The organism is Treponema sp. UBA3813 (genome assembly GCA_002368605.1).
Taxonomy (GTDB): Bacteria; Spirochaetota; Spirochaetia; order Treponematales; family Treponemataceae; genus Treponema_D.
The window spans coordinates 1-56,445 of record DFEB01000014.1; the positions used below are offsets into that span (position 1 = coordinate 1).

The following is a 56,445-nucleotide window of genomic DNA, read 5'->3' on the forward strand; positions in this document are numbered from 1 at the left end:
AGGGCAAAATCGTCCCAGTTTTCGATTCGGGAAAGCTCGTCCTGATCCATTACATCCATTAAAAGCTCCGGGTCAAGATTGAATTCAGATTGCAGTTCGGAAAGTTCCTGCTGGGAAACACGGCGGGCGTCAATCCAAACGCGGCGACCTGCTTCAAATTGAGAAAGTTCTTCTTTGCTGCTTTTGACAAACTGATTGTCTTCCTGAATCCAGTAGTTAATCATCGCCTTGCATTATATCACAAACTTAACTTTTGTGATATAATACCGATAATAAAAGCGAAGTTCTTTTTTCTGAGGGGATAAAAATGGCTCGTGGAAACGGTGGAATCGGTAAAACAATTTTTCTTCTTATCTTAATCATTATTCTTGTTTTGGGCGGACTTTTGTGGTTCGATTATTTGGGCGTAATTCATGCAAAGAAGATTTTTGCGCCTGCCTACAAACTCGTGGGACTTGCTCCGCAGACTTCTCTCACTTCAACAAATTCTAAGCCTCTGGACGCAGATTTAGACGAAGACCGCTTTGCAAAAAGAATTGAGGCTTTGGATATCCGCACTCAGGAGCTGGACAAGCGGGAAGGCGACATTAAAAAAGTCGAGGAACAGAACGAAGCAATCGCCAAGGAACTTGAAGACCGCAAAAAATCACAGGACGAGCGGGAAAAGACTTTCAATAATCAGGTCAAAAAATACGATGACAGAAACACTAATATAGAAACAATTGCGTCTTATTTGAACAGTATGCCTCCAAAAACGGCTGTTGAAGAGCTTCTTTCTCATGACGATCAGGATATTATCGATATTCTCCGCAAGGCTGACGAAATGGCTGCCGCAAATAAACAAACATCTTTGTCTTCGGTTTGGCTTATGAACATGCCTGCAGAAAGAGCCGCGACAATCCAGCGAAAAATGGCAAATAAACCAGAAAGTCTCGATTAAAAAAAACTTAACCTTCACTAAAAAAATCCGATGATAAAAGAGAAGTCATCTAAAATGTGGAGGTTTCCATGAACATCCTTTCAATTTCTCAAGTAAAGACTCAAACGGCACAAAGTGATTTATCTCAAATTGCTCCGGCTCAGACTCAGGAGAGAGAAAAATCGTCGTTTGTTGATTTTTTGCGCAGTGCACAGCTTGATTCTCGTGATGTGAAAAATACGGAAAATGAAAAATCTGCGGAGAAAATAAGCGAGCGCGATGCAGAAAAAGTCGCAAAAGATGAGAATGGTGAAAAAACTCAGCCAGAAGAAAAACTCGCAGACAAGAGAAATCCGGAAAAAGAAAAATCTGAAAAAATTGCAAAAAAATCTTCTTCAGAAAATGAGAAAGCCGAAGTTGCGGAAGAAGACTCAGCGGATAAGGGGTTTCCTGAAGAAAATTTTATTGTCGTTAGATTGAATCAGATTCAAAATGAAAAAAAACTCAGCGGAATTGATGAAAAATCAGAAAAAGTCGCTGGTTTAGACTCTGAAAATCTAAAAGATTCTAAAATCGATGATAAAACTCTTGCATGGCTTTTGTCTTCTTCAAAAATTGATGAAAGCGAGGAGATTTCCAACGAGGATTTTTCTGCTCTCATTGATGCGGCTGCGGAATTTATTCCGGGAAGCGAGTCTGAAGAAGAAAAGCTTGAGAGCGCGCAGAATCTTGCCGTTTCTGATCCACGGCTTTTCCTTGACGCACTTTCGGAGAATGCCGACCAAATCCAAAGGGGGGCGGTAAAAAGTGAGCTGGCTTTAGATTCTGACAAAAAAATTGCCTCAAATAAAGATTCAAACGAAAAGAAAAGCGGAGCCAAACTCTCTGTCCATGATTTAAGAACTCACCGTCTTTTTGAAGATAATTCTGCAAAGGTAGATTCATCAAAAATCGTCCAGAAAGCGGCAGAGAAGAAAGAAATCACTCTCTCAATGCAACAGCAGAACGAAAATAATGTTCAGATGACTATGGAACTTGCCGCAAAAGCCCAGGAGAATATCACTTCTTCTTCGTCACAGGCGGCTGGAGCGGCAGGCTCTGATTTCCAGGCCATGCTTTCAAATGCGGTTCAGGAAAATGCGCCTGATTTCGTAAAAGCCGGAAATATCGTTCTTAAAGACAATAATCAGGGAACAATCAACTTGATTTTGAGGCCGGAAGGCTTGGGAAATGTAAAAATTTCTCTTAACCTTGACGATAAAAATCTTTCAGCTCAGATTACGGTGCAGACAAAAGAAGCCATGGACGCTTTCCGGGAGAGCATTTCCTCGCTCAAACAGGCCTTCACCGAGAGCGGATTTGAGACTGGCAGCTTTGACCTGAATTTCTCAAACAATCAGAATCAGCAGGGCTTCGCCCAGTCTGGCGAGCAGGGGCAGAATCAGCAGAATCCTGGAATTCTTGCTCATAAGAGTTACGGCGAATTCGTCACGGCAGACGCTCTTGCCTCTGGCGAGATGACGGAATCTTCTTCAGAAGGAAGCTATGCCATAAATATCGTGGCATAATTGGCTAAAGTCAGTAAATCTGATGCCGATATTTGAAATGTAGCGACACCGCTACATGTGGGGTAAAAAAATGGAAATGACTGCAACGAACATCAATACAACGATGAGCGCACAGGAAAAGTTCAAGGTTGACAATGTAGTAAACGGCTACAACAAAAAACTTGACTTTGAACTCCGAGAAGGCAGAATCGCAAGCCGAGAATTGGGAAAAGACGACTTTTTGAAGCTCTTGATGGCTCAGATGACGAATCAGGATCCGACAAGTCCGATGGAAAACACTGAATTCATCGCCCAAATGGCGCAGTTCACATCTCTTGAGCAGATGACGAACATGAGCAACAACTTCGAGAAAATGGCCGCGATGATTAATTCCAGCGAGGCTCAGAGTATGCTTGGTCGCACTGTCCAGATTGACTTGGGCGCAGATCAGAGCACGACTGGTGTCGTTGAGGCTGCCACACGAGGTAACACCCCACAGGTACAAGTGAACGGTATGTTCTACGATATGAATAAAATCAAGGCTGTATACGGCTTCTAATAAAAAAAGAGGGTAGCGATATGATGAGATCACTTTATTCTGGCGTTTCTGGCTTGCAGAATCATCAGACACGAATGGATGTAATCGGCAACAACATTGCCAACGTAAACACAACAGGTTTCAAACGGGGCCGTGTTAATTTTCAGGACATGATCAGCCAGCAGCTTGCAGGCGCTTCAAAACCGACTGAGGAAAAAGGCGGCGTTAACCCGAAAGAAGTCGGCCTCGGCATGACAGTCGCCGCAATCGACACTGTTTTCACTCAGGGAAACTTGCAGTCAACAGGTATTTCAACTGATGTTGCGATTCAGGGTAACGGTTTCTTCATCGAGAAAAACGGCGAGAAATCATACTATACTCGTGCGGGTGCTTTCTCTCTTGACCAGAACGGAACTCTCGTAAATCCTGCAAACGGAATGCGGGTTCAGGGTTGGATGGCCCGCGAACTGAACGGAGAAATGGTCGTTCAGACTGCCGCTACCCCTACAGACTTGGTAATTCCTGTTGGTTCAAAAGACCCGGCAAAAGCAACACAGAACATCAACTTTGCATGTAACTTGAACAAAAATACACCGGAAATCCCTGAGAATCCAACAGAAGCAGATGTGGCAAAAGGAACTTGGAACACAGAATTCAAAATCTATGATTCATTCGGTAATGAGCACCTTTTGAACGTAAACTTCACTCGCGTTCGGGGAAACCCAAATCAGTGGACAGCTACAGTTCAGATTGACCCGGATAATGCTGACTTTACACAGACACGAGTCGGCTTGGGAACAACTGACGGAGTTGAGAACACCTTCACTGTCTCTTTCGACAACAACGGAACTCTTGCCGCAGTCACTGACTCAGCAGGAAATAACTCAAATCCTGACGGAGAAATCATCCTTCAGGCTTCATACACTGTCCCGGATTCAAACCCTGACGCTGACGGAAACCCATACCGACAGACAATGAACATCAACTTGGGTACAATCGGAAGCATGATTAACACCGTAACCCAGAGTGCTTCAGCAAGCTCAACAAAAGCCTTCTATCAGGACGGCTACACATTGGGCTATCTTGAGAACTTCAAGATTGACTCAACAGGTTCAATCACTGGCGTTTACTCAAACGGCACTAACCGCACAATCGGTCAGCTGGCAATGGCAACATTCGCTAACCAGAATGGTCTTGAAAAGGCCGGTGACAATACTTATGTAAAGAGTAACAACTCTGGCGAGGCAAAAATCAATGCGGCCGGAATCGCAGGTGGTGGTACCTTCCTCGCAGGTGCATTGGAAATGTCAAACGTTGACCTTACAGAGCAGTTTACTGACATGATTGTCACCCAGCGTGGTTTCCAGTCAAACGCAAAGACAATCCAGACAGCAGATACATTGCTTGAGACTGTTCTTTCGCTCAAACGATAGGCTAATTAGCAATTAGAAATGAGGAGTTAGGAATTGAATCTTCCTGACTCCTTTTTTTATTTTCTGCTATACTGTCTCCATGCTCGCTCTCTCGCAATTTTATGAATCTGTTTTCTCCTGTAAGACTTACAAACTTTCTTTGGATGCGGGTTGCACCTGCCCAAATCGTGATGGCACAAAGGGCTATGGCGGCTGCATTTTCTGCTCCGAGAGCGGGAGCGGAGATTTTGCGGCTGAAAGAAATCTTTCTGTAAAAGAGCAGGTGGAGCAGGCAAAGAAGCGGGTGGAAGCGAAAATGAAGGGACGGAGCGGAAATCGCAGGGGAAAATACATCGCCTATTTTCAGAATTTCACTTCCACTTACGGAGACGCAGAAATCTTTGCGAAAAAATACAAGGAGGCCCTTGAATGTGAGGATGTGGCAGGACTTGCAATCGCCACCCGGCCGGACTGTCTAAGCGAAGAAATCCTTTCTAAAATCTCGGAGATTTCAAAAAATCATTTCGTTCAGATTGAGCTTGGCTTACAGACTTCAAACGAAGCGACAGGAAGGCTGATTAACAGATGCTACAGCAATGAGGACTATTCAGACGCGGTAAGGAGAATCAGGGCGGCAAATCCCAATATCCACATAGTGACTCATTTGATTTTCGGCCTCCCCGGAGAAAGCGAGGCGGATATGCTTGAAAGCGTGAATTTTGTTGTAAATACTAATGATTACAAAATCTGTGAAAATCTGTGCGAATCTGTGGACAAAACTCTCTGTGGGCTCCAAAACTCCGTGAAGAATTTTGCTGATTTTTTCGGAATCAAAATCACTTCGCTTTATATTGTGAAAAATACCCGACTTGCCCAAATGTATGAGAATGGTGAATACACGCCGCTTAAAAAAGAAGAATATTTTTCGCTTCTTAAAAAAACGCTTCCCCTGCTGCCTGAAAATTGCGTGATTCACAGACTTACAGGTGACCCGCCTAAAAAGACGCTTATCGCGCCAGACTGGACGACCGATAAAAAGCGTGTTATGAACGAGATTACTTTCCTCGTATCTTCTTTATCAAAATAAGCGTGCCTAAAACCAACTCTGTAATAAGGGGAAGAGCGATGCAGAGAGAAGGCAGAAGGCCGAGTTTAACGGCATAAGGAATAATGTCTTCCTGAATCATGCCTTTTCCTGTTATTGCGCCGAAAATATGCACATGAGAGAAAATCTCGCCGAAATCCATCTGACCTGTAAGCACCATGATACAAAGCCATGCCACGGCCAGCATGAGGGCGGCCAAAGCTGTAATCAAAAGCCAGTGATGTTCCCGGAAGGCGGCAATAATCAGCGGAAGAAGAAGGCAGAGAGTAGCCGCTAGAATCCAAAATTCACCGAAGGGGCTTGAGAAAAGCGATATAAAAACAAGGGCAAGAGTCAGAAGCGTGTAGACCCAGTAATTTTCTGTTCCAAAAAGAATATAGAAAAGTGCAAGTGCAATAATTGACGCAAGGTTTACAAGCAGAATCGCATAAATGGGAAGGGCTGTGTAGAAAAAGTTTGCGCAGATGATTCCCACTGAAAGGGAGAGGGAGAGAATTTCAAGTCCAAGAGAAAAGAGAAAGAATTTATCTTTTTTGTATTTCTTCGTAAGAATGTCCGAAAAATATTCGTTCCAGGGAAGGGTAGCGATGATGACTGCCATACCAATCCAGAAATGCTCAAAGGGATTATACAAGAAGGGGGCAAACATAAAGAGAATTTCAAAGGCCGTGAAGTAGTGAATTCTCTCCTTGTCGTTGGCTATGTGCCAGATTACAAAAGAAGCCGCCTCAATCGCCGAAAGGACAATGGCCGAAATAAAGGTAATGGGCGCCCGCCTTTGATAGGCACAGGTGAGGAGGACGGCGAGTGCGAAAGAAAGCAAGATAATTCCGCCGTAGAGAGTCTTTGATTTTTTGATTTTTTTTGTATCGACCTGCTTTACGGTTTTATCCAGCTTTTTTGAAGAAGAGCGCAGGTTTGCAATCATGTAGAGAAGACAGTCAAGGGCACAGCCAGTCACCAAAAGAGAAGGGCTTTTTACGGCGAGAGGCATAAAGACGAGGGAAATGTACAAAACCACCTGCCAGTCTCTGGGGATGACATGTTTTTTGAGGAAATTATTATTGAAGAAAATAAGGACTGGAAGAATGATGCATGCTATGAGAATCGGCTCTTTTGCAGGCGGAAGAATCCTGTGCGCCCAGTAGACCGTAACAAAGCCGGTCAGGGCACAGGCAAAGAAAGACTTAACGACTTCTTTTTGCCGTTCCGAAAGAAGTTTCCGGTCAGTCCAGACAAACTCTGCGCAGAAAATTACCAGTGCTAAGAAAAGTAAAGCCCAGGGTAAAAGCGGAACTATATTGTCGTTGATAAAGTCTTTCAGAATCCACATAAATTGCTCCCAAAAATAAAACGCGGATGCAGGCAGACTTGAAAGATTTGTATCTGCGTGAATCCGCGTCTAAATTTTATCTACCATGCAAGGAAAATGCTCCCGTAGGTCGCATTAGATTTACGAAAACTGTCCCGGTCTAGCGTCCGTGACAGTTTTTATATTTTTTACCGCTTCCACATGGGCAGGGATCGTTGCGGCCGATTTTCGGACCGCTTCTCACTACGGTGACGCTCTGGCCTGTGCTGGCTCCTGCCATTGTGCGGCCTGCCGCAGCCTGAGCATTGCGTGCCATCTGAGCTCCCCGTGCCTGATCGCTCATGCTCTGGGCTTCTGAGTGCTGGGCTGTTCCCTGCATTGCCTGACGGGGGGCTTGAGGAGCCGGGTTAATCTGAATCCTGACTTTAAAGACTCTTCCTGCAATTTCGATGCGGATTTTTTCAATCATGGCGTCGAACTGGTTGAAACCGTCGATTTTGTATTCGGTGAGAGGATTGTGCTGGCCGTAGCCTCGCAGGTGGACTGCTTCCCGTAAGCCGTCCAGATATTCCAGCTGATCCAGCCATTTTCTGTCGATTGCCTGAATGTACTGGTAGCGGATGAACATATTGAACTGCTCGTGTCCGACAAGAGTTTCCTTTTCGGTGATGTCGTTCTGCAAAAGGGAAAGAACCTTTTGCTCTTCAAGCATTTCTGGTGGCAGCATTACGCCGAAGTTGTTCTTGATGTTTTCGGCAAGCTCTTTCTGAGCCTGTGCGCTCTTCTTTCCCTGTTTTTCGTATTCAAAGAACCATTCGTCAAGGTAATCCTTGGCTGTGGTCATGATTCGCTCGCTCAAATTCTCGTCTTCAAGGATTGAATCCCTCTGCTTGTAAATGAATTCACGCTGCTCGTTCAAGACATCGTCGTAGTCAATCAAATTCTTTCGGATTTCAAAGTTTCGCTCTTCGACCTTTTTCTGAGCCTTTTCGATTCCCTTCGTAAGCCAAGGGTGATAAATCGGCTCGCCAGGCTCCATTCCGATTCGGGTCATGATGTTCTTCATCCGCTCGCCGCCGAAAAGACGCATAAGGTCATCGTCCATTGAGATGAAGAATTTTGAGCGTCCGGGGTCACCCTGTCGTCCAGAACGACCGCGAAGCTGGTTGTCGATTCGTCGTGATTCGTGCCTCTCTGAACCGATAACATATAAGCCGCCCAAAGATTTTACTTCCTCGTAGTCTTTGAGCCATTTTTCCTTTTCGGCCTTGACCGCTTTCTGATATTCTTCAGGACTTGCATCTGTTCCCACCTTGCTCAATGCCCGCTGCTCATAGCTTCCGCCAAGCTTAATGTCTGTACCTCGGCCTGCCATGTTTGTTGCGACTGTGACAGCTCCTTTAGCTCCTGCCTCAGCGATAATCAGAGCCTCGCGGGCATGGTTCTTCGCGTTCAAGACCTCGTGCTTGATTCCGTTTCGGGTAAGGAGGGCTGAAAGATGCTCAGATTTTTCGACAGAAACAGTACCCACCAGAACAGGCTGTCCTTTAGTGTGAGCCTCGCGGATTTCCTTTACGATGGCGTTCCATTTGTCCTCTTCGTTGAGGTAAACTTCGTCCTGCTCGTCAACGCGGGCTACAGGAAGGTTTGTAGGAATCACCACAGTGTCAAGCTTATAGATTTTCTGGAACTCAACCGCCTCGGTTGCCGCCGTACCGGTCATGCCCGAAAGCTTTGTGTACATTCGGAAGAAATTCTGGAAAGTGACTGTCGCCATAGTGCGGTTTCTCTGGGCGATTTTTACATGCTCTTTTGCCTCGATTGCCTGGTGAAGACCGTCTGAATAGCGGCGGCCTTCAAGGATACGGCCTGTGAATTCATCGACGATTTCAACCTTTCCGTCACGCACCACATATTCGTCATCTTTATTGTAGAGCTTGTGGGCGCGGATTGCCTGAGTGAAGTAGTGGACATACTCAAAGTTTTCTTCGTCAAAAACCGTTGACTCAGGAGCAATCAGATTGTGCTGATGCAGGATTGAGTCGATTTTGTTCATGCCCTTGTCAGTGAAAGAAACCCGCTTTGATTTTTCATCGATTTTATAGTCGCCTTTGAGGGCAGCCCGCTCTTCGGGAGTCATATCAACTTCATCGTAGTAGTCGTCTGTTTTCGGGTCTTTTTCGGCTTCCTCAAACAAATCGACATATTTATCGACCTCGTAGAATTTGAAAGTATCGTCCTCGCCCGCTCCAGAAATAATGAGCGGAGTTCGGGCCTCATCAATCAAGATAGAGTCGATTTCGTCAACGATACAATAGTTGAAGCCACGCTGGACTTTTCGTGAAAGCTCAATCTGCATGTTGTCGCGCAGGTAGTCAAAGCCGAATTCGTTATTGGTTCCGTAAGTGATGTCGCAGTTGTAGTTTTCTTTTCGGACAGCATTGTCCATGTTAGACAGAATTGTTCCTACCGTAACGCCAAGATAAGAGAAAACAGGCCGCATGGTGGCAGCGTCGCGCTCGGCAAGGTAATCGTTTACGGTAACGACATGAACGCCAAGCCCGCTTAAGGAGTTGAGGTAGGCCGGGGCGACGGCAACCAGGGTTTTGCCTTCACCTGTCTTCATTTCGGTGATTTTTCCCTGATGCAAGTTGATTGAGCCCATGAGCTGGACGTCATAAGCCCGCTCGCCACGGACACGGAAAGCCGCCTCACGGCAGAGGGCGAATGCCTCCGGCAGAATATCGTCAAGAGTCTCGCCCTTTGAAAGACGCTCCTTAAAAATTTGCGTTTGTTTTGGAAAATCCTCTGGGGCAAGGGATTTTGCCCATTCTTCTTTGTCGTTTACAGCCTTTACGATTGGAATTAACTTTTTAACATCGCGCTCGTTCTGAGAGCCGAAAATTACGGATAAAACTTTGTCTAACATAGTTCTATAAATATAGCAAAAAAAAAAGCAGACTTCAATATGAAATCTGCTTTAAGTCGGGCTATCGGAATTCGAATCCGAGACCTCTTGCCCCCCAGACAAGCACGCTAACCAGCTGCGCTATAGCCCGATTTGTAGAAAAGACTATATCACAAATCGAAAGTTTGGGGAAGAGTTTTTTACGGCAATTCCACTGCCATCCAGTTCTTTCTGTCGGTCATGCTGGCCGGCATCATGCCCAGGGTGAGATCTTTTGCCGTGGTCTCGCCTACGAGATATTCCTTTCCTGCAAGACCGTCATCAACTTTGATAGTCTGTCCCTGCTTATCGGGAAAATAGACTCCCAGAAGGGCGTGGCTGTACTGGGCTGAGATGAACATGCAGCTGTCAATCGAACAGTTTTTCAGGATGCACATGAGCAGGAGGGAGCGGCCGTCACAGTCGCTGGAGCCGCCTTCGAGAATGGCGGGGATGCTTTCGATGTCCGCCTTGTCGTAGCTGGAAGATTTTCGCTCGTAATTGAAATCCTGCGCCCAGTTCAAGAGAAGCTGGGAAAGGACTGCGTCAGGATTTTGGGCGTCCTTTTTCTCACATTCGTCTTTTAAGACCGTGTAAATGTCGAAGGAGACTTTTTTGACTCTTTCCATTGAGTCACGGGCTAAAAGGCGGTAAAAGCGGATCCATGCGTCGAACATTTCGGGCAGATTATTTGAAGCGTAGAAAGAAAAGACAGCAAATTCCCGGTCGATAACGAATTGACTTGCCTCCGCGTCAACGGAGTCAATTTGAGTCGGGATTTTTTTGGAGTCAATCGTAAGGGAAATCTGTTTGGGGCTTTTTCGCGGATAAAATGCCGAAGTAATCAAGCCCGGCTCACGGAAAGAGCCTGCGTCAATCAAAACTGAGTCCAAAAGGGAAATCAAGACCTGAGCCAAATCATCGTAGACAGTTTTGGGCGCATAAGAAAGAATCGTAAGATAGCCTTTCTTTTGAGGAAGGGGAATGCAAGCCGCCCAGCCCTGAGCCGCTCCGTCCGGGAGCAAGAGGGGGCTTTCAAAAGAAGCGATAGTGCATTTCTGTCTGCGCCAAACACATTCAGAAAAGTCGGAAGATGCCTTTACGCGGGAAAGCGTGTCTTTGATTGCATCCATTGAGGAAGAAAATTTTGAATTTTCCCAGACCTTAATCAGTGCGTGGGCATCAAGATACTTGTTCTTAAAAATAACGGTTGTTTCGTCCTGCTCCATGTCTTCGATTTGATAGCCTTCAGGAAAATCGATGGAGTAATTAAACTTCTCAGAAGTGATGATTTCAGAAAAAGCCGAAAGTGAAAGAAAAAATCCACAGATTAAAAAGAAAATTTTTCGCATACAAGAATTATAAATTAGGAATGAGCAATTATCAATTTTAATTTCTCATTTTTCATTCCTCATTGCTCATTAAAACTCTTTCCGCTACTATTATCCTATGCGTGAGATTCCTGTTCTTTTTGAAGACGATGAGATTTTTGTGATAAACAAGCCGGCGGGAGTGGCCGTGCAGGGGGGCGAGGGGATCAGCCATCCGCTGGACGAAGAGTTTTCAAAGCAGGCAGGCTTTAAAGTTCATCTCGTTCACCGTCTGGACAAAGAAACTTGCGGACTTATGGTCATAGCGAAAAATCCCAAAGCCGCCTCAAAATGGATTGACCTTATCGCCTCAAAGCAAGTCCAGAAAGAATACACTGCAATCTGCTTCAACGAGCCCCTTATTAATGGAAAGAAAGTAAAATCCGGCACGATTTCAGGCTCCGTGGTCAGAAAAAACGGAAAAAATGAGCGGGAACAAAGCGCTGTCACTAATTTTACCGTTGAAGAAGTCTTTACGAGGGAAGTCCCGGTCTTTTCTGAAAATCCCGAAGAAATTGCCTCTAAGCTCATTCCCCTCACATTTTCAAAAATCCACCTCAAGCTGGGAACTGGCCGGATGCACCAAATCCGAATCCATCTGGCGAGCGTGGCTTCTCCCATCTGCGGCGACGACAAGCACGGAAAATTCAAGCTGAACAAAATCGCAAAAAAAACGCTGAAAATCAAAAATCTTCTATTATGTTCTTCAAAACTCACGATTCCATGCGGCGAAGGCAAAAAACGCACTTTTGAAATAGAACTTCCCGAATACTTTCAATTCTAAGATTTTCATTTCCCTAAACTTCTTTTCTCAGATTCCGATATTCATAAAGACAGAGAAAAAAATCTGTTGGGGTTTTATGAAAAGGTGGGTAAAAACATTTCTTTTGACTACATTCGCTTTTTTCTGCGCGTCAGGGGCTTTCGCAAAGTCTCTTTCGATTCAGATTATCCAGAATAATCCTGGGCAGGATAAAATTTGGGCGACTTCGTATCTTTTTGAGCAGAATATCACTGATTATTTCTTTGATGCCGGAGACATCGTTTCAAGCTCGCCAATATGGATTTCTGATACTGATGAAAAAAACCGTGGTGCGCTCAAAGCATCATTGAGAGAAAATCTTGAAGGCGGAATGGATGTCCTTGTGCGCGTCGAGCTTTTTTACAACACCAGCGATTCTTCAAATCCTGAGGCTTTCCTGCTTGATAATATTAAAAAAGTTCAGTGGAAGGCTTATGCCGTATCTACGGGAATCCAGCTTTTTGAGGGAAGCGCAAAGCCTGAAAAAGCTACTGAAAAAACAAATAATGAAATGGGACTGAGCCAGTTTGCGGGTTACATCGCATATCAAATCAACACTCAGATGCGAACAAGATAATTGGGAATGAGGGGAACTATGAAAAAAATTACTTTTTTTATTCTTACGATTTTTACTGTCGCTACGCTTTATGCCGCGGCGCGTCCTTCTCTTGATGGTCGTGCGGTAGTTGCTGATAGTGGAACTATGCCTCGTGGACTTTTTGCCCGAACGGTAGGCTATCTGCCTGGAGACAGCGTGACTGTGACGAACCCGGCCACAGGAAGCACTGTAGATGTTCTGATTCTCGGTGCTATTGATCCCAGTGAAGGGGTTGCAATTCTCCTTTCTCCTGAAGCGGCTGATGAACTGCGAATAAAAGCTAATTCAAATGTTCAGGTAAAACTCACAAAACGCTCTGGCAGCCTTGATGAAAATGCGAACGGTTCTGCTGTTTTAAGTGAAGGTTCAGTTGTTGAAGATATTTCCCTTGATGAGGAAAGAGAAGAAATTGAAGAAAAACCTGCCTCTTTTGTAGCAGAGACTGAAAAATCAGAGTCTGAAAAAACTGAAATTCCTTATGAGAAAAGTGTCCAGCCTGTAAGTCCGCAAGAGCCTGAGGCAGAAGAGGAACTTGAAGAAGCGGTTGTTCCAGCACCAGTATATACTGAATATCCTGCTGAAGAAGAAAAGCCTGTTGCCGAGACTGTTGAGCCTGTCTTGGAGGAAAGAGTTATTGCTGAAGAAAAACCTGCCGTAGAGGAGAAAACTTTTGTTGATGAAGAAACTCTTGTAGAGGAGAAAGCCCTTCCTGAAGAATTTGTAAAGGCTTATCCTGAGGAAGAATCTTATACAGAAGAGGAAGTTGAGCCTGAAACCGTTTATGAAATTCTTCCACCGCTTCCCAATGGAGAGAAGAAACAGAGAGTCGTCGTTATTCCTGGAGAAGAAGCAGATTACGAAGAAGTTGTTGAAGAAAAGGCTGAGCCTGTTGCTGAAGTACCAGAAGAAACCTCTGTCGTTGCTGAAGTACCAGAAGAAACCCCTGTCGTTGCTGAAGAAATTCCGCTTGAGGAAGAAGTTCTGCCTGATGGAATTGAAGCCGAGCCTGCCGTTGTGATGGTTGAGCCAGAAGCGGAAGCTGAGCCAGTTGAAGAAGCTGTTGATGAATATCAACCAATAATCCTTGTTCCTGCCGATCCAAACCCGCCACTTGCAGAAGAAGCGGAGGCAGTGGAGAGCGAAAATCTTGTGGCTGAAGAAACAAGCCCTGTCGAAGAGGAAATTATTCCTGTCGTCGCCGAGTCCAAGCCGGTGGTTTCAAATGACTGGACAAATTATGTGGTTCCTTCTGTCAATAACTTGCGAAGCGGAAGCTACTATGTGCAGGTCGCATCTTTAGGAAACAAAGACAATATCAAGAATTTCGTTGACAAATATTCGTCAAAGTATCCTGTTGTTCTTGTTCAGAATGCGGCAAAAACCAGCTATCAGATTATGGTTGGTCCTTTAAATATCGATGAATACGGTGCTATCAGTGAGAAATTCAAAGATTACGGATTCAAAGATTCTTTCGTTAGAAAAATCAAGTAAGTTGAAAACTGAAAGTTGAAAGCTGAAAATTGAAAGCTGAAAATTGAAAGCTGGAAATGGCGCGAGGGAGTAAAACGGCTTACGGGGACATTCGTTTTGTGCTGCCGCGTAAGCGGCAAATGTATATAATTACAAGCACAAAACGCATGTAGCAGGCGAGCCTGAGGTCCCGATAAGCCGTTTTTACGACCGGGAGTCATTTTTTTTGTAGTTTTATTTTTCTCTGCATTTTGATATAATCTTTTTTATGTTCAATTCACTTACCGGCACCATTACCGGCAAATTCCCTCAAAAGCTTTTTCTCGAAAACAACGGCATCGAGTGGGACATCATTGTTCCCGACACCACGCTGGATGATTTGCCAAAGCTGGGGGAAGAGGCCCGTGTTTTTACATGGCTGCAGCACACTGATTCTGCCATGAATCTTTTCGGCTTCGCATCTGTAAAAGACCGGGATTTGTTTTTTGATTTGAACAAGGTTGACGGAGTGGGGCCAAAATCCGCCATAAAAATCATGAGCTCAATCCAGCGGGACCAGCTGATTCAAAGCCTTGAAAGCGGAGACCTGGCCGCCCTTGAGAAAATTCCGGGGCTGGGCAAAAAAACGGCGCAAAAAATGCTTCTTGCCCTCAAAGGAAAACTCACTTTGGACGAGGATTTACCGGGTGTCAAAGTGGTGGTCAACCGTGGCGGAGAATACGCTGATGTGGTCTCTGCCCTGAGCAACATGGGCTACGACAAGCGGGATGTGGAAGAGTGCATCTCAAAGCTGGTTGATGAACTGAACAAGGAGAAGCCGCAAAACGGAGAAGTGGCCTTTAAGGACAAAACCCGCGACGCAAAGGAAGAAATTCTCTTCCGAAAGGCGATTGTGGCATTGGCACAGTAAAAATAAATTCCTCACAGAGCTAAGGAGTACACAGAGAGTGTTATGACTTAAGGAAAATAAACTTCTAAAAACACTCTGTGCCCTCTGTGCTCTCCGTGAGGAATTTAAAAAAAGATTTTTATGAAAAAAGATTTTGATTCTGACATAAACGAATTTTCTCAAATCGCGGAGCAGGCGGCGGGGAGCTTGAACATTGTCCGTGCGGATTCTTCAAATCTTAACATCGTCCGCGCTGAGCTTCCTTCTGACGACGACAGTGCCGACGGTTCCCTTCGTCCGAAAATGCTGGACGAGTTTTTGGGTCAAAAAGAAATAAAAGAAAATCTTTCGGTTTTCATTCAGGCCGCCAGGGAACGCCGGGAGCCGCTGGATCATCTCTTTTTAATCGGGCCTCCGGGCTTGGGAAAAACTACCCTGGCCGAAATCACCGCCCACGAGCTGGGAGCGGATTTTAAAGTTACTTCGGCTCCTGCCCTTGATAAGCCCAAGGATCTGGCGGGCATTCTCTCAACAATTTCTCCGGGAACGGTTTTCTTCATCGACGAGATTCACCGATTAAAGCCCGCCATCGAGGAAATGCTTTACATCGCCATGGAAGACTTTGAGCTTGACTGGGTTATCGGTCAGGGAGCGGCGGCCCGCACAGTGCGCATCCCGATTCCAAAATTCACTCTGGTTGGGGCAACGACAAAGGCCGGCATGGTCTCAAAGCCACTCCAGACCCGATTCGGTATTATCCAGCGATTTAATTTTTACACTCATGAAGAACTTGCTTCTATTATAAAGCGCAGCGCGGCTATCCTTAACACAAAAATCGATGACGATGCCGCCCTCTTGATGGCAAAAAGCAGCCGGGGAACTCCCCGCGTGGCGAACCGGGTTCTCCGCCGTATGAGGGATTTCGCCCAGTTCTACGGTGACGGCAGAATCACTCTTAAAATAACTCAGGACGGTCTTAAAAAACTCCAGATTGACTCCCTGGGCTTAGAGCATTATGACCGGGAAATTCTTCTTTCGATTATCAAGAATTTCGGCGGCGGGCCAGTGGGGGCGGAAACCCTGGCAATTTCCATCGGCGAAGCACAGGACACTTTAGAAGACTATTACGAGCCTTATTTGATTCAGTGCGGCCTTATTCAGCGCACACCCAGGGGCAGAATCGTCACGGCTAAGGCGTATGAGCATCTGGGGCTGGATTACAAGACAAAAGATAGCGGAAGTCAGCCTTCCTTGTTTGACTAGAAATCTCTAAAATCTCCAAAATCTCTGGTTGCTTTATTTGACTTCTAGGTCTAAAATAGAAAGTGGCTTTAATTTTTTCATCAGGAGTTTTTATGAAATTGAACAGTCTCAAGGCTAAACTCATGCTTTTGCTTATTTTAATCGTCTTTGCTTCAAACGGCATTCTTGGCTTTATGGCATATTCCATGTCAAAAGCAGGTCTTGAAGAATCTGTGGAAAAGACGGTCACTACCGTGGCCGAAAAGGTCGCAGCACAAATTGAGCAGACGAACGAGCGGGAATTCCACATGCTTGATGTCCTTGCCAACATGTCTGTCATTCAGGATCCGGGCATTTCCATCGAGGAAAAAACGGCTATCGTCTTCGGTGCCACAAAAACTGACGCCCACTACGAGAATATTGCCTTTTATGACGAGACAGGAACAGGCATCACTGGAGACGGCGTAAAAATCAACTTTTCTGACCGCGAGTATTTTAAAAAGGCTATGGCAGGAGAGCATTTTGTTTCTGACCCTACGATTAGCCCTGTGAACAACAAGCTCCTCATGTTCTATTCAGTTCCGGTTTACAATCCCAGCCGTTCAAAAGTCATCGGCGTTATCTGCGCTGTCTTCCACGGCGAGACACTTTCTGACCTTTGTAAAGAAATTTATGTGGGAAAAGACAGTCATCCTTTCGTAATCAACATGAAGACTGGAAAAACTGTTGCTGATTCCGATGTCCAGTATGTGGAGAAGGGGCAGGTTCTCAAAGATTCCACTTCTGGAGCAATGAAAGAGGCTATCCTTGATGCCATGTCCGGGAATGTCACCTACAAGTCTTTCTATGAGCCATGGCGCAAAAAAATCATGGTGGCTTCTTACAGACCTGTGGGCGAATCCTGTGACTGGGCTGTTTTCTGTATGGCTCCTCATTCTGAGTATTTCGGCGCAATTACCAAAATGTCGGTTTCAATGCTGGTCGTTCTCGGAATTGTCCTTGCTATTGCCACAATTTTGAGCGCGGTGATTATTTCAATCAGCCTCAAGCCTCTTAAATCCGTGGAAGTTTCCATCACCGATATTGCCAGCGGAAACGCCGACCTCACCAAGCGAATTACCGTCACTTCAAATGACGAAATCGGCAATGTGGTCAAAGGCTTCAATAAATTCACTGAAAAGCTTCAGAATATTATTTCCAGCGTCAAGAATTCCAACAGCACTTTGGGCAGCGTCGGCTCTGACATGAGCGCCAGCGTGGATGACACTGCCAGCTCCATCACAGAGATTATCGCCAATATAGACAGCATGAAGAGGCAGATTGACGGACAGAATCAGTCGGTCAGCCAGACGGCAGGAGCTGTCAACGAGATTGCCTCAAATATCGAAAGCCTTGAGCGCATGATTGAGAGCCAGTCAAACGGCGTCACCCAGGCAAGCGCGGCTGTCGAAGAGATGATTGGAAATATTTCTTCGGTAAACGGCTCAATGGAAAAAATGGCCCGTTCATTCAACGAATTGAGGGCTGATTCACAGTCTGGAATCACAAAACAGAAGGCCGTGAACGACCGGATTAACGAAATTGAAAGCCAGTCGAACATGCTGCAGGAGGCGAATGTTGCCATTGCCGCAATCGCTTCTCAAACAAATCTCCTTGCCATGAACGCGGCAATCGAGGCGGCTCATGCGGGCGAGGCAGGAAAGGGCTTTGCTGTCGTCGCAGATGAAATCCGTAAGCTTTCCGAGACATCAACGGCTCAGTCAAAGACAATCGGAGACCAGCTTTCCAGCATCAAGGAATCAATCAACGAAGTCGTTTCGGCTTCCGGCGAGTCAGCCCTTGCCTTTGAGAGTGTTTCCCGCAAACTTGAAGAAACCGATGCCCTTGTCATGCAGATTAAGGCCGCAATGGAAGAGCAGAACGAAGGAAGCCAGCAGATTACCGATGCCCTTCACAATATGAACGACAGCACGATTGAGGTTCGCAATGCCTCTGCCGAAATGGAAGAGGGCAACAAGATGATTCTCAAAGAAGTCCAGCTCTTGCAGAACGCATCGATGTCTATGGCTCAGAGCATGGAAGAAATGGCAATCGGTGCAAGAAAAATTAACGAGACTGGCTCTGCCCTGAGCGGAATCGCTGGCAAAATGAGCGATTCAATTTCCGACATCGGTGCGCAGATTGACCAGTTCAAGGTGTAAAAATTAAATGAAACTCTCTGACTTTTACTTTGACTTACCAGAAGAACTCATAGCGCAAAAGCCCAGCGGAATCCGCGGTCAGGACAGGCTCATGCTTTTAAATCGGGAATCTGGGGAAGTTCAGCATCTTTCCATGGATGATTTGCCTGATTTGATTTCGCCTGACACCCTTATGGTCTTCAATAACTCAAAAGTCCGCCGCAGCCGCTGTTACGGAATCAAAATTTCTGAAATTGAAGGACAGGGGGGGCGTGAGCGCGTCTCAGGAAGAGAACGCGAGTTCATGTTCCTCAATCAGATGACGCCTGAAGGAAATCTCTGGCACACCATGGTTAAAGGGGCAAAAAAAGTAAAAGCCGGGAACAAGTACCGGTTTACCGACGGCTCAATCGGAAGAATCATCGCCCATGAAAACGACGAGGGAAGCGAATTCCGCACCATTGAGTTTGATTCCCGCCTTGATGATGACTGGTTTGGCCGCAACGGTCACATTCCTCTTCCCCCTTACATCCGCCGTGAAGACGATGACACGGACTCAGAGCGCTACCAGACAGTCTACGCCAAGGAAACGGGAAGCTCTGCCTGCCCGACGGCGGGCCTTCACTTCACCGAAGAAATGTTCCGCCGCCTTGACGCAAAGGGCATTGAGCGGGTATTTGTGACCCTTCATGTGGGCTTGGGAACTTTTTTGCCTGTCCGCACTGAGAATATCGAAGAGCACAAAATGCACGAGGAAGTCTACACCATTCCCTTTGATGTGGCCGAAAAAATCAATGCGGCAAAAAAAGCAGGCCGCCCGATTCTTGCCGTGGGAACAACTTCCGTCCGCACCTTGGAATCTGCCAGCGATGAAAATGGTTTCGTAAAGGGTGGCTCAAGCGCGACCCATATCTTCATGTATCCGGGTTACAAATTCAAGTGCGTCAACCAGATGTTCACGAATTTCCACACGCCTGAAAGCACCCTGATTATGCTGGTCTCAGCATTTGCCGGCAGGGAACATATTCTTAATGCTTACCAGAAAGCCGTGGAGCAAAAATATCACTTTTTCTCTTATGGCGACTGTATGCTGATTAAGTAAGTTGCTCCAGGGAGTATTTTATCAGATTCCAGAATTGCCTCTTTAAAATGGGGGCAATTTTTTCGTCTTTTGTCGTGTTATTGAATGATTCTTCGGCTTCAAGCAAGAAATTTGAAATTGCTGTCTGTGAAAGCGGCAAATGGGCTCCAATCAGTTTGTTTTCAAGGTTCGTATCCCTAAATTTAAAGCTTCCTGCCATTGAAATCCGTAAGTCTGAAATCTGATTTTTTTGTGAATTCGCCAGAAATACAAAGCTCGCTGAAAGCTCATTCAAAGAATTTGAGGGGCCGAGCCGTCTGAAAAGCGCAACTTCCCATTCTTCAGTGGGAAGCCGAATTTTTGATAAAAGCATGCCCTCTGGAATCTTTTCAAAGCGGCTTATATTCTGAAAAATTGCTTCGTTTCCGTTTTGAAATTCAAGCCTGGCATCCAAAGCTAAAAGGGGGGCATAGAGTGTGTTGAAAAATTCTTTCCCGCAGATGTTGCCGCCCAATGTTGCAAGGGAGCGCACATTTGGATTAGCGACTGTCGTGATTGCCTTGTACAAACATGGAGGAAGATTTGCCTCACCCAATTCTTCAATTTCGGCCAAAGTAACGGCAGTGCCAAAGTCGATATATCGCTCATGTTTGTCGATAATTTTTAGTTCAGGAATATCCCTGACAGAAAGTGTTTTTTCGGGTAGAGATTTCCCCACAAAAGAGGTACAGCCGCCTGTAATCGTCAAATCTGAAATCGTTTTGAGTTGATAGAATACATCGGCGAGATTTTTCGCATAAAAAAAAGTCTTAGAGGTTGCCATTTCGCCTTCCTTCCCGCTCGTGCTTGTTTGCTGTTGCGTACACGATTCCGTTCATAAATGTCTTTTTGTCTGTGCAGTTGCATTCTATGCAGTCAGCTACATGTTCCAAATCTTCTTGTGTTGGTCTGTATACTTTTTTGAGAAGGGCATAAGTTGAAAAAATCCGTGCGCTGTTGCAGAAGCCGCACATGTTCATTCCTGCCTGCTTAAATCCTGCTACGATGTCATCAGCTTCTTTTGTAAGTATAAAAAATTCCAAAGTGTCGATTGAGGCATTCCTCACGATTCCTACGGGGATTATGCAACTGGGAACAGGTCTGTCATCTAAGAGAACGGTACAAGAGCCGCATTTTCCTTTGCCGCAGCCTTCCTTGATTGAGATATAGCCTTCCCGTCGGAGCACAACGCTCAGCATTTCATCTGGCTGTGCGTCGAGAATCTTTTTTTCACTGTTCAAAAGCACTGGAATTTTCATTGAGCGTCCCCTGTAACATGTCTTCGAGAGTTTTCGTATCTTTCCCTGATTTCATAAAGTGAATCAGTTTTTAGAGGCATTTCGTTTACGCTGATAGCAATTGCCTGTGAGAGCGCAGAAGCATAAGCGGCTGGAAGAATAGAGTAGATGAGTCCGCCGATTTGCTTTGGTTCTTCTTCTGATTGGGTGAATTGTACGCTGATTGAAGGGCAGCGAAGGGATTCGTCTTTTACAAGGGAAGAAAGACAGCGAGAAATTGCCCTGTGTACGATGTTTTCGGCAGCTTTCGGGTGTAGAATTTTTCCGCCGTCGATAATTACGCAGATTTTTCGGATTTTTTCACGGAAAGTGCAGGCGTCAAGTTCTACTTCAACCGTACAGGTTCCGAATGCTGTATTGTAAAAGGGAGTGCCTGAAAATTCTGCCTGATTCCATGCTTTTTTTCGAGAAAGGGGCAGGGATTTTTTTATAGAAAACGGCGTGCCGTCAATTTTTTTTCGTTTTAGGGAATCCACGCATTTTTGCAAGAGGATGCTTTTTATACTTACATCTCCAACAAGTGACTCTGGCAGTGAGCTTGTCGTAATTTTCTTTTTTGACAATTCTTCTGCCGCTTCTCCCGTAAAGAGAATGTTCCTTTTTTCAATTTCAATCGAGTCTTGAATGATTTTTGTCCAAATTTCCTTGATTGAAAGACTTGGCGGAAGGGCATGAACGAGAATTTTTTTGTCTTCTGTTACGGAAAGATGCATCGATATGTTTGATTTTTCAAACTCTGTGCCGAAATAGCCGCTTCCCTCAAAAGCGCAGGCAAGGGCAATTCCTCTGAAGGGCGGAGCGTAAGGCAAATTATCGCTGCCTTCATTACGGCCATATTCTGCAAGCCGTGAAACCGTGTATTTTCGTTTGAAATCACTTCTAATAACTACCGCATTTATTGCATCGCTGGAACGACCGAATGAGAATGTAAATGGCTCCGTGTGCTTTTGCATTCCTCCGGCTTTGTTCATCTGCCGTAAGTCCACTGGAGAAAATCCTGTAATCTCAGCGATTTTTTGAATTTGGTTTTCGACGGCAAAAAATGCCTGAGAGTCCAGCATGGAAATGATTTGCGACGAGGGCGGATTATGGCTCTTGTAGGCTTTTGCGCTGATTTTTACATTTTTACAGTTGTAAATTCCACAAGCGGCGAGTGAAAGTCTGTCGAGAATGTAGGATGCAAAGGGATTGTATGCGCCTGAGTCGTAGCAAATTGAAACTTCCATTGCCGTGAGTAAACCGTTTTTATCGAGAGCTGTTTTGTGGGAGATAGAAATGTCGCTTGCCCGTTCGATATTTTCTTCTTGTTCTGTTCGGGAAAGTGAAAGTCTGACGGCTTTTCCTGTTTTTACTGCGGCAAAGGCGGCCAATGAAGCGAGAATTCCGTTTTGATATAGACAAGCCGTTGTCTCTCCGAAACTTTTTGTTTTTGTAAGGAAAATCTTGTCTTTTGAAAAAGCCGTAACTTGTTCCACCGTGCTGACAGTCTGCTCAACCCACTGGCTTGGTGTTGAAATGTAAAGATTTCCTCCCTTTATTTGAGCGACGGCTCCTTCTGTCTCTTTATTGGCATAATAGGGAATCTGGCTCTTCCAAGTTCCCTCAACGATAAATGCAGCTTTTTCCTCGTCTGCGAAAATTTCTTCTGTATTTCCGATTGAGACCTTTCGTTTTGCGATTATTTCCTTTGGTTTCGAAAAATCTTCAAGGGATTTTTTGAGGGATGTTAGGCTTTCTTCAATGGGCGAGCCGTCTTTGAGTGAGACAGAAAGTGAATTATATGCATTGCTGAATTTAGATTCGTTTGCCTTGATTTCTGTTTTATCGAGCTGAACTTTAATAGAAGATTTTAATTCTTCGAGAACTTCCTTCTTCTCACCGACAAGAAGCGCAAGAGGTTCTCCTTTGTAGGCAATTGTCCCAGTGCAAAGAATAGGAATGTCCTTTCCAAGAATATTTACCTGAGTTTTTCCAGGAATGTCTTTGTAAGTGAAAAGTTCATAGCCTTCTGGAATTTTTGTTTTGGGCGCAAAATCGATTGAGGTGACCTTCCCGTAAGAAAAAGGACTCCTCACGATGACCGCATGAATCATATCGTTTGCAGGTAAATCCGAATAAAAATCATCAGAGAAGAGAAATTTTTTTTTGTCGGAAACTTTCCGCCTAGCGCACATGGTGTTTTTCTCCCGCCTCTTTCACAGCCTTGATGACGATTTGAGCCTGCTCCTCGCTCATGTCCGGGAAGAGGGGAAGGGTAATCGTGTTTTTTGAGTGCTCGTCCGCGTTGGGGAAATTTTCTGCCCTAAAGTCAGGGTATTTTTCCTGCCAGTAAGTGAAATTGAAAATGGCGATAAAGTGCATGGAAATTCCGATTCCCTGCTCCTGGAGTTCCTTGGCGAAGGCGTTGCGGTCGCAGTCCAGTTTTGATGAGTCTAAGTGGAGCAGGTAAAGATGCCATGCGTTTCCCTCACCGTCCGGCGGTAGAATCACGAAATCAAGGTCTTTGAAAGCCTGATTGTAAATTTTTACGATTTTTTTGCGTTTTTCGTCAAAAGAGACGGCTTTTTTAAGCTGAACCCTGCCAATGGCTGAAAGTATGTCAGGCAGATTTGACTTAAAGCCCGGCGCGATGATGTCATATTCCCAGCTGGCCTTGGGGTTCGTGTAGCGGTCCCATGCGTCCCTGTTCATTCCGTGGAGGCGCATCTGGCTCATTCTTTTTGCAAGGGCATCGTCATCGGTGGTAATCATGCCGCCTTCGCCCGTGGTCATGGTCTTCGTTGCGTAAAAACTGAATACACCTATGTCGCCCAAAGTTCCCGCATAGCCGCGGCTGGTCTTACTGGGGAAGGAATGAGCCGCATCCTCAATCACATAAATTTTGTTTTGGGGAGTAGAATATTTTTTTGCCAGGGCGCAGATTCTTTCCATGTCGCAGAGATTTCCAGCGATGTGAACCGGCACGATGGCGCAAATCTTATGCTCACTGTCTTTTTTTAGGATTTCTTCGATTTTAACAGGATCGATTGAGTAAGAATCCTTTTCGATGTCGGCAAAAAAAACATCTCCTCCAAGGTGAACTGCGCTTGTCGCCGTAGAGACGAAAGTGTAGGGCGTGGTGATTACGGCCTTTCCTGCCTTTACTCCGCAGGCTTCCATGGCGAGAATCATTCCGCTGGTGTTTGAATTTACCGCCAGCGCGTGCTTTGAGCCCACAAAAGAAGCGAACTCACATTCAAAATCATGGGTAACTTTGCCCGTCGTGAGCCAGCCTGAGTCTATCACATCGCAGACGGCCTTTTTTTCTTCATCATCAAAAGAGGGCTTAAAAAAAGGAACTTTAATCTCAGACATAAAATCTCCTACAAATTCATTGACTCGTCTTTTTTCGTTGTTCTGTAGAATTCATCGAGAGAGGGCACTGCTTTTCTCAAAATAGAAATAAGCTCTTCCTTGTTGCGGAATTTTTCTTGGTCGCCGGTAAAGCGACAGATTGGATCAAGTTTTGAAAGAAGGGCGTCCAGTTTTTCATCCCCGAATTCAATGTTTTTGAGGACGAGGAGTTTTTCGTACTCGGTTTTCTGGGGATTTTCTTCTTTGAGCCAGAGAGGCTCGTAGACCCGCTCGCCCTCCCGCGCGCCGATGATTTTAATTTCGATGTCTTTGCCCGGCTCAAGTCCGGAAAATTTTATAATCTGCTCTGCCAGATCTATGATTTTAAGAGGCTCTCCCATATCCAGGAGATAAGAGCGGCCGTTTTCGCCTACGCCACCGGTCTCCAAAACAAGGGAACAGGCTTCCGGAATCGTCATGAAGAATCGTTCCATGTTTTTGTCGGTGACGGTTACGGGCCCGCCGGTTTTAATCTGCTGCTGGAAGAGGGGAAGAATTGAGCCCCGCGAGCCAAGCACATTTCCGAAACGCACGAACATGAAATTCTGATTTTTTGCAGCCTTTTTCGCATACTGAAGCACCAGCTTTTCCGAAAGCATTTTGCTGGCTCCGTAGACGCTCACCGGGCTTACGGCCTTGTCTGTGGAAATGAGCACGAATCTCTGAACGCCAGACTCAATGGCCGCATCCAGGAGATTTTTTGTTCCGAAGACATTGTTTTCGATAACCGCCACGGGATTTTCTTCCATCATGGGAACATGCTTGTAGGCCGCGCAGTGGAAAATCACATCCGCCCGCGTTTTTTTGATGATATAGCGCACATATTCCCTGTCTTTCATGTCGCCGATAATGGGAACCACAGTCGCTTTTTCTCCCACGCCTTCCTGCTGCAAGACATGAAGTTCCCGGTAAATCTGCACGATGGAATTCTCGCCGTGACCGAAAAGATACAATCGCTCAGCCCCGCCGCTTAAAAGCTGCCTTGAAAGTTCCGAGCCGATTGAGCCGCCCGCTCCCGTAATCAAAACCCGCTTTCCCCTAAGGTAATTGAGGCTTTCATGAAGGGGGATAATTACCGGAGTTCGGCCAAGAATATCCAGAGGGTCGATTTCGCGGGTTTGAACCAAATGAGCCTTTCCGTCTACAATCTGGCTTACGCTGGGCAAAATGCGGATATGGGCAAAGCCGCCCTTTTTGAGAATTTCGTAAATTTCACGGATTTTTTCGGTGGGGGCAGAGGGAATTGCGATAATTGCTTCGTCCAGCGGTCCGCAGCGAAGGATTTTCGCCACATCTTGAATGGGCCCCAGGACAGGAATCCCTTCGATTTGCTTTCCGATGATTTCTTTGTCGTCGTCTAAAAAAGCCGCGACCGAACCGAAAATCTTTTTGCGGAGCAAGTCTTCTGCAATCATCTGACCTGCAAAGCCCGCTCCTATTATATAAATTTGTGAATCACTCTTCTGTAACATAATTGTCTTCGTAAACTTCGCAGCCTCGTTTGCCTTTTTCTTTTACGATGTAAAGAGCTTTGTCCGCTCGCTTGAACAAATCTTCGGTGAATCCATCGTCAGAAAAAGCGACTCCGACACTGACTGAAACAGGTTTGATATTGTCTTTTATATTTACAAGTTTTTCGTTTACGCTCAGAATCTTCTGTTTGATTATGCTTGTGGCAGATTTTGAGCATTGGGGGAGAATCGCCGCAAACTCATCGCCACCGATTCGAGCCACATAGTCATCGGTTCGGAAAGTTTCGGTGAGAATTCTGGCAAGTTCTTTAAGGGCCGTGTCTCCGCCTGCATGACCGTAATTGTCGTTTATGTACTTGAAGTTGTCCATATCAATGAGAAGAAGAGCTATAGCCTGTTTTTTTTCGGATGAATTTTTGCAAACTTGGTCGAAAGCCCGTCTGTTCAAAATACCTGTGAGAGCATCATACTCTGCTTTTTTGAGAAGAGAGCGTTCGTTTTGTGCTTTAAGCTCGTAGATTTCGTTGTAGCTTTCGGCAAGATGCTTGCATTCTAAGGAACCAATTACATTGAGCCGTTCGTCCTTCTCGATTGAAGTTTTGAATTTTTCCAGCGGAAGAATAATGAGATATGCGAATGCGATGAATAAAAGGATATTTACAATCAACAAAGCAAGGAAAAGCAGACGCAAGCGGTTGATGTTTGATCCAAGCTCATTAGAATTTACATTGAGTTCGTCTTTAATCTGTTGTTCAATAGCGGCGATGGTAAGACGGCAATTTTCATTGATGCGGGTTTTGTAAATGAGATAGCCTTCTCCAAAAAGATTGTTGACCGTTGATTCCTGCAATTTTTCTTTTGGAAGGTTTTCGTCAAGAGCCCGAATTGGAATAGCTCGAATTTGTTCTGGAATTTCGTCAGTTCCGATTACTTTGTAGGCAAGACGGATAGCATATAACTCCATTGTGATGAGGCTTTGTCCTTGCTCCATGGCGATTTTAAGGCGTTGTAAGGCTAAATCTTTTTCAGAACAGACTTTTTCGAGTTCTTCGAGAGCTTTTTGCTGTCTTTTTGTTATATTTATTTCTTCAAGATAGGCTTCGACATAGTCTGTTTTGTGCGTAACGACAAAAAGTCGAGCCTGATCTGTAAGATAATTCGCGCTTTCTTTTATGAGTTCAGAACTTTGTTCACAAGTAATGAATTTGTCAATTGCATTTTCAACAGCATGAAATCGATTGTTTACAGTGTTTGAAATAACAAGAATAAAACAAAAAACAATTGCCGTTATTACTATAAAGAAAATATTGAGGAACTGAATGTTTATGCCTGTGACCGAGCGTTTCGGTTCTTTTTCTTGGTTAGTCTGCAAGAGTGATGATTTCTCCATATAATCCCGCATCTGATGTGACTGATTGGTTTATGATGTCGGCACATGCTGTTTGCCATGCCGAAATGTCTTTTACTTCGATGAATTCGGTGCCCTCGGACTGAAGAATGAGCTTGTTTTGGCTTTCGATTTCCTGAAGCATTTTGAAACATTCACCCTGAGCGTATCGGCTTGCCTCAATAAATATTTGCTTTTGTTTTTCTGAAAGTGAATCCCATGCTTCCGCTGTTATAACGACTTCAGTTATTCCCAATTGATGACCGTCAAGAATCATGTAGGGCGCAATTTTATTGAAATGATTTGAGAGATAATTTGCAATTGGCTGCTCTGCGATTTCTACAGAACCTGTTTGCAGTGCAGTGTAGAGATTTGAAAAATTTACAGTAACGGAAATGCCTTTTAAGCCGTCGATTATCCCCTGCATTACGGAGTTGCCCGCAGTGCGCATTTTCTTGCCATTGAAATCAGCGACAGAGGTAAGTTTTTTTGTAGAGAAAAAGTGGCGGAAGCCTTCCTCAGCGAAAAAAAGTCCTTTTATACCGAGTTTGTTTTCGTATGGTTCATTTAATATTTTTTCGGCGAGAGGTGATTTTGCAAACTTCTGGAAATGCTCATGTCCTGAAAAGGTAAAAGGAACATCGAGAAGCATGTGCTTGTTACAGTTTTTTGTAGATAAGGTGGCTGGCGATATTCTTGCGATGTCGATTTTGCTACCAGCTTGAAGCATAACATTCGTTACTTCAGTATTGTCACCTAATACTCCGTCTGTGTAGAGCTGAATGGTAATGCTTCCTTCTGATAATTCTTGAACTTTTTGAACAAAAGCCTCATCCATACGCACTGAAAGAGAGCCTGCGGGATTTACCTCTGACATGACAAACGAAAAAGATTTTTCTTTTTGGCATGAGCCGAGCAAAACTCCCATAATAAGTGTGTAAGCAATGAGAAAAGTTCGTTTCATATTTTTCATTATATGATGAGTTTTTTTTACTGTCAAATAGGGGTTATTTCGCCATGTCGAGAATCTTCTGGTATAAATCAGAGTCTGCTTTCGATGATTCTGAGATGATTTTTTCGCATGCTTGCTTCCATGGTGTCAGGTCGTTGACTTCTGTAAAGACCGCGCCTTCAGCTATAAGCTGTGCCTTAGCCTTGTCCTCTGCTTCCTGAGAGAATTTGCGGCAGACTTCACCAGCATAACTTCCCGCCACCTGAAGGATATGCTGTTGAGAATTTGAAAGAGAATCCCATACATTTGAGTTGATTATGACTTCGGTTACTCCCAATGTATGTCCGTCAAGAATCATGTTTGGGGCTACTTCGTGGAAGTGATTTGCAAGAAGTGAGGTTTTTGTACAGCCACGAGCTGCAAGACTGAAAGCCGAAATCCTCATAAGGTGGATTGAACTGTTCTCGCCTCTGATAATCGGCATGATATTCTCTTCATCGCCCAATGCTCCGCCGAGATGAAGGTCGATTTTGATTTTGCCACTGGAAAGTTCCTCAACTTTCTGCTTGAAAGCCTTATCCATCTCCGCAACGATTGTACCGTCAGGATTGACTTCTGCCATTACAAGCGTGAGCTCTTTCTCATTGTTTTCAGTGCGCGTAACTAAGAATTTCTTTGTATAAGTCCATGTCGCCAGAGGAAGTTTCTTTTATGAAGTCAGACAGAGCCTCCTGCCATGGACCAATATCGTTTACTTTGACAACTGAGACTCCCGCGGCTTCAATTTGTTTGAGAATTTTATTTTCTTCTTCTTCTGAAATCTTCCTGCAGTATTCACTTGCATATCTTCCTGACTCAAGAAGAATATTCTGTTGTTTTTCTGAAAGGGAATCCCAAATTTCGGTTGTAATGAATGTTTCCATGATTCCCAGCTGGTGACCGTCAAGTATGATGTTTTTTGCGACTTCATCAAAATGGTTTGCAAGATAGTTTGAAAGAGGCTGGTCGGCAACATCTACCTGCCCTGTGGTAAGTGCGCCGTAAAGGTCTGCGAAGTTGATTTGAGTTTGATTCATCTTGAGATTTTTTGCGATTGCCTGTAAAGCGGCATCGTTTGTGACTCTCATCGTTAGCCCTTCCAAATCTTTGACACCGTTGATTTTTTTAGTTGAGAAGAGATGTCTGAATCCTTCTTCCCCGTAGAAGAGACCGATACAATTCAGGCCTCTTTCCCGTGGTTCCTGAAGAAGTTTTTTTGCGGTTTTCGATTGTGCGAATTTCCAAAAGTGCTCTCTGCTTGAGAATGTAAACGGGATGGAAAGAAGTGCATAACTTTTGCAGCCCAGTGCGACGAATCCTGCCGTAGACTGGCGGGCGATATGAATTGTACTGTTTGGCTGTGTGATTAATTTGCGGACTGTAGAGTTGTCTCCGAGAATTCCTGAGAATTGTAAATCGATTTTGATTTTTCCGCCAGAAAGCTCCTCGACTTTTTCTTTGAATGCTAAATCTGTTTTTCCAGCGAGTGTTTCTGGAGGATTGACTTCTGCCATTACGAGGGTGATTTCTTTTTCTTGTGTTGTCGCGGATTTTTTATTGCATGAAAAGAATGTAAAGAGAAGTGTGGTTGAGATAAGCAGTGAGATAGTTTTTTTTGCAGTCATAGAATCCCCTTGGCTTAAGAAATGTAATATTATTTTCTATCTAAAATGTGATTTTGTCAATTTTTATGTAAGACTATAAAAGAACTTGAAATTTGATTTTCATGTATTGATTCAACTTGTAAAAACTGATATTATATTTGTCTACTGATTAGCTTCCCTCTAGTCAGTGACTTTGAAAAATCAAGCACCTGATTCCTCGCGGCTTGTGGAATCTGCCTTGGTTACATTTTTAGGAGCATATAAATGGCTACACGACGCAATCCTCGTTTTAAGGAATGTAGACGACTTGGTGTCAATGTTTGTGGACACCCAAAGGCATTGGACAGAGCTGGCGCACCAGCTTTCAAAAAAACAAAGAAATCTTCTGATTATGCTTTGCACTTGGTAGAAAAACAGAAGGTTAAGGCTTACTACAACATCCTCGAAAAACAGCTTCGCCGATATTTCGAAAAAGCTGCTCGATCAAAGGAGATGACAGGTACGGCTCTCTTGGTCGCACTTGAGACACGCCTTGATAACCTTGTTTACCGCTTGGGCTTTGCTTCTTCAATCCGCATGGCTCGCCAGATGGTAAGCCACAAGCACATTGAAGTTGATGGAAATGTCGTAAATATTCCTTCATACGCTGTAAAAGTTGGCTCAACAATTTCTTTGGTTGAGAAAATGCGCAAAAGTGAGCAGTTCAAATCAACCTATCTTTCAAATAACAGGGCTAAGCTTGATTACCTTGAGCGTGATGATGACAACTTCACTGGTAAGCTCGCTCGTCTTCCACAGCGTTCAGAAATCCCAGTTCAGATCAACGACCAGATGGTAGTTGAGTTCTACTCTAAGTAGGATTTTCTGGCTTTTACGAAGCCGCTCCATTCGGAGCGGTTTTTTTTGTCCTGTCGCTTTTTTCTTGCCGAATTCGCAGGTTCTTTATTATCTTTCAAGTGAAATAAAAAAAGCAAACCTTTAGGAGAGTCTCGGAAAAATCTGTGATTTTTCCGTACTTTCGCAAGGAGAACACTATGAATTATGAGCAGTTTACATTAAAAACACAGGACATTTTGCAGGAGGCAAGCGCACTTGCCCAGCAAAATGACCACAGCGAAATCGGCTTACCCCATCTTTTGGTGGCAATGCTGGAGCAAAAAGACGGAATCACTTCTCCAATCGTGGAGCGAATCGGCCTTCAGAAGGAAGCCCTTCTTGAGGCGGCGAGAAATCTTTTAAATACTTACCCCAAAGTCACCGGCAACGTGCAGATGCAGCTTTCAGGCGAGGCTCAGAAAGTCCTTGCCAAGGCCGAAAAGGAAATGGCGGCTTTAAAAGACCAGTTTCTTTCGGTGGAGCATATCTTACTTGCGATGGCTCAGAGTGACGGCCGCACCGGCGAGCTTTTGAGACAGTACGGAATCACTAAAGAGACAATCCTTGAGGCCTTAAAAGCCGTTCGCGGAAACCAGAAAGTAGACACAAACGACCCTGAAAGCAAAATGCAGTCTCTTGAAAAATATTGCACTGATTTGACGGCCCGCGCCCGTCAGGACAAAATCGACCCTGTAATCGGCCGTGACGAAGAAATTCGCCGTGTAATGCAGGTTCTCGTCCGCCGCACAAAGAACAATCCTGTCTTAATTGGCGAGCCAGGCGTAGGAAAAACGGCGATTGTTGAGGGGCTTGCCCGCCGAATCGCTTCGGGAGATGTTCCTGAAAGCCTTAAAAACAAGCGGCTTCTTTCTCTTGATATGGGAAGCCTTGTGGCCGGGGCAAAATTCCGCGGCGAGTTTGAGGAGCGATTAAAGGCTGTAATCACCGAAGTCGCCAAAAGTGAGGGGCAGATTATCCTCTTTATCGATGAGCTTCACACGATTGTGGGTGCCGGGGCCAGTGAAGGCAGCATGGACGCAAGTAATTTGCTAAAGCCGGCCCTTTCCCGCGGTGAGCTTCATGTTATCGGAGCTACGACCCTTAACGAATACCGCAAATATATCGAAAAAGACGCGGCATTGGAGCGTCGTTTCCAGCAGGTTTACTGTGCCGAGCCGAATGTTGAGGACACAATCGCCATTCTGCGCGGATTGCGGGACAAATACGAGATTCATCACGGAGTTAAAATCAATGATGAGGCCCTTGTTGCCGCCGCCACTCTCTCAAACCGCTACATTACAAACCGTTTCTTGCCGGATAAGGCCATTGACCTTGTGGATGAGGCGGCCAGCCGCCTGAAAATGGAAATTGAAAGCGAGCCTACGGAGCTTGACCAGCTGGAGCGAAAAATTCTTCAGCTTCAGATTGAAAAACAGTCTCTTTCTAAGGAAGACGACGCCGCCTCAAAAGAGAGATTGCAGAAACTTGAAAAAGAACTTTCCGAAGTCACTTCAAGCCGGGACGCCATGAAGTTACAGTGGCAGAACGAAAAGGCTGAAATCGACAAAAGCCGGAAACTCAAGGAGGATCTGGAGCAGGCCCGCTTTGAGGAAGAAAAATACACCCGCGAGGGCGACTTCAACAAGGCGGCGGAATTGAAATACGGAAAAATCCCTTCCCTTGAAAAAGAACTGGCAGAGGCTCAGAAAGCCGATGAAGAGCGGCATAATAAAGAAGACAATGGCGTTTCTGATTCCCTTTTAAGGCAGGAAGTCACCGAAGAGGACATTGCCCGCGTGGTAAGTGCCTGGACTGGAATCCCTATTGCAAAAATGCTCACGAGCGAAAAGCAGAAGTATGTTCAGCTTGAAAGCGTCCTGCACAAGAGGGTAATCGGACAGGACGAGGCTGTTTCCGTGGTGAGCGACGCAATCCGCCGAAACAGGGCAGGTCTTAACGATCCCAACCGCCCGCTGGGAAGCTTTATGTTCATAGGCCCGACAGGAGTGGGAAAGACGGAGCTTGCAAAGACTCTGGCCGACTTCCTCTTCAATGACGAAAAGGCTCTGACCCGAATCGATATGTCGGAATACATGGAAAAATTCTCCGTGACCCGCCTTATCGGTGCTCCTCCGGGATATGTGGGCTACGATGAGGGAGGCCAGCTTACGGAGGCTGTCCGCCGCCGCCCCTACAGCGTCATTCTCTTCGATGAGGTTGAAAAGGCTCACCCCGATGTCTTCAATGTGCTTTTGCAGGTGCTTGATGACGGCCGCCTTACCGACGGTCAGGGCAGAGTAGTGGACTTTAAGAACACAATCATCATCATGACCAGCAATCTGGGAAGCGATTTGATTCTGGACGCTGACACTCAGGAAAAACTTGTGGCAGCCCGTCCTGCGGTGGATGTCCTTTTAAAGCAGACCTTCCGCCCGGAATTCCTCAACCGAATCGATGAAATCGTCATGTTCGGCCGACTTTCAAAAGACTGCATCGGCGGAATCGTGCGTAATCAGCTTGAGAGGGTGAAAGCCCGTCTTGCTGACCGAAGAATCACTTTGAAATTTGACCAGTCGGCCATCGACTTTTTGAGCGATGTGGGCTATGACCCGGCCTTTGGAGCGCGTCCTGTAAAGCGGGCCGTTCAGACCTATGTGGAAAATCCCCTGGCAAAGGAGATTTTGGGCGGAAAATTCGGCGAGGACTGTAAAATCAGCGTGAAAGCCGGTTCTGGAGGCCTTATCTTTTCTTAAAAGGGAGGCAGAACGGGAGCAAATGGGCTTGTTTTTGAATAAACAACTATACAATTGATATAAAGCCGAAAGGGTAAAATCCTGAGTAGGCTTTTTTTATTTCCTTTTTAATTTCCAAAATATTATAAGCAATTTAAATATGAAAAAAGTTTCTGTTTTTTTTCTTGTTTTATTTCTTTCTGTTCTAATTTTATCTTGTAATTCAAAGTCTCTTCCAAGTCTCATAGGAAAATGAGAGTCAACTGTTACTTTAAAATCTGATTTGGCAGCTGGTAATTCTGATGCGCCTGTACTTGCTTATTTGTACACAAAGCAAAAAACAACGCTTGCTTTTTCTGAAGGCGGAGTTTTCACAAAGTCCGTGGAGCAAGTCGTCGATCATGTGGATCTTACTGACTCTAAAGAAAACGCTGACGAGGCAAAACAATATTTTTCTCAGTATTTCAATAAAAATCTGGTTTTTGACGGCGAGTATTTTCAGAAAAATCAATTTATTAACTTTTTGACGCTCTATGTAGGAGAAAATGGTGGTGAGCAGATTCCTTATATCGATTTCTTTGCAAAAGATCCTTCAATTGGTTCCGATGAATATTCACTTTCCTATAAAGTAAAAAACGAAGAGCTTGTAATTGACGGGGTCACATACAAAAGAATTGATTGATTTTTGCTTTTACATACTTTCTTTTTTTTGTATAATAACGGAAGATGAAAACAAAAATATTTTTTTTCTTTCTTGTTTTTTCTTTTTCCGCAATGTTTTCTTTTGCCAGTTCCAAGTCTCATGCGGGAATAGGCTCTAGTCTTTCATATAGTCTTTCTACGACCCAGCATTCTTTTGTGTCTTTTACGGCTCGCAGCGACCTTTCTCCATGGGTCGTTTTTTTTAATGCGCATTTTAATCAATCTGTAATGACGGTTTTTGCAGATAATTGGTTCATAAATGAGTCTTTATCATCTCAACTTGACTATTTTGTTTTGTGGGGTATTAGCGGGGGAATTCGCTTTGAGGATGAGAAGCGGGAGCTTGCGACGGGCTGTCGTTTCGGGGCTGGAGTGGATTTTTTCTGCCTTAACCGACGGCTTGAATTTTTTGCTCAGACTGTATGGAATCCATATTTCGGAGTAAAAAAAATCGATAAAGATTGTTCATTGATTTTTCGTCCTGTGAACTTTCCTTGTTCTGCAGGAATTCGCATGTGGTTCTAATTGAAAAAAAATCATTTAGATAGTAGAGTATAGCAATATGTTCGATGCAAAAGATTCTGATTTTTTTGATCTTGAAGAAGAAGATTTCGATACCATTCTCGCACCTGATATTGCTTTCCGTGGAACGATTCGATTTGCTAAGCCTTTCATGATTCGCGGAATTGTCACTGGTGAAATTGACGCAACGAGTGATTTGGTTGTTGACACAAATGCTGTTGTTACGGCAGGAATCAACGCTCAGCGAGTTCTTGTCCGTGGAAAAGTTGACGGTAATATTATGGCAAAAGATGTGGTTTTTGTGACGGCATCCGGTTCGGTAAACGGCGACATCATTTCAAAAGAAGTTGTGCTTGAGCCGGGTGCGCATTTCTCCGGCAAATGTACAATGACAGGAAAATAGGTGATTATATGAAAAAGTTTGCTTTTGTTTTTGCTTTTTTATTTTTCTTAACAGGGATTTTTGCTCAGTCTAAACCAGATGCCCTTGTCCTTTACCGAAACGGTAATTATGCTGATGCTATCAAGATTTGTGAGCAGGAAATTGCGGCAAATCCCAAAAATATCGATTCTTACTGCGTTCTCTGCTGGTCGCTTGTGCGAAATCGCCAGTATGCTGAAGGCGAAGTGCGGGCGACAGAGGCTCGAAAAGTCGCTCCTGGAGATGTCCGCTTAATGGAAATCCTTGCCGAGGCAAAGTATTATCAGGGAAAGAACAACGAAGCCCTTGAAATGTTTAGAACTTACATTGCTAACGCTCCCTCAAATGCTGCCAGAATCGGAAATGCCTACTATTATATGGGTGAAATTTACATTCGTCAGGGAAAGTATCAGCATGCTGACATTTCTATGACTATGTCTGTTTACACGGAGCCGCTCGTTGATGTTTGGTGGACTCGCTGTGGCTATGCCAGAGAAATGGCTGGTAGCTATGCCTCTGCCCTTGACGCTTACAACAAAGCTTTGGAATTAAAAGCCTCAAATGCAGATGCTGCCCGCGGAAAGGAACGTGTTACTGCAAGATTGCGATAAATTTTATGAGTGAATTAAATAGAAGTATCCATTTTGAGACACTGGGCTGCCGCTTGAATCAAGTTGAGAGTGAAGGGGCAGCTCGTTTTTTTAGTGATGCGGGCTTTCCTGTCACCATGGAGCCTTTTACGGCAAAATCTTCCGACGAAAAGACTGTCCTCTGCGTGGTAAATACATGCACTGTTACGGCAAAGGCCGAGCAGAAAGCGCGCCGAATTATCCGTATGCTGCTTAAAACCTGCCCGAACTGCGCTGTTGCCGTCACCGGATGCTATGCCCAGCTTAATCAAAGCGACTTGCTTGCAATTGATAAGAGAATCTGCGTTCTGGGCGGACAGCACAAAGGTTCTCTTGCAGACCTTCCCGATCTCCTAAAAAATCTTCTGGAAGAAAATCCTTCGGCGGACGGAAATTTTATTTCCGCTGAAATCCAGAAATTCTTTGATAAAGAAAACGCCTCTTCAATTCAGAATGTGATTACTTCTCCCTTCCGCCTTTCCACGGACACTTTCATCAATCATTCCCGCTCTTCCCTCAAAATTCAGGACGGATGCAACTGCGTCTGCACTTATTGCCGCATTCGCCTTGCCAGGGGAAAGTCAGTTTCCCTTGCCGCGAGTGAAGTTCTGGAGCGGGTAAAGGCCCTTGAAAAAGCGGGGCAGAGTGAAGTCGTCATCACTACGGTGAACATCGGCCAGTATTTGAGTGAATACGAAGGAAAGCGGGTGCGATTCGCCGGGCTTCTTGAGCTGATTCTTGCCCAGACCGAAAAAATCAAAATCCGCATTTCAAGCCTTTATCCTGAAATCGTGGACGAAAACTTGAGCTCTCTTTTTGAGAACAATCGGGTTTGTCCTTATTTTCATATTTCTGTCCAGAGCGGAAGTGACTCTGTTCTATCTAAAATGAAGCGGCCCTACAAGATTGAGGCTGTTTACCGGGCAACGGAACTGCTCAAAAAAGCCAAGAAAAATCCCTTCCTCGCCTGTGACATTATCGCCGGCTTCCCCGGTGAGAGCGATGAAGATTTTAACCTTACGATGAAAATGCTTTCTGACTGCGGATTTACTTTTGTTCACGCCTTTCCCTTTAGTCCCCGGCCCGGAACTGAGGCCTTCAAAATGCGCCCCATGGTTCCGAATTATGTGACCGATACCAGGATTGCCCGCCTTGAGAAATTCAACAAGAAGTCAAAAACGGATTATATCAATTCCTTTGTGGGAAAAATCCTTCCTGCCGTCTGTGAGAGCGTACACCGAGCTAAAGTTTTCAAAGACCGCCTTGTAGTTCATGCCGTCACGGAGAATTTCTTGCACTGTCAGTTGAATTTTTCTACAAAAGACTCGAATCTTCCTGTGGCTGGAAGTGAAATCCGTGTGAAAATCCTGCGTCCCCTCAATGACGGTGAAAAGACCGGAGAGAGTGATACGCTGGCGGAAGTTGTATCCTAGTTTTCTTATAAAAACATTGACATATATATCCGCTGAATATATCATTTAATATATCGATATATATGTACGGAGGTTTTTATGGGATTGCCGAAATATGATTCAATGACAGCACGAAAAATGATTCACGCTTTCGTTCCAATCAGCCGTTTCAACAAGGGTGAGGCTGGAAAAATCATCGAAGAAGTCAAAAATGACGGGATCCGTGTCATCGTCAAGAATAATGAGCCGGAATGCGTAATTATTACGGTCGAAGAATACGACAAAATGATGGAGCTCTCCAACAGAGCAGTCTCTGTTTTCCAAAGCAAGGAAGAAGAAGAAAAACGCAAGGCTTTTATCCGAAAAATCCGTGAAAATGTGCCTGAACCTATACCACCGACAAGAAATCTTGCGGACACTATAAGGGAAGTTGGAACTATTGATATTGATGAGAATTCGGTCTGGGAACTTAGGAGGCTTGGTTGATATGCAAAAAACAATACTTTTTGATACTAATGTGCTTATTGACTTTTGGAAGAATTCCGCAAAACTAAAAGAACTTGAACTCTCAAAAGAAAAGTATGCTATTTGCGGAGTTGTTCGCTCTGAATTTCTTCATGGAGCAAAATCAAATTCTGAAATCGATGATATGTTAAAAATTTTCGCATCTTTTAGTAATCTCCCCAATGACGACTATGATTTTGACGGTGTGGGCTTTATGCTCCAGAATTTGCGAAAAAACGGCTACACGATTCCTTTTTCTGATGCGATGATTGCTTTTACCGCCATAAAATACGATGTTCCGCTTTGGACTCACGACAGGCATTTTGAGATTCTTCGGGCATTTTATCCAGAATTGATTCTTTATGAGGAAATATAGATTCTTACAGACAGACCTTGTTAAAATTTGCTTTAATCGGTGTGAATCTGTGCAATCTGTGGTTTATAAAAAAATTGAATTTTGCTATACTTACATTCTATGGAAACAAAAAACACTCCTCACGGAACGATTACCGATAACAATCATGCCGCTCTCTGGCACGGACGCTTTGCCGAAGGACCTGATGCGGCCGCCGTTGAATTTGAGACTTCGATTCATGTTGACGAGCGAATGGCTTTGGATGACATTCGCGGTTCAATGGCTCACGCATCTATGCTGGCAAAACAGGGAGTTATTTCGGCCGAGGAGAACAAGGCCATTCAGGAAGGGCTTTCTTCTATAGAAAAGGATTTGTCTTCTGGCGCTCTTTCAATCGACTATTCAGCCGAGGATATTCACTCTTTTATCGAAGCCACTTTGACTGACCGAATCGGAGACCCTGGCCGCAAACTTCACACGGGACGCAGCCGAAACGACCAGATTGCCCTTGACGAGCGGCTTTATCTCCGCCGGGTCATTCCTGATTTGCAGAAGGCGATTGTTTCCCTCATTAAAACCCTTACGGAAATTGCCTCAAAACACAAAAATTCCCTTTTGACGGGCTACACTCACATGCAGCACGCCCAGCCGGGAAGCCTTGCCCAGCATCTCTGTGCCTGGGCTTTTATGCTCATGCGTGATGTGGAGCGTCTTTCGGATTCATTGAAGCGGGTTTCCCTTTCTCCTTTGGGAAGCGGCGCCTTAATGGGAAGCACCTTGCCCCTTGACCGGGAAGCAGTGGCAAAGGAGCTGGGCTTTGAGGGAGCGACTTACAATTCCCTTGATTCTGTCTCTGACCGTGACTACTGCATCGAATTCACTTCTGACTTTGCGATTTTGCAGCAGCATTTGAGCCGCATGGCTGAGGAAGTGGTCTTGTGGTCTACCACCGAATTCGGCTTTATCAATCTGAGCGAAAAATGGTCTACCGGCTCTTCAATCATGCCGCAGAAAAAGAACCCGGACTTCGCCGAGCTGATTCGCGGCCGCACTGGAAAGGTTTACGGAGACTTAATCAATCTTTTGGTTATGATGAAGGGCTTGCCCTTGGCTTATGACCGGGACATGCAGGAAGACAAGGCACCTCTTTTTGAGGCTTTGGACACGGTTCAGGGCAATGTAATTGTCTTTGAGGCCATGATTGCAAGCGCGGAATGGAATCTTCCCAAAATGGAAGAAAGTTGCTTCGGCGGTTTTGCCAATGCTACCGATGTGGCAGATTATCTTGTGCGAAAGGGGCTTCCTTTCCGCTTGGCTCACGGCGTTTCGGCAAAATGCGTTCGCCTTGCCATTGATTCAGGACTTTCAGCCATCGAGGATTTGAAAATCGAGGACATGAAAAAGATTTCCCCGCTTTTTGAAGAAGACATATTCGACTGCATAAAGCCAAAAGCCTGCATGGAAGGCCGAAAAACTCTCGGCGGTCCCGGCGCAATCGACAAGCAGATTGAAACGCTTCGTGGGTTTTGCAAAGAGTTTTAAATAAATCCACAGATAGGCACAGATTTTCACAGATTCGGTATGTTTGTAATCGGTGCTAATCTGTGTGAATCTGTGGATAAAAATATAGGAGAAACTTATGAAATTAACAAAAGTTTTGATGGGAGCTTTTGCCTCTCTCTTGGTTATGGGCTTGGCTTCATGCTCGAAGGCTAACAATGAATTCGTGCTTGGTCTTGATGATTCTTTCCCGCCTATGGGCTTCCGTGATGACGCTAACGAAATCGTAGGTTATGACATTGATTTGGCAAAAGAAGTCGCAAATCGTTTGGGACTTAAATTCCGCGCCCAGCCAATTTCTTGGTCTGCAAAAGAGCAGGAACTTAATACGGGCAAAATTGACTGTATCTGGAACGGTCTTTCAATCACTCCTGAGCGTCTTGAGGTTCTTGCCTTTACAAAGCCTTATCTGAACAATGCTCAGGTTGTAATCGTTCGCGCGGACAGCGGAATTAAATCTTTGGCTGATATGACTGGTAAAATTCTCGGTGTTCAGGCTGGCTCTAGTGCTGCTGATGCAGTTGATTCTGTTCCGAGTTTTAAGCAGAGTCTTAAACAAATTGTTGATTTCTCTGACAATATTATGGCACTTAATGATTTGGAAATTGGCGGTCTTGACGGAGTTGCCATGGATAGTGTTGTGGCCGAGTACAGCCTTAAAGTGACTGGAAAACCTTTTGTAATTCTTTCTGATTCCCTTTCACCAGAGCAGTACGGAATCGCCTTCAAAAAGGACAATACCGAGCTCCGTGACAAAGTCCAGAAAGCCCTTGAAGAAATGGCAGCCGACGGCACAGTAGCAAAAATCAGCGAAAAGTGGTTCGGCTCAGATATTTCTATTATTGGAAAATAAATTTTGACGCAGATGAACGCGGATGTTTTTATTTATCTGCGTCTATCCGCGTGTATCTGCGTCTGAAAGTTTTTGTTATATGACTAAAATAATTCTTCCTATGCTTTCGGCTTCTGTGGTCTCTGTTGAAGTATTTTTTCTCACGCTTATTTTTTCTGTACCATTGGGCTTTCCTCTGGCGGCCGGAAGAATGGCTCGGTTCAAGCCGCTTTCCTATCTTTTTAATGCTTTTCTTCTTATAATTCGTGGGACGCCCCTTATTTTGCAGCTGATTGCGGTTTATTTTTTTCCAGCCTATCTTTTTAAATTTTCTTTCGATCGTTTTGTGGCGGCAATTATTGCTTTGTCGGTGAATTATGCCTGCTATTTTGCAGAAATTTACCGTGGCGGGATTCAGTCCATTCCGAAAGGTCAGTATGAGGCTGCGAAAGTCTTGGGCTACACGAAAATGCAGACTTTCTTTAGGATCCTGCTTCCTCAGGTTGTTAAGAGAATCATTCCTGCCATGGGAAATGAAATGATTACACTGGTAAAAGATACTGCTTTGGTTTCAGTTTTGGGTATTGCCGAACTTTTCCGCACTGCCCAGACAACTTCCAGCCGGCTTTTTTCAACTACGCCGATTCTGATTGCGGGGCTTTTTTATTTTGTCATGAACTGGGTGGTTTCCTCTGGTTTTATTCTGCTTGAGAAAAAGCTGGATTATTATAAATAGCAGAAATTGATTCTAGGGGCATTTTATGGCAATTATCAGCGTTCAGAATATAAAAAAAACTTTCTCAGACGGCGTTCAAGTCTTAAAAGACATTTCCTTTGATGTAGAAGAGGGGGAGATTCTGGGAATCATCGGCCCTAGCGGAAGCGGAAAATCCACCATGCTCCGCTGTATCGCCCAGCTTGAGACGATTGACGATGGTTCTATTTATGTTTGCGGAAGTCCGATTGTCACAAATGGCCTTTATGCTTCTCAAAAAGATCTTCGCAAAATCGGTCTGAATCTGGGCTTTGTCTTCCAGAATTTCAATCTTTTCCCACACATGAGCGTTCTTCAGAATATCATCGATGCGCAGATTCACGTGCTGAAAACTCCGAAGAAAGAAGCCCTTGAAATTGCCCGAAAATTACTGGCGGATGTGGGGCTTAGTGAAAAAGAAAATGCCTATCCTTGCGAACTTTCCGGCGGCCAGCAGCAGCGGGTCTCAATCGCCCGAAGCCTTGCCTTAAAGCCAAAAGTCCTTTTGTTTGACGAACCGACCAGTGCCCTTGACCCGGAATTGACAGGCGAAATCCTTGCGGTTATAAAAAAACTTGCCCTTGAAAAAATGACCATGATTGTCGTAACCCACGAAATGGCCTTTGCCCGCGACATTTCCGACAAAATCATCTTTATGGCAGACGGCCTAATCGTGGAGCAGGGTGAGCCAAAAGAACTGATTAACAATCCAAAGACAGAACGCCTGCAGGATTTTTTAAAGCGATTTAACAGGTAAAATCCGCGTGTATCTGCGCCTATCCGCGTCAAAAAACGCTTAATTTCTCATTTTCTTTTTCCTTAACTTCTCATTTCAAATTCCGATATTCATAGTATGAATACTTTTACACGGTCAGTTGATTTGTTATCTCGTGCGATGGATGTTAATTCACTTCGCTATCAGGTTTCCGCAAACAATATTGCAAATGCGGAAGTTCCGAATTACAAGCGTCAGGAAGTGAATTTTGAGAGCGAGCTTAAGCGTGCCTTTGATTCAGAGAAGGACGCTGATCATCGCTTCCAGCTTACCCGCACGGATGAGAGACATATCCAGCTTGATGAGCCTTATGATTGGCGTTCTGTCGAGCCACGCCGTGTAACTGACTGGACGACCACAGCCAATGCCAACGGAAACAATGTGGATCCTGAACTTGAGGCCATGAACATCATGAAAATTCAGCTCAACTACCGCCTCTTGGCTCAGCTGGAGAATTTCGAATTCAGCCAGGTCAAAACGGCAATGAAGAGATAATCCACGGATAGGAGATTGAATTATGGGAATGTTTACATCGATTAATATTGCTGCTACGGGAATGAGCGTTGAGCGTCTCCGCACTGATGTTATTTCTAACAACATCGCCAATGCCAGCACCACACGAACCCCGGAAGGCGGAGCCTTTAAAAAATCTTCTGTTATTATTGAGCCGATTGCTTCAAGTCATCCCACTTGGAGAAGCCCATTCGTTTCAGCGGATCAGGATAACGGACCGGGAAAGGGTGTTCGTGTTCGTGAAATCGTAAAAAGCACGGAGCAGGGACGCCTGGTTTATGATCCGACGAACCCTGACGCCATTCAGTCGGGACCGAACAAAGGCTATGTCGAGTATCCAAATGTAAACATCGTAAACGAAATGGTGGATTTGATTTCTGCAAGCCGGGCTTACGAGGCAAATTCAACGGTCATTCAGGGCGCAAAAGATATGTTCTCAAGCGCACTGGAAATCGGTCGCAGTTAATGATAATTCATTATGACATCTTGTCATAATGAATTTTTTGCTATAAAATTCTAATGGGTGGAAATTTATGAATGTTACAATGCCAAGCTTGTCTCAGATTCAGATGACACGCACGAATCCGGCTCATGTGGGAAGCGCAAAGCTTTCTATTCTCGGTCAGGAAAATTCAAATCAAATTCAGAATGAAAAGACTATGGGCTCTTTTGAGTCATATCTTGTTAACGCCGTTTCTTCAATGAACAGCCAGCAGCTTGATGTGTCTCGCGTTCAGGAGCAGCTTATCACTGACCCTGATTCTGTCGATATTCATGATGTGACCACTGCAATGGCAAAAGCCCAGATGTCATTGAGCCTTGCCCAGACTGTCATTGACCGTCTTGTCACTGGCTGGAATGAGCTTTCTACTAACAGGTAGTTTAAGTTCTGAAAGGACTTAGGCTTAGCATAGATTTATAATCTGCTTTCCAGAATTCGGAAAGTGTGATATTATAATATATTGTTGTTCGTTCACGGGAGGGGTAGATGAACGACTGGCTTAAAAATACGACTGCCAAGTTAAAATCTTCGTGGGCTTCATGGAAGCCCGTTCAAAAAGCAATCGCCGCGGGTATTGTAGTCGCGGTTATTGTCGTTTTAGTTCTTGTCTTCCGCGGATCATCAAAGCCGACTACCATTGCGCTTTTTAACACGCCGATTACGGATCAAGCCGCAAGAGATGATATTGCGTTCCGACTCGATCAAGAAAATATAAAATATACAATCAATTCTACGAATGGTATGATTTATGTTGATGACGAGGGAACGGCTCGCCGCGCAAAGGCCATTCTTATTGCGGAGGATTTGGTTCCAACGCGCGTTGATGTGTTTAGCCAGATGCTTGATGTCACGAATTGGTCTACAACGGACTTTGAGCGTCAGAAAAATGATTTGCGTCGTGTTACCAATCAGGTTAAACAGCATATTGAATCTCTTGATGATATAGCAAGTGCTGATGTCGTTATTACCCCTGGGCAAAATTCTCTTTTTGAAAGTCAGAGAGTTCCTGCGTCCGCTTCTGTCACTCTGCGTTTTAAAAATGGCTCGGTTATTGAAAATGACCGTAAGCGTATTCAAGGAATCCAGCGGCTCATACTTCGTTCTGTTTCTGGTCTTACCGAAGACAATATTGTAATTTTAAATACCGCAGGCGATACTCTTAATGATTTTGCTGGCATGGCAGAAATGGATCGTCTGAGTCTTATTGAACGAACTGAAAAATTCAAGCTTAAACTTGCCAGTGAAAAGCGAGCTAAAGTTATTGGTTCATTGCAAAGCATTTACGGTGAAGACAGAGTTCGTGATCTGGATGTCAATGTCGATATGGATACATCGAAGGTTTCAAGCGATAAGACAATCCATACTCCAATCATGATTACGGAGCAAGATCCGTCAAAACCTTACGATACAACTGAAAAGCGTGATTATCTTCCGATTTCAACTCAGACTGTTACTAAAGAATGGACTGGTACTGGCTACAATCCAGAGGGACCAGCCGGTGTTGAAGGTCAGAATCCGCCTGCTTATAGTGACATGTCAAATGTTATCGGAAAATCAACCGAAACCGGCGTTGTCCAGAACAATGTGGTGAATGTCGAGCATCGCACCGAAGAGCGTATGCCTGCCGTAGACCGAATCACGGTTTCTGTAAACATTGACGGCAACTGGGAAAAAATCACTGACGGTTCGGGAAATCCTGTTTTCGTCACCGAGAAAAATCTTGAGTCATTAAAAGAGCGATACCCTGATTGGGAAGATCAGATAAAATATCGTTTCGCCCTTGGTCATATTTTGCGAATTTACAGTCCGCTTTCTGCTGATGAACTGGAACAAACAGCTAATTACTTGCAGGGGGCAATTGGTTACGATGCCAGCCGCAATTACCGTGTCGTCGTAACGAATATTAAATTTAACCGTCAGAATGAGCAGGATTTGGAAGATTCTGCGATTATCCGTGCTCAGCAAACCCGAAAAACGATTATGCTTGTCTTAATCGGTGTGGTTATCATTCTTATCGCATTTATCGTATTCAGAATGATTAGCCGTGAGCTTGAGCGTCGCCGTCGTCTTCGTGAAGAAGAACTTCTCCGCCGTCAGCAGGCAGAGCGGGAGAAGGCTCTCTGGGACGCAAAACAGGAAGGCATGGAAGTTACTATGTCTGTCGAGGAACGCAAACGAGCCGAACTTCAAGAGAATGCAATCGCTATGGCAAAAGAGCATCCTGAGGATGTGGCAATGCTCATCAGAACTTGGATGATGGAGGAGTAGAAAATGGCTGACGCAAAACCAGCTGCCGCTCATGGTAAAAAGGGCGGGGCAAAAGATTATAAAAACCTCACTGGTCGTCAGAAGGCCGCAATCTTCCTTGTTTCCCTTGGTTCTGATGTTTCTTCAGAAATCATGAAACATCTTCGTGAGGATGAGGTTGAGACTTTAACATTTGAAATTGCGCGTTTGGAAACAGTCGATTCTGACTTTAAAGATCAGGTTCTTGAAGAATTCCAGGAACTTATGTCGGCACAGAACTTTATCACCACCGGTGGTATTGACTATGCCCGCGAATTGCTTGAAAAATCTTTGGGAAGCCAGAAGGCAATCGACATTATCAACCGGCTTACATCGAGCCTGCAGGTTCGTCCTTTCGATTTTATCCGCCGAACGGATCCTGCCCACTTGCTCAACTTTATCCAGCAGGAATATCCTCAGACAATCGCCTTGATTCTGGCTTATTTGGAACCTGGAAAAGCGGCTGTCATCTTGCAGAACTTGCCGCCGGAGATTCAGCCGGAAGTTTCAAAGCGACTTGCAACTATGGACCGAACTTCACCGGATGTTCTTCGTGAGGTCGAGCGAGTTCTTGAAAAGAAACTTTCTACACTTTCCAGCGAAGACTACACTGCCGCAGGTGGTGTCGAGTCTATCGTCGAAATTCTCAACCTTGTCGATCGTTCTTCTGAAAAGGCCATCATCGAATCTCTTGAAGAGGAAGATCCAGATTTGGCAGAGGAAATCAAAAAGCGAATGTTCGTCTTCGAAGATATCGTCATGCTGGACGACCGTGCTATTCAGAAGGTTCTCCGCGAAGTCGATACTCAGGAGCTTTCAAAGGCACTCAAATCTGTGGACACCGAAGTTCAGGACAAGATTTTCCGCAACATGTCAAAGCGTGCGGCAAGTATGTTGAAGGAAGATATGGAATTCATGGGACCGGTTCGTTTGAAGGATGTCGAAGAAGCACAGCAAAAAATCGTTTCGACAATCCGTCGTTTGGAAGATGCGGGCGAAATCGTTATCGCGCGCTCTGGCGAAGACGAGCTTGTCGTTTAATCATAAAACGGGGACATAATCATGGCAAGAAATTTATTTCAGCAGACATTATTTCAACCTGGTCAGTTAAAGCCGAAAGAGGGCGAATTCAAGCTCCAGCTTGTCCATGAATTTGCGCCTCCTGTAGAAGAAGTCGTTGAGGAGGAAGTTCCTGAATACACAGGACCGACCGCTGACGATTTGCGTCGTGAAGCCGAGGCTTTTAAGGCTCAGTGGGAGCAGGAAAAGCAGCAGATGCTTCAAGAAGCGCAGGCAAAGGCCGATGAAATTGTCAAAAAGGCTGAAGATGCCGCTTTCGCTGAAGTCAAACGGCAGACAAATCAGGCTCAAGTCGTAAAAAATGAAGCGGAACAGAACGCTGCCGAAATAATCAAAAATGCTCAGGAAGAAGCTTCTAGAATTATTGAAGAAGCAAAATCAGAGCAGGACAGTCTCAAAAAAAGTGGCTATTCAGAAGGTGTAAATCAGGGGCGGGAAGAAGGTTTTTCCGAGGGAAAGGCCGAGGTTGAGCGCTTGATTGAACGAACTCATAAAATTCTTGAGGGAGTTATGGCTCGCCGTGAGGAGATTTTGAGCGAGACTGAGCAGCAGATTGTTGAACTTGTCATTTTGATGACTCGGAAGGTTGTAAAGATTATCTCTGAGAATCAGAAATCAGTCGTCATGGCAAATATTTTGCAGGCTCTCAAAAAAGTCAAAGGTCGTGGAAATGTTACTGTCCGCGTGAATATGTCAGATGTTAAGCTTACCACGGAGCATATACAGGACTTCATAAAACAGGTTGAGAATGTGCAGGGAATTACGGTTCTTGAAGATTCTTCTGTTGATAAAGGCGGCTGTGTGGTTGAGACGGACTTTGGCGCAATCGATGCTAAGATTCAGAGTCAACTTTCTGAACTTGAAACGGCGATTCTCGAAATCTCGCCTGTCAAGACAATCCAGAAAAACGAACCGCTTGCAGTAAGTGAAGGTTAATAAAAAAGACGGGTGGGGAAATGGAGTCTTTTTTTAACAAATACTTAAATACAATCAAACAGACTGAAACGATTCTCTATACAGGACATGTCACCGCTGTAAAAGGGCTTGTTATTGAAAGTAACGGCCCCCGTTCTGTTATTGGTGAAATCTGTACGATAAAAATTGCCTCTACGGGTAAGGAAGTTCTTGCCGAGGTTACGAGTTTTGAGGGAAAGACCGTAAAACTCATGCCTTACGGAGATACAACGGGAATTGAAATCGGCTGTGAAGTTATTGCAAGCGGTCATATTCTTCAGGTTCCTGTGGGTAAAAAACTTTTGGGGCGTGTAATTGATGCGACTGGTACCCCTATTGACGGAAAAGGTCCCCTTGAGACGACGGAATTTTATCCTGTTATTGCTTCTCCTGCTGATCCTATGAAGCGGCGTCCTATTGACCGAAGAATTGTCACGGGTGTGCGCTGTATCGATTCTCTTTTGACTTGTGGAAAGGGGCAGCGTCTTGGAATCTTTGCAGGTTCAGGCGTGGGAAAATCAACTCTCCTTTCAATGATTGCCCGAAACACAAATGCGGATATCAATGTTATTGGTCTTATTGGTGAACGAAACCGAGAGGTAAATGATTTTATCGAGCGAGATTTGGGGGAAGAGGGCATGAAGCGCTCTGTAGTCGTCGTGGCTACCAGCGATACACCTTCAATCTGCCGTTTGCGTGCGGCTTATGTCACCACGGCAATGGCCGAGTATTTCCGTGACCAAGGCAAAGATGTCATGCTTATGATGGACAACATGACTCGATTTGCCCATGCCCAGCGAGAAATAGGTCTTTCTACTGGAGAGGCTCCGGCTCAGCGAGGTTATCCTCCAAGCGTATTTGACTTGATTCCGAAATTGCTAGAAAGGGCTGGAACCAGCGATAAAGGCTCAATCACGGCATTTTATAATGTTCTCGTTGATGGCGATGATATGGATGAGCCTATTACTGATAAAGTTCGAGGAACTCTCGACGGACATATTGTCTTGAGCCGTGCTCTCTCTCAGCAACGGCATTATCCGGCAATTGATGTATTGCAGTCTATTAGCCGTCTTGCCCGGCGTGTTTCTGGGCGTGAGACTTTAAAAGCTGCCACAAAAATCAGCCGGCTTATTGCTATCTATGAGGATAACCGTGATATGATTAGTGCGGGTGTCTATCAAAAAGGTGCGAATGCCGAAATAGACCTTGCAATCGATAAACACGAGGCAATCGAAGAATTCTTGTGTCAGGAAGAAGACGAGCCCTGCACAATTGATGACACTCTGCAAAAAATGTCTGCCCTTGCGGAAATCGAAATCCCAGATGAAGAATATGTGGAAAATCCTGCAAGTTATCGGAAAACTGTTGCCCAGCTTGTTCAAGAGCATAAAGAAGAGAATGTGGAGAATGCCAACGAGAGTGCAAGTTCTGCATTTGAATCAAATCTTGCCCCCCAGCTTTCGGCGATTGGCGATGTGGCGGACAAACTCTAGCCTATGAAGAAATTCAATTTTTCACTTCAGAAAGTGCTTGATTTTCGCGAATTTGAAAAAAAACAAGCTGAGGCAGAGCTTGGAAAAGCCGTTGCCGAAGAAACGAAAATTCAAAACACACTTGACATGATTGCTAAACAACATGCCTCTTCCGTAGTTGCCGCTGATTCAATGAAAGATATAAATGACATGCTTTATGTTCAGAATTATTTCCGGCTTTTGGATTATCAAAAGGAGCAGGCTCTTACCGCATTGGCACAGGCTCAAGTCATCACTGAAGAAAAGCGAGATGTAATGCGTAATGCGATGAAAAACTGCAAGGTTTTAGAAAATCTTCGTGATTCAAGAAAAGACGCATGGAAAAAAGAGAATATAAAGGCAGAAGAAAATACAATTGATGATATTGTGACTTCAAAATATTCGAAAAATCAGTAAAATAGAATTCAGGTATAAAGATGAAAGAGCGTTCAGAACGATTGAAAGCGATAAAGAAACTCATAAAAAATAACAGAATTGAAAGTCAAGATGAGCTTTTAAAGGAACTTACGAAAGAAGGATTTGATGTTACCCAGGCGACTCTTTCCCGTGATTTAAAGCTTTTGAAGGTGGGGAAGGTGAGTGACGGTCACGCTGGCTATGTATACACTCTCCAAAGTGACGAAGACCGCGGTGAGAGTGAGCAGATTTTTGTACAGGATTTTTTGCGTGGTTATGTGAGCATAGACTGGAATGCAACTACAGTCGTGATTAAAACATTTGGAGGCCATGCAGATGCAGTCGCAAATGCTCTCGATTGCCTGAATCTTGATGAAATTTTGGGTACGGTGGCAGGAGACTCTTGTGTTTTCGCAGCCTTGCGCGCTGGTGTGACTGGTGAGGATTTTATGAAGACACTTAAAAAACACATTCCTGATTTGGAAGAGGAGTAAAGCTCAGATATGATTCATTTAGAAGGCACCGTTTTAAGCGGAAGCAACAATGTTTTTGAAATCGAATGTGACGACACTGACGACGACGGCAATCACATAAGACGAGCCTGCTCTTTCAAAAGCAAAAGGCTCAAGGTCGAGACAAAATACTACAATCCCCTCGCTCCGGGCGACAGAGTCCAAATCGAAATCGAAGATTCAGAAGACGAAAAAGGTCAGATTCTTTCCCTCGTTCCCCGTAAAAACGCTTTTATCCGCTGGAACATCAAAGGCCGCGCCCCCCAGCTTTTGGCGGCAAACCTTGACTATATCATTTTGGTCACTACGCCAGGGGAGCCGGAATTCCGCCCCCGCTTTATTGACCGGGAACTTGTTCAGGCTGAATACCAGAACCTTACGCCCATTATTGTCGTAAACAAATACGATTTACCGGAAGCTCAGGATCCTGATTTTCAGAACCGTCTTTCAATCTGGGAAGAAATCGGCTACAAAGTCCTGCGCATTTCGGCAAAAACAGGAGAAGGCTTACCTGAGCTGGCGGAGCTTATTACGGGCAAACTCAGTGCCCTTGTGGGGCAATCGGGCATCGGAAAGTCGTCATTGGTCAATGTTCTTGACAATTCCTGCGTCCTTAAAACCGGCAGCCTCAGCAAAAAATACGGCAAAGGCTCCCACACCACCACAAAAGGCACTCTCATGCACATTCACCTGAACGAGTCAATCGTTGGCGGCGTGCAGAATGTCTACGCTTCAATCATCGACACGCCGGGAGTCCGCCGCTTTGTCCTCAACGACATAGCCGCAGATGACCTCGCCCTCTACTTCCCCGAAATGGAAAAACTGGTCGGCTCGTGCAAATTCGGCACAAACTGCAAGCACGAAAGCGAGCCGGGCTGCAAAATCCTCGAAGCCGTGGAGGCAGGCCTTATCAGCGAAGAGCGTTTTGAAAGCTGGCAGCGAATCCGCGAAGAAATCAAAACAGGAAGCTGGGAAGATTAAGCCCAAATGCACAGAAAAACACTTGAACAACTGGACTATTACCGAATCCGTGACGAAATCGCCGGATTTTGCGTGAGCGAGGAAGGAAAATCCTCTCTTTTACAACGCGAGCCTTTCACCAGAGAAAAAATCGACGAAATCAACTCGCTCAAAAGGCTTTCCTCTCAGTGGCAGCGGGCCATTCAATCTAAAAAACCGATTCGCTTGCAAGGCTGGGGCGAAATCACTTCATTCTTAAAACTCTTGCAGGCTGACGGAACGACTTTAGAGCAGAACCAGCTTTATTCCCTCATGCTTTTTTCAGATTCCGCGCTTTCTCTTTACGCCTCGGTTAAAAGCTTGGCGGCAGAACTTTCCCTTAAAAATCTCCTCGACATGGCGGAAACTCTCCCTTATTCCGCATTGGAGCAAACCGTCAGCACAATTTCCCGCATCATCGACAAAAACGGCGAGATTAAAGACCTGCCAATCCTAAGGGAAATCAGGGCAAGAATCGCTGAAATCAACGGCGAGATTAAAGCCGCCCTCAAAAAATACACCAGCGATACTTCACTTAACTCCGTCCTTGAAAGCAATGTTCCCGCCTTCCGCGCAGACAGGCAGGTTCTTGCCGTCAAAGCCAGCCAGCGGAACAGAATTTCCGGCATCGTTCATGAAGTTTCGGCTTCGGGGCAGACTCTTTTTATTGAGCCGGAAGAAGTGGTGCGCAAAAACAACGAGCTTTTACAGGAAGAAGCCCGCCTGGCCCAAGAAACCCGCAAGATTTTTAAAGAAACCACGGCTCTTCTCCATCCCCTTTATGATGATTTGAAGTCCGCCCTCAAAAGCATGACCCTTTTTGATGTGACTTACGCCGCCGCCCGCTGGGGGGCAGAACATCTCTGCAATTATGCCCTTCATTGCGAAAAACAGAGTTCTCTTGAGCAAATCGGTCAAACTGAACAAGATTCAGAAGGACTTCCACCCCTTTTATTGCAGGCAAGGCATCCTCTTTTGGGCGACAAGGCCGTTCCTATCGACATTAAGTGGCTTTCGGGAAAGAATGTTCTGATTATCACTGGTCCAAACACAGGCGGAAAAACCGTTACCTTAAAGACCTTTGCCCTTCTTTCCATGCTGAATCAGTCGGGCTTTCCGATTCCGGTGGCAGACGGAAGCAGGCTTCCTGTTTTCAACGCCATTTTCGCAGATATTGGTGATGACCAGTCCATCGACAATTCTCTTTCCACATTCTCCGCCCACATGAAAAACATTGCGGCGGCGGTAAAGCACGCGGACGAAAATTCCCTCGTTCTTCTGGATGAGTTTGGTGGCGGAACTGACCCGCAGGAAGGCGGCGCGATTGCCATGGCCTGCCTTGACTCCCTTATCGCAAAAAAAGCCTTTGTCCTCGTTACGACTCACCACGGAAGCCTGAAAAATTACGGATACACAACGCCATCCTGCATAAATGCCAGCGCGGAATTTGACGCTGATTCCTTAGCTCCTACTTACCACATTGTCATGGGCGTTCCCGGTGAGAGCCACGCCCTGGACATTGCAAAACGCTCAGGGCTCCCCACCTCAATCGTATCAAAGGCAAAATCTTACCTTACCAACCAGCAGGCCGATGTCTCTACTTTGATTCGGGGACTCACCCAAAAACACGCTGAGCTTGACCGCCGTGAAAAAGAATTCGCCAGCCTTGAAAAGCGTCAGAGCGAAAAAATCCTCAAACTGGAACAGAAAGACTTAAAACTCCGCCAAAAAGAAAATGAGCTCAAAGAGCGTGAAAGCCGGAATGAATCCCGCTTCTTGAGGGAGACTCGAAAAAACCTTGAAAATCTCGTGCGCGAACTCCGTGAAGGCGAAATTACAAGGGAAAAGACCCTTAAAATGCGGAAATTCATCAATGATTTGACCGAGGATGTGGAAGAGCAGGAACTTGAGCTGGAGCTGGAAAAAGAAAAGCTTGAGGAAGAAGAAAAAGCCCTTCAGAAAAGAATGGAAAGCGAGGAAATAATCCTTGAAAACGGCATGAAAATCTCAAAAGCCTCGGATTCCCGCTCTTCATCTTCAAAAAAGACAAAGAAAAAACTGAGCAATAAAGAAGCCCTCAAAAAGGCAAAGGCCACCTACACAGACGAGGAAGTCTTCAACCTCGCTCCCCGGTCAAAAAACGCACCGCCGCCAAAATTTGAATTTGCGGAAGACGCGGAAGTCCTTGTGGGAAAAAGCCGAAGCCGGGGAACTCTTCTTCACGAAGAGAAAAAAGGCTTGTGGACGGTTCAGCTGGGCTCAATCCGCATGAGCGTAAAGCAAAAGGATATGGAGCTTATCGCCCCGACTCGCAATGCAGTCGCCGATTATACGGTGGAACTTAATAAAGAAGAAGGAAACGGAAGCCCGGTCTTTGAGCTCCGCTTATTGGGAATGAGAGAAGAAGAAGCCCTTCACGCCCTGCAAAAGCAGCTTGACCTTTGCGCCATGACGAATTTTAAATCATTCAGCGTCATTCACGGCAAAGGAAACGGCATTTTGCAGCAGGCAGTCCAAGATTATCTCTCGAACTACCCCGGCGTAAAGTCTTTCTATTACGCCCGCCCAGAAGACGGTGGCTTTGGAAAGACCTATGTTGAGTTAAATTAGACGCGGATTCACACAGATGAACGCGGATATTTTTGTTTTTTATCTGCGTTTATCCGCGTCCATCTGCGTCTAGTATTTGAAACTACTTCCCCCAATGAATTCACGCACGATTGACTGGCTTGGAACATAGTCAGAAGAAATCGCATTGAAGTGAGAGAGGAAGTTCAAAAGGCGGCAAGCCTCTGTGTACTGAGGTTCGCTGGGCTTTACGGCGCGGAGTTTTGGCTCTGCGTAAATCTTCAGAACAGGAATCTCATAATCCAGGGCTGTGTTTAAAACCGCATCGGCTGAATTCTGATAAGGGAAGATGTGCAATCTCTCGCCACGCTGAACGCTGTCCCACATGCCGATTGTGCCTGCTGCGCTCTTTCCACGGAAATTTGCATCACGAACGATACGGCGGATAAGGCGGTTGTCGCTGGTCGGAACACGGTTATGATCATCGAAGTTGAGCTGGGTAAGAGCCGAAAGGTAAATCTTGAATTTATACTCCGGCTTGATTAGAGGCGTGAGCTTGTCGTTAAGGCCGTGAATTCCTTCGATGATGAGAATGTCGGTCTTTCCCAAAGTCATTTTGTTGTTGCCGGTGTAATATCTCTGCCCTAAATCAAAGTTGTAGCAAGGAATTTCGACTTCTTTTCCGTCAAACAAATCGATTAAATTCTGGTTCAAAAGCTCCACATCAAGGGCTTCAAGGCACTCGTAATCGTAGTTGCCGTTCTCATCCTTTGGATTTTTGTCCCGGCCTACATAGTAGGAGTCCAGACTGATTGTTTTTGGAGTGTAGCCGATTGCCCGGAGCTGGAGTGCCATCTTGAAGGCAGAAGTGGTTTTTCCCGAAGAAGAAGGGCCTGCAATCAAAACGACCTTTACATTTCCCCTGTCATGAATCTGCTTTGCCACCTCGGCGTAATTCTGCATCTGGTAAGTCTCGCAAATGTCGATGAAGTCGTTGATTTTTTTGCGGGAAACGATTTCGTTAAGGGAAGCGGCAGATGTGACATTAACCAGCTTGCCCCACTTTTTATAGCGCTTGAAAATATCGAAAATTTTAGGCAAATCCTCGAATGGGGCGACAACTTCCGGCTTTTCGGCCTCTGGGAAGCGGAGCAGGAAGCCTTCATCATATTTCTGCAAATCGAAGACTTTTAGCACGCCGGTTGAATCAACGAGGGAGCCGAAATAAATATCGCAGAAAGCGTTCGTATCATCATTGAAAGAGTTGACGAGGACATAATCCGAACAGCGGTACTGGAGCTGTTTAGCAGTCTCCGGCATGTTGAGTTTTTGGAAAAAATCCACAGCCTCTTCGTAAGAAATATGCTGAGTAGTGATTGGGATGTCCCGCTCAACGATCCTGAGCATTTCCGCCTTTAGCGAAGCAATCTCATCTTCTGTAATCGGCTTTTCGCGGTCAAGGGTGTAGTAATAGCTGTAGCCCAAGCTGTGCCCGATTAAAAGCCGGTCTTTTGGGAAGAGCTTATGAGCGGCGGCAGCCAGAATGAAGGAAAGTGAGCGGCGGTAGACATAGGCTCCGTCTTTTGAAGCCAGATACACGCCATCGATTCGGCTTGAGACGCGGATAGGCCGGCACAAAGAAACGACCTTGTTGTTCACTTTAAGGGCGATGAGCTGGCCTTCATGGGGAGGCAGGTGCTCCATAATATCTTTGCCACGAACTCTGGAAGAAACTTCGATTTTTTTTCCGTCTGTAAAAGTTAAAGTCATAGTACTCATAAAGAATATTATAACTCACTTTTTCAATAAAGCGAGATAAATTTATTTTTCTTTTCACTATTATGATTTAAAAATGCGTGAATTTATTGACACAATTTCTATCTTCTTATAAAATTATGAAATCACTTTTAGGGGATAGCATACTAATGATTTTTCCTTTGGAGAAAACGGTAAAATTTACTGGTAATATTTATGAGGCTACTGTTGCAGCGAGTCATCGTGCATATCAGTTGGCAATGATTAAAGATGAGCGAATTGAAGAAAATGACGGCAAGGTCGTTTCTCTCGCAGCTAAGGAGCTTTTCAATTCTGAAGTTCAGTACCGAAGAATCGAAGCTAAAGATTAATTATATTGGATATAAAAAGTCACTCTTGACGAAAGGGCGGCTTTTATTGATAATAAATACAACTTGTGACTAAGGAGTGCCATCGTGCCTTGTGGAAAAAAACGAAAGCGTCAGAAGATTGCGACACATAAGCGAAAGAAGATGCTTAGACGAAATCGACATAAGAGTAAGTAACAGTTTTTTGTCATGCTTAATCGCAGGCTTACGAACTGTTCATCTTTGTCAAAAGAGACCGCCAAAGTTCTAAACTTTTAGCGGTCTTTTTTTTATACTGTGAGATTCTGAAATGAATTCTGAATGACATGGAAATTTGAAATCATTTCAGATGACAGGAGATTTGATTACGATTCTTTCTAAGATTCATTCTCCGGCAGATGTAAAAAAAATCTCTGAAAAAGAGCTTGATGAGTTGTGCGACGAAATCAGGAAGCGCATAATCGAGACTGTGGCAAAAAACGGCGGTCATTTGGCGAGTAATCTCGGTGTGGTTGAGCTTACTGTCTCCCTTCACCGGGTTTTTGACAGTCCGGAAGATGCCATTATTTTTGATGTAAGCCATCAGTGCTACACCCATAAACTTCTGACCGGCAGATATTCAGATTTTTCTTCTCTCCGTAAACAGGGCGGTATCTCAGGCTTTACCCGCCGCCTTGAAAGTCCTCATGATTTTTTTGACAACGGCCATTCTTCCACTTCTATTTCTCAGGGCTTGGGACTTTTGACGGCATGGGATAAAATCGAAAAAGAACAGAGAGAATCTGGAAGAAATCCAAAAAATCGTAAGGTTGTTGCCGTAATCGGTGACGGAGCCCTCACGGGTGGCTTGGCTTATGAAGCTCTGGCTCATGCTGGTCAGCTTTCAAAGAATCTGATTGTAATCCTCAACGATAACCAGATGTCAATTTCTCCCAATAATGGGGCTATTTCCCGCTACCTGAGCACCCTTACCATGACGGGCTTTTATCAGCGATTCCGCTATTTCGTTGATAACCTTGTTGATAAAATCCCTAATTCAAAAAATCACATCGGCAAATTCATTTATAGAATCAAACGGGCAGTGAAGGGTATGTTCCTGAGCACGAATTTCTTCGCTGATTTGGGTTTTGAGTATGTTGGCCCCCTTGACGGTCACAACATTAAGGAACTTGAGGAAAATCTCCGTCGTGTCCGCAGACTGCCAAAGCCTGTAATCGTTCATGTTCTCACCAAAAAGGGCAAGGGGTATTCTCCAGCCGAAAATGATCCGGCAAGTTTCCACGGTGTTGGCCCCTTCCAGATTTCAGACGGAAAAATGGAAAAATTCGACA

The 56,445-nt window shown here is 44.9% G+C and carries 51 protein-coding genes, 1 tRNA gene and 1 pseudogene; 38 read left to right on the forward strand and 15 right to left on the reverse strand.

From position 1 onward, the window contains the following. Nucleotides 1-224, reverse strand: a pseudogene (locus B2089_RS01365) (magnesium transporter CorA family protein); the annotation flags it as partial. Nucleotides 225-307: 83 nt separating this feature from the next. On the opposite strand from B2089_RS01365, the gene B2089_RS01370 reads away from it, so the two are divergent. From B2089_RS01370 to B2089_RS01390, 5 genes are all read left to right on the forward strand, one after another. Then, complete coding sequence (locus B2089_RS01370; protein ID WP_296326508.1) at nt 308-940, forward strand: periplasmic-type flagellar collar protein FlbB; 633 nt, start codon at nt 308-310, stop codon at nt 938-940. Nucleotides 941-1,008: 68 nt separating this feature from the next. Then, nucleotides 1,009-2,487, forward strand: a complete 1,479-nt coding sequence (locus tag B2089_RS01375; protein WP_296326506.1) for a flagellar hook-length control protein FliK — start codon at nt 1,009-1,011, stop codon at nt 2,485-2,487. 70 nt (nt 2,488-2,557) lie between these two features. Next, nucleotides 2,558-3,025 (forward strand): flagellar hook assembly protein FlgD, encoded by a 468-nt coding sequence (gene flgD / locus B2089_RS01380; protein WP_296326503.1) that lies wholly within the window; start codon nt 2,558-2,560, stop codon nt 3,023-3,025. Nucleotides 3,026-3,045: 20 nt separating this feature from the next. Beyond that, nucleotides 3,046-4,437 (forward strand): flagellar hook protein FlgE, encoded by a 1,392-nt coding sequence (gene flgE / locus B2089_RS01385; RefSeq protein ID WP_296326499.1) that lies wholly within the window; start codon nt 3,046-3,048, stop codon nt 4,435-4,437. Between the two features lie 79 nt (nt 4,438-4,516). After that, nucleotides 4,517-5,503, forward strand: a complete 987-nt coding sequence (locus B2089_RS01390; protein WP_296326496.1) for a TIGR01212 family radical SAM protein — start codon at nt 4,517-4,519, stop codon at nt 5,501-5,503. Here B2089_RS01390 and B2089_RS01395 read toward each other — a convergent pair. The 4 genes from B2089_RS01395 to B2089_RS01410 all read right to left on the reverse strand — a co-directional run bounded on the left by B2089_RS01395 (nt 5,472) and on the right by B2089_RS01410 (nt 11,132). Continuing rightward, nucleotides 5,472-6,854 (reverse strand): hypothetical protein, encoded by a 1,383-nt coding sequence (locus B2089_RS01395; protein WP_296326492.1) that lies wholly within the window; start codon nt 6,852-6,854, stop codon nt 5,472-5,474. The two genes, B2089_RS01390 and B2089_RS01395, sit on opposite strands and share 32 nt — an antisense overlap. Nucleotides 6,855-6,993: 139 nt before the next feature. Beyond that, a complete protein-coding gene (secA, locus tag B2089_RS01400; RefSeq protein WP_296326489.1) occupies nt 6,994-9,762 on the reverse strand; it encodes a preprotein translocase subunit SecA in 2,769 nt (922 codons plus the stop codon). A gap of 56 nt (nt 9,763-9,818) precedes the next feature. Then, nucleotides 9,819-9,892, reverse strand: a tRNA-Pro gene (locus tag B2089_RS01405). A gap of 49 nt (nt 9,893-9,941) precedes the next feature. After that, nucleotides 9,942-11,132 carry a hypothetical protein gene (locus B2089_RS01410; protein WP_296326486.1) on the reverse strand — a complete coding sequence of 397 codons (1,191 nt, stop codon included), beginning with the start codon at nt 11,130-11,132 and terminating at the stop codon, nt 9,942-9,944. A 97-nt stretch (nt 11,133-11,229) separates the two neighbouring features. Between B2089_RS01410 and B2089_RS01415 the strand changes: the two genes are divergently transcribed. The 7 genes from B2089_RS01415 to queA all read left to right on the forward strand — a co-directional run bounded on the left by B2089_RS01415 (nt 11,230) and on the right by queA (nt 19,433). Next, nucleotides 11,230-11,934 (forward strand): RluA family pseudouridine synthase, encoded by a 705-nt coding sequence (locus B2089_RS01415; protein WP_296326484.1) that lies wholly within the window; start codon nt 11,230-11,232, stop codon nt 11,932-11,934. A gap of 76 nt (nt 11,935-12,010) precedes the next feature. Beyond that, nucleotides 12,011-12,529, forward strand: coding sequence for a hypothetical protein (locus tag B2089_RS01420; RefSeq protein WP_296326481.1), 519 nt, complete (start codon nt 12,011-12,013; stop codon nt 12,527-12,529). Between the two features lie 18 nt (nt 12,530-12,547). Further along, nucleotides 12,548-14,041 carry an SPOR domain-containing protein gene (locus B2089_RS01425; RefSeq protein WP_296326480.1) on the forward strand — a complete coding sequence of 498 codons (1,494 nt, stop codon included), beginning with the start codon at nt 12,548-12,550 and terminating at the stop codon, nt 14,039-14,041. Between the two features lie 247 nt (nt 14,042-14,288). Then, nucleotides 14,289-14,930: a Holliday junction branch migration protein RuvA gene (gene ruvA / locus B2089_RS01430; protein WP_296326478.1), complete on the forward strand. Its 642-nt coding sequence runs from the start codon at nt 14,289-14,291 to the stop codon at nt 14,928-14,930. A gap of 120 nt (nt 14,931-15,050) precedes the next feature. Next, nucleotides 15,051-16,172: a Holliday junction branch migration DNA helicase RuvB gene (ruvB, locus tag B2089_RS01435; RefSeq protein WP_296326476.1), complete on the forward strand. Its 1,122-nt coding sequence runs from the start codon at nt 15,051-15,053 to the stop codon at nt 16,170-16,172. A 92-nt stretch (nt 16,173-16,264) separates the two neighbouring features. After that, entirely contained in the window at nt 16,265-18,352 is a 2,088-nt protein-coding gene (locus B2089_RS01440; protein WP_296326465.1) for a methyl-accepting chemotaxis protein, read from the forward strand. A 7-nt stretch (nt 18,353-18,359) separates the two neighbouring features. Further along, nucleotides 18,360-19,433 (forward strand): tRNA preQ1(34) S-adenosylmethionine ribosyltransferase-isomerase QueA, encoded by a 1,074-nt coding sequence (gene queA / locus B2089_RS01445; protein ID WP_296326462.1) that lies wholly within the window; start codon nt 18,360-18,362, stop codon nt 19,431-19,433. Here the strand turns inward: queA and B2089_RS01450 are convergent. Genes B2089_RS01450 through B2089_RS01490 form a run of 9 tightly spaced genes read right to left on the reverse strand, consistent with a single transcriptional unit; the run spans nt 19,426 to nt 29,617 of the window. After that, nucleotides 19,426-20,235: an FAD binding domain-containing protein gene (locus tag B2089_RS01450; RefSeq protein WP_296326459.1), complete on the reverse strand. Its 810-nt coding sequence runs from the start codon at nt 20,233-20,235 to the stop codon at nt 19,426-19,428. The two genes, queA and B2089_RS01450, sit on opposite strands and share 8 nt — an antisense overlap. After that, nucleotides 20,222-20,710, reverse strand: coding sequence for a (2Fe-2S)-binding protein (locus B2089_RS01455; RefSeq protein ID WP_296326457.1), 489 nt, complete (start codon nt 20,708-20,710; stop codon nt 20,222-20,224). Before B2089_RS01455 ends, B2089_RS01450 begins: the two co-directional genes overlap by 14 nt. Next, nucleotides 20,707-22,923 carry a xanthine dehydrogenase family protein molybdopterin-binding subunit gene (locus B2089_RS01460; protein WP_296326454.1) on the reverse strand — a complete coding sequence of 739 codons (2,217 nt, stop codon included), beginning with the start codon at nt 22,921-22,923 and terminating at the stop codon, nt 20,707-20,709. The genes B2089_RS01455 and B2089_RS01460 overlap by 4 nt, the downstream gene beginning before the upstream one ends. Next, the gene (locus B2089_RS01465; RefSeq protein WP_296326451.1) at nt 22,913-24,103 is read right to left on the reverse strand and encodes a DegT/DnrJ/EryC1/StrS family aminotransferase; all 1,191 of its coding nucleotides are present in this window, start codon (nt 24,101-24,103) and stop codon (nt 22,913-22,915) included. Before B2089_RS01465 ends, B2089_RS01460 begins: the two co-directional genes overlap by 11 nt. An 8-nt stretch (nt 24,104-24,111) precedes the next feature. Next, entirely contained in the window at nt 24,112-25,614 is a 1,503-nt protein-coding gene (locus tag B2089_RS01470) for a polysaccharide biosynthesis protein (RefSeq protein WP_296326449.1), read from the reverse strand. Next, nucleotides 25,598-27,004, reverse strand: a complete 1,407-nt coding sequence (locus B2089_RS01475) for a GGDEF domain-containing protein (RefSeq protein ID WP_296326444.1) — start codon at nt 27,002-27,004, stop codon at nt 25,598-25,600. The genes B2089_RS01470 and B2089_RS01475 overlap by 17 nt, the downstream gene beginning before the upstream one ends. Further along, nucleotides 26,976-27,965: a TRAP transporter substrate-binding protein gene (locus tag B2089_RS01480; protein WP_296326442.1), complete on the reverse strand. Its 990-nt coding sequence runs from the start codon at nt 27,963-27,965 to the stop codon at nt 26,976-26,978. Before B2089_RS01480 ends, B2089_RS01475 begins: the two co-directional genes overlap by 29 nt. A gap of 43 nt (nt 27,966-28,008) precedes the next feature. Further along, nucleotides 28,009-28,575 (reverse strand): hypothetical protein, encoded by a 567-nt coding sequence (locus B2089_RS01485; RefSeq protein ID WP_296326439.1) that lies wholly within the window; start codon nt 28,573-28,575, stop codon nt 28,009-28,011. A gap of 28 nt (nt 28,576-28,603) precedes the next feature. Beyond that, on the reverse strand, nt 28,604-29,617 hold the full coding sequence (locus B2089_RS01490; protein WP_296326437.1) for a TRAP transporter substrate-binding protein: 1,014 nt from the start codon (nt 29,615-29,617) through the stop codon (nt 28,604-28,606). Between the two features lie 243 nt (nt 29,618-29,860). Here B2089_RS01490 and rpsD point away from each other — a divergent pair, with 243 nt between their 5' ends. The 24 genes from rpsD to B2089_RS01610 all read left to right on the forward strand — a co-directional run bounded on the left by rpsD (nt 29,861) and on the right by B2089_RS01610 (nt 53,054). After that, a complete protein-coding gene (rpsD, locus tag B2089_RS01495) occupies nt 29,861-30,454 on the forward strand; it encodes a 30S ribosomal protein S4 (RefSeq protein ID WP_296326436.1) in 594 nt (197 codons plus the stop codon). A gap of 176 nt (nt 30,455-30,630) precedes the next feature. Next, the gene (clpB, locus tag B2089_RS01500; protein WP_296685536.1) at nt 30,631-33,225 is read left to right on the forward strand and encodes an ATP-dependent chaperone ClpB; all 2,595 of its coding nucleotides are present in this window, start codon (nt 30,631-30,633) and stop codon (nt 33,223-33,225) included. Nucleotides 33,226-33,487: 262 nt separating this feature from the next. After that, nucleotides 33,488-33,886 (forward strand): hypothetical protein, encoded by a 399-nt coding sequence (locus B2089_RS01505; RefSeq protein WP_296320681.1) that lies wholly within the window; start codon nt 33,488-33,490, stop codon nt 33,884-33,886. A 44-nt stretch (nt 33,887-33,930) separates the two neighbouring features. Continuing rightward, nucleotides 33,931-34,431 (forward strand): hypothetical protein, encoded by a 501-nt coding sequence (locus B2089_RS01510; RefSeq protein ID WP_296320683.1) that lies wholly within the window; start codon nt 33,931-33,933, stop codon nt 34,429-34,431. Nucleotides 34,432-34,468: 37 nt separating this feature from the next. After that, the gene (locus B2089_RS01515) at nt 34,469-34,831 is read left to right on the forward strand and encodes a bactofilin family protein (RefSeq protein WP_296320686.1); all 363 of its coding nucleotides are present in this window, start codon (nt 34,469-34,471) and stop codon (nt 34,829-34,831) included. A gap of 8 nt (nt 34,832-34,839) precedes the next feature. After that, nucleotides 34,840-35,460: a tetratricopeptide repeat protein gene (locus B2089_RS01520; protein ID WP_296320689.1), complete on the forward strand. Its 621-nt coding sequence runs from the start codon at nt 34,840-34,842 to the stop codon at nt 35,458-35,460. Nucleotides 35,461-35,465: 5 nt separating this feature from the next. After that, on the forward strand, nt 35,466-36,911 hold the full coding sequence (gene mtaB, locus B2089_RS01525; RefSeq protein ID WP_296320692.1) for a tRNA (N(6)-L-threonylcarbamoyladenosine(37)-C(2))-methylthiotransferase MtaB: 1,446 nt from the start codon (nt 35,466-35,468) through the stop codon (nt 36,909-36,911). A gap of 78 nt (nt 36,912-36,989) precedes the next feature. Further along, nucleotides 36,990-37,376 (forward strand): type II toxin-antitoxin system prevent-host-death family antitoxin, encoded by a 387-nt coding sequence (locus B2089_RS01530; protein ID WP_296685540.1) that lies wholly within the window; start codon nt 36,990-36,992, stop codon nt 37,374-37,376. 1 nt (nt 37,377) lies between these two features. Next, the gene (locus tag B2089_RS01535; protein ID WP_296320696.1) at nt 37,378-37,770 is read left to right on the forward strand and encodes a PIN domain-containing protein; all 393 of its coding nucleotides are present in this window, start codon (nt 37,378-37,380) and stop codon (nt 37,768-37,770) included. Between the two features lie 99 nt (nt 37,771-37,869). Further along, nucleotides 37,870-39,291: an argininosuccinate lyase gene (argH, locus tag B2089_RS01540; protein WP_296320698.1), complete on the forward strand. Its 1,422-nt coding sequence runs from the start codon at nt 37,870-37,872 to the stop codon at nt 39,289-39,291. 97 nt (nt 39,292-39,388) lie between these two features. Next, complete coding sequence (locus tag B2089_RS01545) at nt 39,389-40,162, forward strand: amino acid ABC transporter substrate-binding protein (RefSeq protein ID WP_296320701.1); 774 nt, start codon at nt 39,389-39,391, stop codon at nt 40,160-40,162. Nucleotides 40,163-40,241: 79 nt separating this feature from the next. Then, nucleotides 40,242-40,877: an amino acid ABC transporter permease gene (locus tag B2089_RS01550; protein ID WP_296320704.1), complete on the forward strand. Its 636-nt coding sequence runs from the start codon at nt 40,242-40,244 to the stop codon at nt 40,875-40,877. Between the two features lie 25 nt (nt 40,878-40,902). Beyond that, the gene (locus B2089_RS01555) at nt 40,903-41,652 is read left to right on the forward strand and encodes an amino acid ABC transporter ATP-binding protein (RefSeq protein WP_296320707.1); all 750 of its coding nucleotides are present in this window, start codon (nt 40,903-40,905) and stop codon (nt 41,650-41,652) included. Nucleotides 41,653-41,748: 96 nt separating this feature from the next. After that, nucleotides 41,749-42,165, forward strand: coding sequence for a flagellar basal body rod protein FlgB (flgB, locus tag B2089_RS01560; protein ID WP_296320710.1), 417 nt, complete (start codon nt 41,749-41,751; stop codon nt 42,163-42,165). A 22-nt stretch (nt 42,166-42,187) separates the two neighbouring features. Beyond that, nucleotides 42,188-42,649 carry a flagellar basal body rod protein FlgC gene (gene flgC / locus B2089_RS01565; RefSeq protein ID WP_296320714.1) on the forward strand — a complete coding sequence of 154 codons (462 nt, stop codon included), beginning with the start codon at nt 42,188-42,190 and terminating at the stop codon, nt 42,647-42,649. A gap of 67 nt (nt 42,650-42,716) precedes the next feature. Continuing rightward, nucleotides 42,717-43,064, forward strand: a complete 348-nt coding sequence (gene fliE, locus B2089_RS01570; protein ID WP_296320718.1) for a flagellar hook-basal body complex protein FliE — start codon at nt 42,717-42,719, stop codon at nt 43,062-43,064. A 107-nt stretch (nt 43,065-43,171) separates the two neighbouring features. Next, nucleotides 43,172-44,953: a flagellar basal-body MS-ring/collar protein FliF gene (fliF, locus tag B2089_RS01575; RefSeq protein ID WP_296320721.1), complete on the forward strand. Its 1,782-nt coding sequence runs from the start codon at nt 43,172-43,174 to the stop codon at nt 44,951-44,953. A gap of 3 nt (nt 44,954-44,956) precedes the next feature. Then, on the forward strand, nt 44,957-46,012 hold the full coding sequence (gene fliG, locus B2089_RS01580) for a flagellar motor switch protein FliG (RefSeq protein WP_296320725.1): 1,056 nt from the start codon (nt 44,957-44,959) through the stop codon (nt 46,010-46,012). Nucleotides 46,013-46,033: 21 nt separating this feature from the next. Beyond that, entirely contained in the window at nt 46,034-46,987 is a 954-nt protein-coding gene (gene fliH, locus B2089_RS01585; protein ID WP_296320728.1) for a flagellar assembly protein FliH, read from the forward strand. A 20-nt stretch (nt 46,988-47,007) separates the two neighbouring features. Beyond that, nucleotides 47,008-48,498, forward strand: a complete 1,491-nt coding sequence (locus B2089_RS01590; protein WP_296320730.1) for a FliI/YscN family ATPase — start codon at nt 47,008-47,010, stop codon at nt 48,496-48,498. A 3-nt stretch (nt 48,499-48,501) separates the two neighbouring features. Continuing rightward, complete coding sequence (gene fliJ / locus B2089_RS01595; protein WP_296320733.1) at nt 48,502-48,933, forward strand: flagellar export protein FliJ; 432 nt, start codon at nt 48,502-48,504, stop codon at nt 48,931-48,933. 20 nt (nt 48,934-48,953) lie between these two features. Further along, complete coding sequence (locus B2089_RS01600) at nt 48,954-49,427, forward strand: arginine repressor (protein WP_296320735.1); 474 nt, start codon at nt 48,954-48,956, stop codon at nt 49,425-49,427. A 9-nt stretch (nt 49,428-49,436) separates the two neighbouring features. After that, nucleotides 49,437-50,426: a ribosome small subunit-dependent GTPase A gene (gene rsgA, locus B2089_RS01605; protein ID WP_296320737.1), complete on the forward strand. Its 990-nt coding sequence runs from the start codon at nt 49,437-49,439 to the stop codon at nt 50,424-50,426. A 6-nt stretch (nt 50,427-50,432) separates the two neighbouring features. Next, the gene (locus B2089_RS01610; protein WP_296320741.1) at nt 50,433-53,054 is read left to right on the forward strand and encodes an endonuclease MutS2; all 2,622 of its coding nucleotides are present in this window, start codon (nt 50,433-50,435) and stop codon (nt 53,052-53,054) included. 69 nt (nt 53,055-53,123) lie between these two features. Here the strand turns inward: B2089_RS01610 and B2089_RS01615 are convergent, their stop codons facing one another. Next, complete coding sequence (locus B2089_RS01615; RefSeq protein ID WP_296320744.1) at nt 53,124-54,791, reverse strand: nucleoside kinase; 1,668 nt, start codon at nt 54,789-54,791, stop codon at nt 53,124-53,126. 146 nt (nt 54,792-54,937) lie between these two features. Between B2089_RS01615 and B2089_RS01620 the strand changes: the two genes are divergently transcribed. Both B2089_RS01620 and B2089_RS01625 read left to right on the forward strand, forming a co-directional pair. Then, complete coding sequence (locus B2089_RS01620; RefSeq protein ID WP_296320747.1) at nt 54,938-55,138, forward strand: DNA-directed RNA polymerase subunit omega; 201 nt, start codon at nt 54,938-54,940, stop codon at nt 55,136-55,138. A 310-nt stretch (nt 55,139-55,448) separates the two neighbouring features. Further along, nucleotides 55,449-56,445: 1-deoxy-D-xylulose-5-phosphate synthase N-terminal domain-containing protein (locus tag B2089_RS01625; protein WP_349675774.1), on the forward strand; the 997-nt coding region annotated here is incomplete at its 3' end.

Coding starts and splice junctions, on each gene's coding strand:
- B2089_RS01370 (WP_296326508.1), top strand. CDS start 308: ATGGCTCGTGGAAACGGTGGAATCGGTAAAACAATTTTTCTTCTTATC.
- B2089_RS01375 (WP_296326506.1), top strand. CDS start 1,009: ATGAACATCCTTTCAATTTCTCAAGTAAAGACTCAAACGGCACAAAGT.
- flgD (WP_296326503.1), top strand. CDS start 2,558: ATGGAAATGACTGCAACGAACATCAATACAACGATGAGCGCACAGGAA.
- flgE (WP_296326499.1), top strand. CDS start 3,046: ATGATGAGATCACTTTATTCTGGCGTTTCTGGCTTGCAGAATCATCAG.
- B2089_RS01390 (WP_296326496.1), top strand. CDS start 4,517: ATGCTCGCTCTCTCGCAATTTTATGAATCTGTTTTCTCCTGTAAGACT.
- B2089_RS01395 (WP_296326492.1), bottom strand. CDS start 6,854: ATGTGGATTCTGAAAGACTTTATCAACGACAATATAGTTCCGCTTTTA.
- secA (WP_296326489.1), bottom strand. CDS start 9,762: ATGTTAGACAAAGTTTTATCCGTAATTTTCGGCTCTCAGAACGAGCGC.
- B2089_RS01410 (WP_296326486.1), bottom strand. CDS start 11,132: ATGCGAAAAATTTTCTTTTTAATCTGTGGATTTTTTCTTTCACTTTCG.
- B2089_RS01415 (WP_296326484.1), top strand. CDS start 11,230: ATGCGTGAGATTCCTGTTCTTTTTGAAGACGATGAGATTTTTGTGATA.
- B2089_RS01420 (WP_296326481.1), top strand. CDS start 12,011: ATGAAAAGGTGGGTAAAAACATTTCTTTTGACTACATTCGCTTTTTTC.
- B2089_RS01425 (WP_296326480.1), top strand. CDS start 12,548: ATGAAAAAAATTACTTTTTTTATTCTTACGATTTTTACTGTCGCTACG.
- ruvA (WP_296326478.1), top strand. CDS start 14,289: ATGTTCAATTCACTTACCGGCACCATTACCGGCAAATTCCCTCAAAAG.
- ruvB (WP_296326476.1), top strand. CDS start 15,051: ATGAAAAAAGATTTTGATTCTGACATAAACGAATTTTCTCAAATCGCG.
- B2089_RS01440 (WP_296326465.1), top strand. CDS start 16,265: ATGAAATTGAACAGTCTCAAGGCTAAACTCATGCTTTTGCTTATTTTA.
- queA (WP_296326462.1), top strand. CDS start 18,360: ATGAAACTCTCTGACTTTTACTTTGACTTACCAGAAGAACTCATAGCG.
- B2089_RS01450 (WP_296326459.1), bottom strand. CDS start 20,235: ATGGCAACCTCTAAGACTTTTTTTTATGCGAAAAATCTCGCCGATGTA.
- B2089_RS01455 (WP_296326457.1), bottom strand. CDS start 20,710: ATGAAAATTCCAGTGCTTTTGAACAGTGAAAAAAAGATTCTCGACGCA.
- B2089_RS01460 (WP_296326454.1), bottom strand. CDS start 22,923: ATGTGCGCTAGGCGGAAAGTTTCCGACAAAAAAAAATTTCTCTTCTCT.
- B2089_RS01465 (WP_296326451.1), bottom strand. CDS start 24,103: ATGTCTGAGATTAAAGTTCCTTTTTTTAAGCCCTCTTTTGATGATGAA.
- B2089_RS01470 (WP_296326449.1), bottom strand. CDS start 25,614: ATGTTACAGAAGAGTGATTCACAAATTTATATAATAGGAGCGGGCTTT.
- B2089_RS01475 (WP_296326444.1), bottom strand. CDS start 27,004: ATGGAGAAATCATCACTCTTGCAGACTAACCAAGAAAAAGAACCGAAA.
- B2089_RS01480 (WP_296326442.1), bottom strand. CDS start 27,965: ATGAAACGAACTTTTCTCATTGCTTACACACTTATTATGGGAGTTTTG.
- B2089_RS01485 (WP_296326439.1), bottom strand. CDS start 28,575: ATGGCAGAAGTCAATCCTGACGGTACAATCGTTGCGGAGATGGATAAG.
- B2089_RS01490 (WP_296326437.1), bottom strand. CDS start 29,617: ATGACTGCAAAAAAAACTATCTCACTGCTTATCTCAACCACACTTCTC.
- rpsD (WP_296326436.1), top strand. CDS start 29,861: ATGGCTACACGACGCAATCCTCGTTTTAAGGAATGTAGACGACTTGGT.
- clpB (WP_296685536.1), top strand. CDS start 30,631: ATGAATTATGAGCAGTTTACATTAAAAACACAGGACATTTTGCAGGAG.
- B2089_RS01510 (WP_296320683.1), top strand. CDS start 33,931: ATGAAAACAAAAATATTTTTTTTCTTTCTTGTTTTTTCTTTTTCCGCA.
- B2089_RS01515 (WP_296320686.1), top strand. CDS start 34,469: ATGTTCGATGCAAAAGATTCTGATTTTTTTGATCTTGAAGAAGAAGAT.
- B2089_RS01520 (WP_296320689.1), top strand. CDS start 34,840: ATGAAAAAGTTTGCTTTTGTTTTTGCTTTTTTATTTTTCTTAACAGGG.
- mtaB (WP_296320692.1), top strand. CDS start 35,466: ATGAGTGAATTAAATAGAAGTATCCATTTTGAGACACTGGGCTGCCGC.
- B2089_RS01530 (WP_296685540.1), top strand. CDS start 36,990: ATGGGATTGCCGAAATATGATTCAATGACAGCACGAAAAATGATTCAC.
- B2089_RS01535 (WP_296320696.1), top strand. CDS start 37,378: ATGCAAAAAACAATACTTTTTGATACTAATGTGCTTATTGACTTTTGG.
- argH (WP_296320698.1), top strand. CDS start 37,870: ATGGAAACAAAAAACACTCCTCACGGAACGATTACCGATAACAATCAT.
- B2089_RS01545 (WP_296320701.1), top strand. CDS start 39,389: ATGAAATTAACAAAAGTTTTGATGGGAGCTTTTGCCTCTCTCTTGGTT.
- B2089_RS01550 (WP_296320704.1), top strand. CDS start 40,242: ATGACTAAAATAATTCTTCCTATGCTTTCGGCTTCTGTGGTCTCTGTT.
- B2089_RS01555 (WP_296320707.1), top strand. CDS start 40,903: ATGGCAATTATCAGCGTTCAGAATATAAAAAAAACTTTCTCAGACGGC.
- flgB (WP_296320710.1), top strand. CDS start 41,749: ATGAATACTTTTACACGGTCAGTTGATTTGTTATCTCGTGCGATGGAT.
- flgC (WP_296320714.1), top strand. CDS start 42,188: ATGGGAATGTTTACATCGATTAATATTGCTGCTACGGGAATGAGCGTT.
- fliE (WP_296320718.1), top strand. CDS start 42,717: ATGAATGTTACAATGCCAAGCTTGTCTCAGATTCAGATGACACGCACG.
- fliF (WP_296320721.1), top strand. CDS start 43,172: ATGAACGACTGGCTTAAAAATACGACTGCCAAGTTAAAATCTTCGTGG.
- fliG (WP_296320725.1), top strand. CDS start 44,957: ATGGCTGACGCAAAACCAGCTGCCGCTCATGGTAAAAAGGGCGGGGCA.
- fliH (WP_296320728.1), top strand. CDS start 46,034: ATGGCAAGAAATTTATTTCAGCAGACATTATTTCAACCTGGTCAGTTA.
- B2089_RS01590 (WP_296320730.1), top strand. CDS start 47,008: ATGGAGTCTTTTTTTAACAAATACTTAAATACAATCAAACAGACTGAA.
- fliJ (WP_296320733.1), top strand. CDS start 48,502: ATGAAGAAATTCAATTTTTCACTTCAGAAAGTGCTTGATTTTCGCGAA.
- B2089_RS01600 (WP_296320735.1), top strand. CDS start 48,954: ATGAAAGAGCGTTCAGAACGATTGAAAGCGATAAAGAAACTCATAAAA.
- rsgA (WP_296320737.1), top strand. CDS start 49,437: ATGATTCATTTAGAAGGCACCGTTTTAAGCGGAAGCAACAATGTTTTT.
- B2089_RS01610 (WP_296320741.1), top strand. CDS start 50,433: ATGCACAGAAAAACACTTGAACAACTGGACTATTACCGAATCCGTGAC.
- B2089_RS01615 (WP_296320744.1), bottom strand. CDS start 54,791: ATGAGTACTATGACTTTAACTTTTACAGACGGAAAAAAAATCGAAGTT.
- B2089_RS01620 (WP_296320747.1), top strand. CDS start 54,938: ATGATTTTTCCTTTGGAGAAAACGGTAAAATTTACTGGTAATATTTAT.